Source organism: Synechococcus sp. Lug-A, from assembly GCF_024345655.1.
Taxonomy (GTDB): domain Bacteria; phylum Cyanobacteriota; class Cyanobacteriia; order PCC-6307; family Cyanobiaceae; genus MW101C3.
This window is the reverse complement of record NZ_JAGQBN010000017.1, coordinates 1-57,100: the sequence shown is the minus strand read 5'-3', so window position 1 is coordinate 57,100 and position 57,100 is coordinate 1. Positions and strand designations below refer to the sequence as shown.

Annotated in this window: 47 protein-coding genes and 3 pseudogenes (1 of these 50 cut by a window edge); 27 read left to right on the top strand and 23 right to left on the bottom strand. The window is 63.3% G+C overall.

The window, feature by feature from the left end:
- Positions 1–326: the 3' portion of an arsenate reductase ArsC gene (locus KBY86_RS12555; protein ID WP_315855865.1), read on the top strand. The gene continues 244 nt to the left of window position 1, outside the view; only the last 326 of its 570 coding nucleotides appear in the window; its start codon lies off the left edge, out of view; the stop codon is at positions 324–326.
- Between the two features lie 443 nt (positions 327–769).
- On the opposite strand, the gene KBY86_RS12550 is transcribed toward KBY86_RS12555, so the two are convergent.
- The 7 genes and pseudogenes from KBY86_RS12550 to KBY86_RS15315 all read right to left on the bottom strand — a co-directional run.
- Entirely contained in the window at positions 770–1,102 is a 333-nt protein-coding gene (locus tag KBY86_RS12550; RefSeq protein ID WP_255141316.1) for a type II toxin-antitoxin system HicB family antitoxin, read from the bottom strand.
- Positions 1,099–1,245 (bottom strand): annotated as a pseudogene (locus tag KBY86_RS15325) (type II toxin-antitoxin system HicA family toxin); the annotation flags it as partial. The pseudogene KBY86_RS15325 and the gene KBY86_RS12550, both read right to left, overlap by 4 nt.
- A 161-nt stretch (positions 1,246–1,406) precedes the next feature.
- Positions 1,407–2,120, bottom strand: a complete 714-nt coding sequence (locus KBY86_RS12545) for a hypothetical protein (protein WP_255141314.1) — start codon at positions 2,118–2,120, stop codon at positions 1,407–1,409.
- A gap of 218 nt (positions 2,121–2,338) precedes the next feature.
- On the bottom strand, positions 2,339–2,743 hold the full coding sequence (locus KBY86_RS15320) for an ASCH domain-containing protein (RefSeq protein ID WP_399221524.1): 405 nt from the start codon (positions 2,741–2,743) through the stop codon (positions 2,339–2,341).
- Positions 2,743–4,224 (bottom strand): GNAT family N-acetyltransferase, encoded by a 1,482-nt coding sequence (locus KBY86_RS12540; RefSeq protein WP_255141312.1) that lies wholly within the window; start codon positions 4,222–4,224, stop codon positions 2,743–2,745. Before KBY86_RS12540 ends, KBY86_RS15320 begins: the two co-directional genes overlap by 1 nt.
- 211 nt (positions 4,225–4,435) lie before the next feature.
- On the bottom strand, positions 4,436–4,858 hold the full coding sequence (locus KBY86_RS12535) for a hypothetical protein (RefSeq protein ID WP_255141310.1): 423 nt from the start codon (positions 4,856–4,858) through the stop codon (positions 4,436–4,438).
- An 81-nt stretch (positions 4,859–4,939) separates the two neighbouring features.
- Positions 4,940–5,089 (bottom strand): annotated as a pseudogene (locus tag KBY86_RS15315) (HNH endonuclease); the annotation flags it as partial.
- 376 nt (positions 5,090–5,465) lie between these two features.
- Here KBY86_RS15315 and KBY86_RS12530 point away from each other — a divergent pair.
- Positions 5,466–6,680, top strand: coding sequence for an AAA family ATPase (locus KBY86_RS12530; RefSeq protein WP_255141308.1), 1,215 nt, complete (start codon positions 5,466–5,468; stop codon positions 6,678–6,680).
- On the top strand, positions 6,677–7,420 hold the full coding sequence (locus KBY86_RS12525) for a hypothetical protein (RefSeq protein WP_255141306.1): 744 nt from the start codon (positions 6,677–6,679) through the stop codon (positions 7,418–7,420). Before KBY86_RS12530 ends, KBY86_RS12525 begins: the two co-directional genes overlap by 4 nt.
- 169 nt (positions 7,421–7,589) lie before the next feature.
- Here KBY86_RS12525 and KBY86_RS12520 read toward each other — a convergent pair whose 3' ends face one another.
- From KBY86_RS12520 to KBY86_RS12500, 5 genes are all read right to left on the bottom strand, one after another.
- A complete protein-coding gene (locus KBY86_RS12520) occupies positions 7,590–8,357 on the bottom strand; it encodes an SDR family oxidoreductase (RefSeq protein WP_255141304.1) in 768 nt (255 codons plus the stop codon).
- Between the two features lie 227 nt (positions 8,358–8,584).
- A complete protein-coding gene (locus KBY86_RS12515) occupies positions 8,585–9,505 on the bottom strand; it encodes a DUF547 domain-containing protein (protein ID WP_255141303.1) in 921 nt (306 codons plus the stop codon).
- Complete coding sequence (locus tag KBY86_RS12510; RefSeq protein WP_255141302.1) at positions 9,474–10,796, bottom strand: hypothetical protein; 1,323 nt, start codon at positions 10,794–10,796, stop codon at positions 9,474–9,476. The genes KBY86_RS12515 and KBY86_RS12510 overlap by 32 nt, the downstream gene beginning before the upstream one ends.
- A complete protein-coding gene (locus KBY86_RS12505) occupies positions 10,787–11,536 on the bottom strand; it encodes a glycosyltransferase family 2 protein (protein WP_255141301.1) in 750 nt (249 codons plus the stop codon). The genes KBY86_RS12510 and KBY86_RS12505 overlap by 10 nt, the downstream gene beginning before the upstream one ends.
- Positions 11,439–12,314 (bottom strand): TIGR04282 family arsenosugar biosynthesis glycosyltransferase, encoded by an 876-nt coding sequence (locus tag KBY86_RS12500; RefSeq protein WP_255141299.1) that lies wholly within the window; start codon positions 12,312–12,314, stop codon positions 11,439–11,441. The genes KBY86_RS12505 and KBY86_RS12500 overlap by 98 nt, the downstream gene beginning before the upstream one ends.
- On the opposite strand from KBY86_RS12500, the gene KBY86_RS12495 reads away from it, so the two are divergent.
- Positions 12,290–14,491, top strand: coding sequence for an FAD-dependent oxidoreductase (locus KBY86_RS12495; protein WP_255141296.1), 2,202 nt, complete (start codon positions 12,290–12,292; stop codon positions 14,489–14,491). The genes KBY86_RS12500 and KBY86_RS12495 overlap by 25 nt on opposite strands.
- A gap of 40 nt (positions 14,492–14,531) precedes the next feature.
- Positions 14,532–15,680 carry a methyltransferase domain-containing protein gene (locus KBY86_RS12490; RefSeq protein ID WP_255141294.1) on the top strand — a complete coding sequence of 383 codons (1,149 nt, stop codon included), beginning with the start codon at positions 14,532–14,534 and terminating at the stop codon, positions 15,678–15,680.
- Positions 15,681–15,722: 42 nt separating this feature from the next.
- Here the strand turns inward: KBY86_RS12490 and KBY86_RS12485 are convergent, their stop codons facing one another.
- Positions 15,723–16,316 (bottom strand): cytochrome b, encoded by a 594-nt coding sequence (locus KBY86_RS12485; RefSeq protein WP_255141292.1) that lies wholly within the window; start codon positions 16,314–16,316, stop codon positions 15,723–15,725.
- Positions 16,317–16,708: 392 nt separating this feature from the next.
- Between KBY86_RS12485 and KBY86_RS12480 the strand changes: the two genes are divergently transcribed.
- The 3 genes from KBY86_RS12480 (at position 16,709) to KBY86_RS12470 (ending at position 18,497) form a co-directional block, all read left to right on the top strand.
- Entirely contained in the window at positions 16,709–17,368 is a 660-nt protein-coding gene (locus KBY86_RS12480) for a Coq4 family protein (RefSeq protein ID WP_255141290.1), read from the top strand.
- Between the two features lie 252 nt (positions 17,369–17,620).
- Positions 17,621–17,962: a hypothetical protein gene (locus tag KBY86_RS12475; RefSeq protein WP_094513784.1), complete on the top strand. Its 342-nt coding sequence runs from the start codon at positions 17,621–17,623 to the stop codon at positions 17,960–17,962.
- Positions 17,963–18,017: 55 nt separating this feature from the next.
- Positions 18,018–18,497, top strand: a complete 480-nt coding sequence (locus KBY86_RS12470; RefSeq protein ID WP_255100580.1) for a hypothetical protein — start codon at positions 18,018–18,020, stop codon at positions 18,495–18,497.
- Between the two features lie 2 nt (positions 18,498–18,499).
- Here KBY86_RS12470 and KBY86_RS12465 read toward each other — a convergent pair whose 3' ends face one another.
- From KBY86_RS12465 to KBY86_RS12455, 3 genes are read right to left on the bottom strand one after another with little or no spacing between them, the layout of a single operon-like run.
- A complete protein-coding gene (locus KBY86_RS12465) occupies positions 18,500–19,558 on the bottom strand; it encodes an acetate/propionate family kinase (RefSeq protein ID WP_255141288.1) in 1,059 nt (352 codons plus the stop codon).
- Between the two features lie 13 nt (positions 19,559–19,571).
- Complete coding sequence (locus KBY86_RS12460) at positions 19,572–22,109, bottom strand: glycogen/starch/alpha-glucan phosphorylase (RefSeq protein WP_255141287.1); 2,538 nt, start codon at positions 22,107–22,109, stop codon at positions 19,572–19,574.
- A gap of 46 nt (positions 22,110–22,155) precedes the next feature.
- A complete protein-coding gene (locus tag KBY86_RS12455) occupies positions 22,156–24,609 on the bottom strand; it encodes a phosphoketolase (RefSeq protein ID WP_255141284.1) in 2,454 nt (817 codons plus the stop codon).
- Between the two features lie 392 nt (positions 24,610–25,001).
- Between KBY86_RS12455 and KBY86_RS12450 the strand changes: the two genes are divergently transcribed.
- The gene (locus tag KBY86_RS12450; RefSeq protein WP_255100583.1) at positions 25,002–26,312 is read left to right on the top strand and encodes a cation:proton antiporter; all 1,311 of its coding nucleotides are present in this window, start codon (positions 25,002–25,004) and stop codon (positions 26,310–26,312) included.
- 1 nt (position 26,313) lies between these two features.
- On the opposite strand, the gene KBY86_RS12445 is transcribed toward KBY86_RS12450, so the two are convergent.
- Entirely contained in the window at positions 26,314–26,610 is a 297-nt protein-coding gene (locus KBY86_RS12445; RefSeq protein ID WP_094513766.1) for a hypothetical protein, read from the bottom strand.
- 125 nt (positions 26,611–26,735) lie between these two features.
- Here KBY86_RS12445 and KBY86_RS12440 point away from each other — a divergent pair, with 125 nt between their 5' ends.
- Together KBY86_RS12440 and KBY86_RS12435 are read left to right on the top strand one after the other, a co-directional pair.
- Positions 26,736–27,623 carry an alpha/beta fold hydrolase gene (locus KBY86_RS12440; RefSeq protein WP_255141328.1) on the top strand — a complete coding sequence of 296 codons (888 nt, stop codon included), beginning with the start codon at positions 26,736–26,738 and terminating at the stop codon, positions 27,621–27,623.
- Between the two features lie 3 nt (positions 27,624–27,626).
- Positions 27,627–28,520 (top strand): galactose mutarotase, encoded by an 894-nt coding sequence (locus tag KBY86_RS12435; protein WP_255141281.1) that lies wholly within the window; start codon positions 27,627–27,629, stop codon positions 28,518–28,520.
- Here KBY86_RS12435 and KBY86_RS12430 read toward each other — a convergent pair.
- Positions 28,507–29,712, bottom strand: a complete 1,206-nt coding sequence (locus tag KBY86_RS12430) for an FAD-binding oxidoreductase (RefSeq protein WP_255141279.1) — start codon at positions 29,710–29,712, stop codon at positions 28,507–28,509. The two genes, KBY86_RS12435 and KBY86_RS12430, sit on opposite strands and share 14 nt — an antisense overlap.
- 14 nt (positions 29,713–29,726) lie before the next feature.
- On the opposite strand from KBY86_RS12430, the gene KBY86_RS12425 reads away from it, so the two are divergent.
- Positions 29,727–31,109: a four-carbon acid sugar kinase family protein gene (locus tag KBY86_RS12425; RefSeq protein ID WP_255141277.1), complete on the top strand. Its 1,383-nt coding sequence runs from the start codon at positions 29,727–29,729 to the stop codon at positions 31,107–31,109.
- A 242-nt stretch (positions 31,110–31,351) separates the two neighbouring features.
- Here the strand turns inward: KBY86_RS12425 and KBY86_RS12420 are convergent, their stop codons facing one another.
- From KBY86_RS12420 to KBY86_RS12405, 4 genes are read right to left on the bottom strand one after another with little or no spacing between them, the layout of a single operon-like run.
- Positions 31,352–32,113 (bottom strand): amidohydrolase family protein, encoded by a 762-nt coding sequence (locus KBY86_RS12420; RefSeq protein ID WP_255141275.1) that lies wholly within the window; start codon positions 32,111–32,113, stop codon positions 31,352–31,354.
- 60 nt (positions 32,114–32,173) lie between these two features.
- A complete protein-coding gene (locus KBY86_RS12415; protein ID WP_255141274.1) occupies positions 32,174–33,526 on the bottom strand; it encodes a (Fe-S)-binding protein in 1,353 nt (450 codons plus the stop codon).
- Positions 33,527–33,531: 5 nt separating this feature from the next.
- Entirely contained in the window at positions 33,532–35,559 is a 2,028-nt protein-coding gene (locus tag KBY86_RS12410; protein ID WP_255141273.1) for an acyltransferase family protein, read from the bottom strand.
- Positions 35,560–35,605: 46 nt separating this feature from the next.
- Positions 35,606–37,051 carry an NADP-dependent isocitrate dehydrogenase gene (locus KBY86_RS12405; protein WP_255141272.1) on the bottom strand — a complete coding sequence of 482 codons (1,446 nt, stop codon included), beginning with the start codon at positions 37,049–37,051 and terminating at the stop codon, positions 35,606–35,608.
- Positions 37,052–37,203: 152 nt separating this feature from the next.
- Between KBY86_RS12405 and KBY86_RS12400 the strand changes: the two genes are divergently transcribed.
- The 10 genes from KBY86_RS12400 to KBY86_RS12355 all read left to right on the top strand — a co-directional run bounded on the left by KBY86_RS12400 (position 37,204) and on the right by KBY86_RS12355 (position 48,570).
- On the top strand, positions 37,204–37,665 hold the full coding sequence (locus KBY86_RS12400; protein ID WP_094513741.1) for a hypothetical protein: 462 nt from the start codon (positions 37,204–37,206) through the stop codon (positions 37,663–37,665).
- A 77-nt stretch (positions 37,666–37,742) separates the two neighbouring features.
- Complete coding sequence (locus KBY86_RS12395; protein WP_255141271.1) at positions 37,743–38,456, top strand: heme oxygenase (biliverdin-producing); 714 nt, start codon at positions 37,743–37,745, stop codon at positions 38,454–38,456.
- A gap of 53 nt (positions 38,457–38,509) precedes the next feature.
- Positions 38,510–39,559 (top strand): glycosyltransferase, encoded by a 1,050-nt coding sequence (locus KBY86_RS12390; protein ID WP_255141270.1) that lies wholly within the window; start codon positions 38,510–38,512, stop codon positions 39,557–39,559.
- Between the two features lie 81 nt (positions 39,560–39,640).
- A complete protein-coding gene (locus KBY86_RS12385) occupies positions 39,641–41,467 on the top strand; it encodes an ABC transporter ATP-binding protein (RefSeq protein WP_255100590.1) in 1,827 nt (608 codons plus the stop codon).
- Entirely contained in the window at positions 41,460–42,632 is a 1,173-nt protein-coding gene (locus KBY86_RS12380; RefSeq protein WP_255141269.1) for a glycosyltransferase, read from the top strand. The genes KBY86_RS12385 and KBY86_RS12380 overlap by 8 nt, the downstream gene beginning before the upstream one ends.
- The gene (locus tag KBY86_RS12375; protein ID WP_255141268.1) at positions 42,629–43,945 is read left to right on the top strand and encodes an O-antigen ligase; all 1,317 of its coding nucleotides are present in this window, start codon (positions 42,629–42,631) and stop codon (positions 43,943–43,945) included. The genes KBY86_RS12380 and KBY86_RS12375 overlap by 4 nt, the downstream gene beginning before the upstream one ends.
- 142 nt (positions 43,946–44,087) lie before the next feature.
- Complete coding sequence (locus tag KBY86_RS12370) at positions 44,088–44,978, top strand: hypothetical protein (protein ID WP_255141267.1); 891 nt, start codon at positions 44,088–44,090, stop codon at positions 44,976–44,978.
- A gap of 8 nt (positions 44,979–44,986) precedes the next feature.
- Positions 44,987–46,144: a glycosyltransferase gene (locus KBY86_RS12365; RefSeq protein ID WP_315855864.1), complete on the top strand. Its 1,158-nt coding sequence runs from the start codon at positions 44,987–44,989 to the stop codon at positions 46,142–46,144.
- Positions 46,137–47,408, top strand: a complete 1,272-nt coding sequence (locus KBY86_RS12360; protein WP_255141266.1) for a glycosyltransferase — start codon at positions 46,137–46,139, stop codon at positions 47,406–47,408. Before KBY86_RS12365 ends, KBY86_RS12360 begins: the two co-directional genes overlap by 8 nt.
- Positions 47,401–48,570 (top strand): glycosyltransferase, encoded by a 1,170-nt coding sequence (locus KBY86_RS12355; protein ID WP_255141265.1) that lies wholly within the window; start codon positions 47,401–47,403, stop codon positions 48,568–48,570. The genes KBY86_RS12360 and KBY86_RS12355 overlap by 8 nt, the downstream gene beginning before the upstream one ends.
- A gap of 163 nt (positions 48,571–48,733) precedes the next feature.
- On the opposite strand, the gene KBY86_RS12350 is transcribed toward KBY86_RS12355, so the two are convergent.
- Positions 48,734–49,618 (bottom strand): glycosyltransferase family 2 protein, encoded by an 885-nt coding sequence (locus KBY86_RS12350; protein WP_255141264.1) that lies wholly within the window; start codon positions 49,616–49,618, stop codon positions 48,734–48,736.
- On the opposite strand from KBY86_RS12350, the gene KBY86_RS12345 reads away from it, so the two are divergent.
- The 5 genes and pseudogenes from KBY86_RS12345 to KBY86_RS12325 all read left to right on the top strand — a co-directional run.
- Positions 49,590–51,263 carry a hypothetical protein gene (locus tag KBY86_RS12345; RefSeq protein WP_255141263.1) on the top strand — a complete coding sequence of 558 codons (1,674 nt, stop codon included), beginning with the start codon at positions 49,590–49,592 and terminating at the stop codon, positions 51,261–51,263. The two genes, KBY86_RS12350 and KBY86_RS12345, sit on opposite strands and share 29 nt — an antisense overlap.
- Before the next feature lie 9 nt (positions 51,264–51,272).
- Positions 51,273–53,690 carry a UvrD-helicase domain-containing protein gene (locus KBY86_RS12340; RefSeq protein ID WP_255141262.1) on the top strand — a complete coding sequence of 806 codons (2,418 nt, stop codon included), beginning with the start codon at positions 51,273–51,275 and terminating at the stop codon, positions 53,688–53,690.
- Positions 53,687–55,216 (top strand): hypothetical protein, encoded by a 1,530-nt coding sequence (locus tag KBY86_RS12335; RefSeq protein ID WP_255141261.1) that lies wholly within the window; start codon positions 53,687–53,689, stop codon positions 55,214–55,216. The genes KBY86_RS12340 and KBY86_RS12335 overlap by 4 nt, the downstream gene beginning before the upstream one ends.
- A gap of 119 nt (positions 55,217–55,335) precedes the next feature.
- The gene (locus tag KBY86_RS12330; protein ID WP_094513705.1) at positions 55,336–56,211 is read left to right on the top strand and encodes a sulfotransferase; all 876 of its coding nucleotides are present in this window, start codon (positions 55,336–55,338) and stop codon (positions 56,209–56,211) included.
- An 89-nt stretch (positions 56,212–56,300) separates the two neighbouring features.
- A pseudogene (locus tag KBY86_RS12325) lies at positions 56,301–57,100 on the top strand (CCA tRNA nucleotidyltransferase); the annotation flags it as partial.

Below are 57,100 nucleotides of genomic sequence, written 5' to 3'. Positions count from 1 at the left end.
CCGGGCGGGTCCATCCGCTGGCGCTGGAGCAGATCAGCCGCCTGCCCGTCGACCCCGGCCAGTTCACCAGCAAGAGCTTGGCGGCGGTGCTGGAGGCCTCGGCCGACCCGTTCGATCTGGTGATCACCGTGTGCGATCACGCCGCCCGTCATTGCGACCCGCTGCCAGCCGACACCACGCGGCTGCACTGGGGCCTGCCCGACCCTGCTGCGCACACAGAGATGGAAGAAGCCAGATCGGCCTTCTCCGCCTGTTTTGACGTGCTGGCCCAGCGGATCGGCGGCCTGCTGGGCAGCGATCTGCTCCGAAGGGGTCAGGGGCGTTGATGGGCGCGAGGCGTGCTGCGGCTCAGCTGAGCGGCATAAGCAGCGGATTTCTCTTGATCTCACGCCTCTGACTGGCCCAACGGGATTTCGCCCCAGAACCAGGCAGACGTTATCTGAGTGGTTGTCTTGGTTTCCATCGCCCGATCACATCGGCAAGCGCAACGATGGCACTGCCGCCCATGAGCCACTGCACGCTTTGTCCTTCGGTGGCCTGCTTGGTCAACATCGAAGGTGTTGGGTCTTGATCCGGCAGTGCGGCTGCAGCCAACCTGAAGGAGCTGATCGCGGTGGCGACGAGCGCTGCAGGGAAGAGAAGGAGGAGGATGCCTCTTGAGGGTTTCGTGTGGCGCTAACGCTGCGGCTCAGTGGCAGGCAGGTTCTTCACATCGCAAGCACGGAACCGATGGAGGCCTGCCAACTCGAAGGGGGTGGTATCCGCTCCTCTATGCCATGACACTTCTCTGGAGTGCTTCTTGCGCGAGCGCGTTGAGACTCTTCCCCTGCACCTCCGCAGTAATCGCCAGCCTCTCGTGAAGTTCAGGAGGAATTCGAAGATTGAACTTGCCTGAATACTGTCTACGTGGCTCGATGCCTTGTTCCTTGCAGATCTCTAGAAAAACGTCCAATGACTTTCTGAACTCACGGCGAAGCTCATCCGGGCTAGAACCATAGAAATCCGCTCCTCCAGAAAGCCCAAGAATTTCCCCTCGAAATTGATCTGTCTCCTCGGCGTACTCAATCTTGGCGAGGTAGCCATCTACTTTCATGAGATTCATGGTGTCACTCCGTGCTCTTCAAGCCATTTGCGGATTGAAGCAACAGCACCCTCGTCTGTATCGGGCGATGGGTGGGGGCGGTGGAAGACCCTGACTTCGCCAAACAGAACGACCGCGACTCGGCTGCCCGCCCTCTCACTGACATCCCCACCGAGCTCCTAAAACAGGGCTTCGATGTCCCTCCAGGGCATGTTGCCGCTTACAGGACGGGAAAAGATCAGCTCAAGGGTGCGCTGGTGCTTCCGCTTCATTCCAGCATGGTACTGGCTCTTGGTACCAAGCGCGGTTGTTGGCCCGCCACGATTCACGGGCATTTCCCGGCGTATTGAATGAGTTCTCTTGGCTGAGTGGCGCTTCTGAGAAACTCAAGAATATCTGCCGGTTTATGATTCAAGTTCTCCGAGAACGAATTCGCGGACTCGAGAATCGCTGCAACCTCGGCCACGATATCCCCAACGGCAGGCCTTGCACGTGGACGGATCTCGATTCGCACGGGCAAGTGTCTCCAGGGCAGAATCGTGTTTACGAACGAAGGTTGCTTCGTGAACTCAGCACGGACAATCTGCCAGAGATCCCCATGGATGTCGTAGAGACAAGCATTGCGAAAACAGCCCTCGTTGAAGGCCTGTGGCGTTGCTGTCCAATCGCTCAGTCTTCTGTTTTCCACCCAGAAGGCCACGCCTTTCCGAATCACAAGATACGGCGGCGGGCTGAACGCGCTGCTGGGAGATTGATTTTCATCACCAAAGAGCACGAATCCGAGCTCACCCTCTGGGACATCGAGTTCGGAGACCTCGTCAATCTCATCGACAAAGAACAAGGGAGGATCATAGTCTTCGTTCAATATCAGACCATCGAGTCTTGGGTCCGCGCGAACTGCCGCAATCACTGTGGCGCGAGCGAGGTCGGAGGTTGCCGCGTTGACAAACCGAGTCACGAAGAAACCCATATAGCGACGCTCATTCGCGACATCCATCTTGACGTGCTCTCCTCCGACGAGTACTCGAAACCACTTCACCGCATCACTCCTTCGGCGGTCCAACGCTCAAGATCAGCGGCGAGTGCGCTGCGTGTGCACCAAAGGCATCATTACGCCTGCCCGCTGAATCTTGATGTTAGCCGGTGAGCACAGCTCATGCCACAAGAGAGGCTAGATCAGACAACCAAGCTTGATCGAGTTACGAAGAAATGAATTTAGGCATACTGACTCTGCTGAGTGTGTAGCACAACATAGGCCTAAGCCGAGGCAAGATTAGAGGCAATCATTTGAGAGCAGAGATCTGAATCTAGATATCTAAAGCTTTGTGGTGGTCGATTGGACCCAATAAGCTCTTCAAGCTGCAAAGGTTTAAACAACTTGTGTACTTTGCCAACTCTAATTGCGATTCCTCGTTCAGCATCCTTAAAGTAATCATTAAAATCCCTGCGCCTGATACCTGCCACCTCCTTGTACATGCACCAAAGGCTTGCCGGATCTGAGGCGTCTATCCCATCTACAGAGAAATATCCAACTACGCGAGAGACCGGAGACGTAGAGTAAATAACTACAATGGAGGGTACATTGCTGAACATCCACTTGCGAAACTCTACTTTCTTAGATCCATCTAGAATTTTATTTGCATACTCTGGATGGATGGACATCAAGGCTGCTGAGGGATCTTGACAGAGAGCCATGAGATTCCTGATTCCTTAACTTCTACTATAGACATGGGAGGTCCGTTCAGCAAGCCCGCCTGCTTAAGTGTCTCAAGCGTAAAAGGTGGGACTAAGTTTCGGTCCTGTCGGAAGAGGATTGCTAGGGTCTGTTTCCCGCCTCGACACATTGCAGATATATCTGAAGAGCTAAAGACTGTCCGCTTGCCGACAAAGCGCTGGATCTCTGATCCCTCGGCCGAGACTAACGATTTTTCAACTACACCAAGAGGAGAAACTGATTTGGCTGTATTTGACTGGTAGAATAGAAGGATGTCTCCAGGGCTAATTCTTCTAATATTCGAGTTGCAAAGATAGGCTTTCATTATGCTGTTGCCAAATGGGTATGCTCCAGCAAACAGGGATGTTTGCTCCGTCAGCTCGGGGAATAACAGTGCATGCCACTGTGGTTTGATCGGAACAATAAACACTTTATTGCCACTAAGCTTAATGAAGGGTGGACCGTAGCGAATATGAGCATCTAGGCAGGAGAGAGCTTCGATCTCACGCCCAGTACATTGGAACTGTTTGGCCATTACTGATTCCCCATTGGGATTTACGGCTATTTGCAGAAATCCAAATGCTTCAAGCAACCTCACAAGCTCACTGTGACGGTCAAAGACAGTAAGGTATGTAGATCTAATGCCATTGCTTGATATGTAGTTAAAAACAGCTTTGAGAAGTAACTCGCCGTAGCGGCGCCCTCTGTGCTGATCACTTACCTTAAATGTGCAGATCTTTAGCGATGGACATTTGAGCCCATACTCGCTCACTGCCTCTTTCTTCATTATGCAAATCCCAGCATATGATCCTCCATGCTCCTTGATTATCCAGGCTGGCCTGTGTTCTCGTTTGCATTTCTTGAGCCAGTTGTCAAATCCCTGATAATCTAGTCGTAACCTGTTAAATATATGATCACTATCGCTAATCTCATGACACAAAACTCTCTCAACTGCTGGAGGTGGGCTAGGGATCTTTTCTAGCAGGCCTCGTAGGGCAGCAACCGCCTCTGAAATAGATAAGACTCTCTCCGCAATGTCCAGCTGCCTGGCTTTTCTATGAATCCCCCTATCTTCAGTCACAAGATAATCAACAGCATCTACGACTAAGCACGTCAGCAGCAAGCAATCAGCCTGCTCGTGCTTATTCTGCTGTAGATCGGAAAGCTTGTCTAAGATTGATTCGTGGATTGTGTCTGGCGGCGCAGGCAATGGCGGATACTTTGTGACGAGTATTCTTCTCGCTTCTCTCCTGGAAGGTGTCTGATCTCCCTCTAGCTCGTCGATAGAGACTGGATGGATAAAATGCTGATGCTCGCCCTCAGCAATTAAACGAAGTAAAACGGCTACGACTGGTGACTGTGATTCAATATTTTCAGGGCTGACTGGCTCGGCGGGAATGATTGCGTTGGTATCGAGCAAGAGTTTCATTGCGCCCTTGAAGCTTGCTGTAGCTGGTTCAACTCTAGTTGCATTGGCACTAGAAGCAAGTAGGGGTTGGGCTAGATCGAAGGATTGGTCCTAATAAATACTCTGGCGAGCTTTGAGAAACTCTGTCAATCCGGCTAACGCTCAAGATCAGAAGCGGGGAGTCGCTTTGGCAAAGGGGATAGCTTTCGCTCCCCCCTTCTGAATCTTGATGTTAGGCGTCTTTCGGCACATAGAGCGGAGAAGCCCAGCTGTTCTCTTCCAGCCACCGGCGAAAGCCGTCGTTCTCCCTGCCGCCCAAGTTGATGACCATTTCAACACCAAAGATGGAGACAACAAGGTATGCCTCCGACGAGCGGGTAAGCAAGATGTCGAACTCGTGCAGTAGTTCGAAGGATTCGTCTCCGTCCTCGAAGATGGCGTTCACCGGATGCAGCGTTCGAACCGTGAACGGCCAACCCGGGCCTTCGTTGAAGCGTGCGAACCTGCGTAGCTCGTCGAGGGCTGGTTGATCTACAAGTTCATCGTTCCAGCCAGGCACCGCCAGCGTCTTGAAGGCGAGCACTTCGAGACCGACTTTCGCCAAGAACCGGCCCATCTGTCGATAGTCCGGTAGATCTGCTCCGTCCGCGGGCAACCAAGCAGGAATGCGGCCCCGTTTGTTCCGAACCGCCATATCCGCCCGCAGAAGCCGAAACATGGGCGACTCTAGTAGCGGGCGCTCTACCTTCCGAGCGAAGTACTGGTTACAGCCGTCGCATACGGCGCCTACTGGTAGCACGTGTTCGACGTTGCCCAGAGACTCTGGGATGATGTGCTCCACAGACTTGCTGGTCGAGGAGTCTTGCTTGCAGAAAATGCAGCGCACAGTGGTGAGACCCCTAACGCAAAGATCAGCGGCGGGCAGTAACTCTATGCACTTACCACAAACCCTCGGACCCGCCCGCTGGATCTTTATGTTGGATGGCGCAGGCGTTTAACGTTGTTTCTAGCGTACCATGCTACATGCATATCGACATACAACGTGGGCGGCGACTTGCGATTTCAAAACTCATCAATAGTTTATTCTATGCATTCGGATATGGCTTTTTCCATAAGGCCCAGCCCAACAGCCTTCGCCAAGCGTACTAGGGCCTAGCATCAAGGATGAAATGCCTCGCCGTCTTTCCAAAGCGTGGTGAAGCTCCTATGTTAGCGGTAAACTGAATCAACTCTTGACTGCCTGTAAAAGCGACCTCCTGCTAATGCCCGTCTCGAATTTCGTTGAAACCAGCCTGGGCATGCAACTGACTAGCCTTCATGTTGAAAACTTTAAGTCGTTGGTTAATTTTGATATTTCGTTTTCAAAGTTTAGCTGCCTTATTGGTTTAAACGGCTCAGGCAAGACAACTGTTCTTCAGTTTATAGACTTCCTTTCGCAGTTATCGAAAGGTGATATAAAGGGCTGGCTGAAGACGAGGCAGTGGACCTCTAGCGATCTTCACTCAAAGCTGACTAGCCAGAGACTTATAAAATTCTGCGCCACTTTTTTGCTTGAAGGAAGTGATAAAGTCCAATGGGAAGCAACGTTTAACCCGGACCTTGGCCGATGCACCTATGAGCGAGTCTCTATTGATAACTTGACCTTGATGCTTGCAGAAGATAAAAAACTATCTCTTCACAGCAATAGCCATAAATCCGTTCCACCGATTCACAATTTTCCAATTATCTTTGACTACCAGGGATCAGTTATTTCTCAACTCGGACATGATCTGCTTAGCAACTTCCACTCCGCTCTACTTAGAGTCAAAGACTTCTTTTTGAAAACCCACAGCCTTGAGCTTCTCTCTCCTGCATTTCTTCGCAGGCGTTCACGGAACTCAGAAGGGGGGATCGGTTATGGAGGAGAGCAGATGTCTGCAGTTCTTTATGGCCTTGGCCGTTCTAAGCGCAATGAAATCCTTGCAAAACTCAAAACGGTGTATCCTTACTTGCAAGATATTGATGTAAGCCAGCTCCAAGCGGGCTGGAAGAAGCTTAACGTAGTTGAAGAGTATAGCTCCAAGAAGTATAGTTTTGAATCCAAGCACGTGAATGACGGGCTACTTAGACTGCTGGCAGTCTTTGCACAGCTTAAGTATGATGATGGCTTTGTCTTATTCGATGAGATTGAAAATGGCATCAATCCTGAACTCGTTGAATTTGTAATAGATCTACTCGTTGAAAGCCCGCATCAAGTGCTTGCATCTACTCATAGCCCAATCGTTTTGAATTATCTTGAGGACGAGATTGCAATCAAGGGACTTGTCTATATTTATAAAGGCAAGAACGGTTTCACGAGCTCGATTCCATTCTTTTCAATTCCAAGCATGCATGAAAAGCTATCAGTCATGGGACCCGGCGATGCGTATCAAGATACCAGTCTTGTAGATCTTCAACAAGAGATTATCTCTATTGGCGCTCGTGAAGCAAGTCAATGATTATCGTTTTTAGTGGTGAAGGGGCAACTGACTTGGGCTCACTGAACGCTGGTATATTTTCTCCAGGACCAGTGGCACTGATGATTAATAGATGGCTTTCTAGGCGCATTGGGTATTCTCTCTTAGATACAAATGGAGCTTCTTTTTATGTCTGCAAGACGACTCTAGCCAGAATTGCAAAGAGCCTGCCGAGTAGGCCATTGCTTCGAGGGAAGAAGGCAGACCGTAGCGGACTTAATCTGGAGACTAGATACTTCTTCCAAAATGCTCGTGCGCTGGTTGCTTGGATTAGGGAAATGAGGTTAGATCAACCTGTCATAGCGTTGTTTTTTCGAGATTCGGACGGGACTGCAAGTGCAGGCAGGGGCGAATGGTCAGATAAGTATAAGTCAGTGATGCACGGCTTCAAGTCTGAACAGTATCAGTATGGCGTGGCAGCTATTGCAAAGCCCAAGTCCGAAGCATGGTTCCTCTGTGCTGTGCAATACAACTACCTCAACTGCCAATCTATTGAGACTTCGTCATCGGGCAATGATGCTTCTCCAAATAGTGTAAAAATGCAATTGGGAGCAGCAATGCATCACAGATATGGTTGTGGATGCTCTCGAACAGAGCTCAATCAGCGGATATCCGATGGGGATATTGATGAGCAAAAGATAGACATGGAAAGCTTAAATGTTGTCAAGTCTCAGTGCGACCATGTACTTGACCTGATCCTTGGTTCCATTCCAGGAGGGTAGTCCATTGCCGCAGGTCTGGGGTTTGGCACAGCTTTCTCATGCCTTTAGCTAAAAGTCTTATATTTCGTAAACCCTTGTTACGACCATCCAACGCTCACCATCACCTGGCCGCACATAACATCGCCCATCAGGAGCTAACTTGCGGTGGCGGCTCAGGTGCATGGTGATGTTAGGCACCCTTGCTGGACATGGCAGGCACATCAATCTCCTTGATACAGGTTTGGCGGGATAAGCACAAAACACAGTCGATAATCATAAGTAGATCTTCAAGCGGTATCGCATCTGTTGCGGCAGCTCCAACCTCTTCTAGGTCCGAGAGCACTTCTGGAGTTCCCACATTCCCTGGATTAATCACTGTCACAGAAATCCGGTCAGGCCGAAGCTCTTCACGCAAAGAGTGGACCACACCTCGGAGCCCAAACTTCGAAGCAGAGTTCGCCACCTCTCGGCTTGGAAAGTTGTCTCGCCCGGAAAGCGCTCCCATGAAGATGATCTTCGGATTGCTGGACTTTCTCAAAGCAGGCAGCAATGCCTTTACGATTCTGATGGGTGCCATGAGATTGACGTTTAAAACTCTAGCAATGTCCTCATCAGAGCAACTTGTGAATGAGTATGATGACGTAAAGGCATTTGTCTCCCAAGTGCCTCCCATGTAGAGAAGAGAATCTAGAACTCCTTCCCCAGCAGCTTCTGCAACCGTACTGACTCCCTCAAGAGTCGAGACATCAGCCTTAATCCACTCGCCATACATCGAGGCAGAGCGCGACACAGACAATACTCGTTCTGACTTGGCAACGAGGTGTCGCGCAACAGCCTCCCCAATCCCTCTGCTGCCTCCAACAATTGCGACGTTTGCCATGTCAGGAATTTCAGGTGTGCCTAACTTGTTCTTCGACAGTTCCGCAAACCACCCCGACTTGGCCTTGCCCTTCTGCAAACCGCAGGGAGAAATGCATCAAGGGCATCCCACTAAGCAGATGCCGCAAGGGCTTTGGTTGCCCGGCTGAACGCGGTGCCGTTGGTTCGCGGGTCAGAGAACCACTGTTCGCAACGATACACATTCTCTGGCGGTTTTGCCACCTGCGAGAGACTTTTTGCGCAAGCCCCAATGCTCTTCAACTCATAAGATCTATCGCCTGGACATGCTTTCTCTCCGCGACCAACTCAACGCCGTGAGCGATTCAGACTCCAGTCGTAGGGCAGGTGGGTCAGGCGGTAGTCGCCCCCCAGCAGCAGCTTCTGATCCTCGGCTGGCCGGTAGCGGGCGATGAAGCGCAGGATCGCGCTCTGCTGGGCGTGGCCGGGCACCGTCGCGGCCTTGGGGTCGGCGCGCGGCCAGTCTTCTCCGAACCACTCAAAGATCTTTGAGATGCCCACGGTTCTGTTTGCCCGGTCGATCTGCAGCCCCACGCTGCTGGCCAGCCAGCGCTTGCTCTGATCCTCCAGCTGCCGGTCGAGCTCCGCGCCCGTGAAGGCCTCGCCTCGCAGCGGCGGACAGCTCATGGCGGCGCAGACGAGGGCGGCGTGGATGCGGGGCTCGTTGTATTCGCGCCGCAGGATTTCGTGCTCGATGGCATCGAGGGTGAGCTGCTGGCCCATCAGAGCGTGGCGGCGGAACTTCCACACGCCGGGGATGTCCTTGATGCTGGGCCGGATCGGGTTGTGATCGATGATCGAGCGCAGGGTGAGGGCGTTGTAGGCGTTGATCAGCAGGGCGATCTGATCGGCCTCCGGCCAGGAGCCGAAGCGCTCCGGCGTCAGCGCAGCCAGTTCCTTGAGGTATCGATCCAGCTGGGCCGGATCGCGCTGCAGGGTGTCGTAGTCCACCAGCCCCTGCTCGTCGACCACCGCTTGCAACACAGCGTTGAGCGGGGCTGGATCCAGGCGCGGCTGGGGGGCGGTGGCTGTTGTGCTGCCGCTGCTCTGACGGAGGATCTGCGCGGCCGGTCCGCCGCCGCAGCCTGCGGTGCTGAGCAGCAGCACCCCGCAGAGGACAAGGGACGGGGTTCTGAAACGAAGCGGAGCCATGGCGGCGAGGGAGCAGACCTGGGGTTTACCGCTGAGCGGACGGTTCGGTTCGGTCATGGTGTTCCCCCCGCAGGCTCAACAGCAGACCCAGCAGCAGGGGCAGCCACAGCAGCAGCCGTTCCGGGGTGGTGAGCTGCCAGTCGGGCAGCCGCGTGGGCAGCACGAAATACACGAACGCCGAGAGGCTCACCAGCCGCGCCCCCCAGTTCTGGCTGGGCACCGCGAAGGGCATCAGCCAGATGAAATACCAGGCGTGCACCACCGGTGAAAGCAGCAGCAGGGCCAGCAGGTAACGCCAGGCGAACACCCCCAGCCGCGCCCGGCTGGCGAGCAGCACCCCCACCACCAGGACCAGCAGCAGCCCATGCACGGCATTGGTCTGCAGGGTCCAGGGCCAGAGCCGGCCGATCCAGTGAGGCAGCCATTCGGCGCTGCGTCCGTAGCGGACGAAGCTGGAGCCGGTGGGCACCAGCGGGCAGCTGCGCAGGCCGCAGAACAGGGAGGCCCCCAGCAGCAGCGGGGCCAGCCCTACCAGGACAGTGGCCAAGGGTGGCCAAGGCCGCCGCGTCTGCCGCCAGCGGCTCCAGGCCCGCTGGATGAGCAGCGGCACGGTGATCCACTTCAACGCCACGCTCAGGCCCAGCAACAGGTCGACCCCGGCCTGGGCGCGGGCGCCCTGGGGCCCGGGCATGCGCTCGCTCAGCAGCCAGGCCGCCACCAGCGGCAGCAGGAACCAGCTGTCGTAGTGCCCGCCGCCGCTGATGCCGTAGATCACCAGCGGATTCCAGGCGTAGAGCGCTGTGCGTGCCGCCCCGAAACGCGCCGCCAGCAGGCCGCAGATCGCCAGGTCGGCGGCGGTGAAGGAGAGCTTGAACAGCAGCGCCTGCTGGGCCACGGCGGCATGCAGCCGAAACAGCAGCTGCGCCAGCGGCGGATAGATGGCGGTGGTGCCGGGATGGTTGATCTGCGGCCACCAGGGTGTGCGCAGCCCCTCCAGAGCCGCGGCATCCGGCGGCAGGTCGTAGGGACTGAAGCCCTGCAGCTGGATCCCCCCCTCCCAGAGGTAGCGCCAGATGTCATCGCCGGGCTCCATGCCCAGCAGCGCCAGCCGCGTGAGCACGGCCACCGCCCAGAACAGCGCCCGGGGCAGCGCGGCCAGCGACCAGGAAAGGGCAAAGCCCGCCCCCATCACCGCTGCCGCCAGCCAGAACTGCTGCAGGTTGGCGGGGTCGAACAGATCGCCGTGGGGGCGCATCATCAGCGCCCCGCTGATCAACAGCAGGGCGCTGACGGCTTGGCGCAGCCACATCTGCCTCAGCCCCGCCGGCAGCTGGATGCTCAGTGCCATCGCCGCAGCCACAGCCGGCCGAGGGTGGAGAGGATCACGCTCCCTGCCCGCACACTGGCGCGCCAGCGACCGGAGATCTTTGAGTCCCCGGCCAGACGCGGCCGGTGGGAGATGGGAATCTCGCCGATGCGCAGGCCCAGTTCGATCGCCCGCACCTGCATCTCCAGCGTCCAGCCGTAGCCCCGGTCGCGCATGCCCATCGCCTCGAAGGCGGAACGGCGCACCAGGCGCAGGGGGCCCAGGTCGCGGTAGCGGAAGCCCCAGCCCAGGGCCACCAGCCCCGTCGCCAGGCGGTTGCCCCAGTGCTGCAGGGGGGTGAGTGCCGCCCGCCCCGGAGCTGTGGCGGTGCGATCGCCCAGCAGCAGGTCGTGGTCGTGCAGCAGCGGCAGGAAGCGGGGCAGCTCCTCGATCGGATCGCTGCCGTCGCCATCGCAGAACAGCAGCCAGCGCACCGCGGGGTCGAGCTCGAGGCAGCCGCGCCAGCAGGCCCTGCCGTAGCCGGGGCGCGGTTCGCTCAGCACCTCCGCCCCCTGCGCGGCGGCGATCAGGTCGCTGCCATCGCTGCTGCCGTTGTCCACCACCCGGATGCGACGCAGCCCCTGCTGGTGCAGCTGGCTGATCACATGGGCGATCGTCAGTCGTTCATTGCGCACTGGAATCACCACCTGCAGGCTGTCGAGCAGTTCCCTTGTGAACGGGGGCTGGGGCTCCGGTCGGCTCTGGGATGAATCGATGGCCATGGCAGGTCTCGAGGTGTGCGCGCAGTCCCAGTGGCAGACAAGCCAGATCGGCAGGCTCGTCGATATCGGCCAGGGGGCTCTGCTCTCCCCACGACCATCCGAGTGTGCGCAGCCGCTCGCGGGTGATGCCGCAGACGGCGTCCGTGCTCCAGGGGATCGCGCGGAACAGGGAGGGAGCGAAGCGGCTGAGCGCCAGCAGCACGTAGCCGCCATCGCGGCTGGGAATCAGCGCGGCCTGGTTGGCGGCCAGCTGGGCCACCGCCACCTGCAGATGCTGCACGCCGAGGCCGGGGCAATCCATGCCCAGCAGCACCACAGGCGCTCCCGTCGCCTGCACCCGCTCAGCAACGGCGGCCAGGCGCGCACCGAGATCCCCTTCGGCCTGCTCGCTCCAGGCCAGCTCCGCCGGCAGGTTCAGCCGCCGCCAGGCCGGATGGTCGGGAGCAGGCGTCGTGCACAACTCCACCACGCCCAGACCGCTGGCGCAGGCGGTGCGGATGGTCCGGCGCAGCAGCCGTTCGGCCAGCCGCGCGGCGCCGGCCGGTCCCAGGGCCGGCTCCAGCCGGGTCTTCACCTGCCCCGGGACGGGCGCTTTGGCGAGGATGACAATTCGAACGGGCGGGAGCAGGGGGTTAGCCCTCCAGGGTGGCCACCAAGGCAATACCGACCAGTGGCCTATCCGGTTTGCTGCCTGCCCCAGCCGGCCAATCCGCACCACGCTGTTGCCGGTAGGTCTAGGGAAGCGCCTCCTCCATGTCTGCGTCTGGTTCACCGCCATCTGGCCGGCCCCGCTGGCGCCAGCTGCTGCTGATCGCCGCCATCGCCCTGGTGGCGGTGCTGTTCTTCGCTCTGGGCCTGCACCGCCAGCTCACCCTCGAGGGCCTGCAGCGCGCCCACGGCGCCCTGCTGGAGCGACGGGCGCAGGCGCCGGCGCTGGTGGCCGGGGCCTACATGCTCCTCTACGTGCTGGTCACGGCCCTGTTGCTGCCGGGGGCCGCGGTGCTCACCCTGGCCGGCGGGGCGATCTTCGGCCTGGGGCTCGGCACCCTGCTGGTGTCGTTCGCCTCCAGCGTTGGCGCCCTGCTGGCCTTCCTGGTGGCCCGCACCCTGCTGCGCGATCTGGTGCGGCGGCGCTTCGGCCGCCAGCTGGCGCCGATCGAGGCGGGCGTGGCGCGCGATGGGGTGTTCTACCTGCTCAGCCTGCGGCTGGCGCCGGTGTTCCCCTTTTTTCTGGTGAACTTGCTGATGGCGCTGACGCCGATGCGGGCCGCCAGCTTCTATCTCACCAGCCAGATCGGCATGCTGCCCGGCACGCTGGTGTACGTGAACGCCGGCACCCAGCTGGCCCAGCTGCGCGGCCTAGGCGGCATCCTCAGCCCGCCGCTGCTGGGCTCGCTGCTGCTGCTGGCCCTGTTCCCCTGGCTGGCGAAGGCGGCCACCCGCCGCTGGCAGATCTGGCAGCTCTACCGCCCCTGGCGGCGCCCCCGCCACTTCGACCGCAACCTGATCGTGATCGGCGCCGGCGCGGCAGGACTGGTCACCTCCTACATCGCCGCCACGGTGAAGGCACGGGTGACCCTGGTGGAGCGCGCCGAGATGGGCGGCGACTGCCTCAACACCGGCTGTGTGCCCAGCAAGGCGCTGATCAGCTCGGCGCGGCTGGCGGCCCGCATGCGTCGCGCCGACCGCTACGGCCTTGAGCCGGTGGAGCCGCGCCTGAGCGTGCGCCACGTGTTCGCGCGGGTGGCCGCCAAGGTGGAGGCGATTGCGCCTCACGACAGCGTCGAGCGCTACGAGGGCCTGGGGGTGGAGGTGCTGCGCGGCCAGGCTCGCCTGCTTGATCCCTGGACCGTGGCGATCCAGGGGCCCGAGGGGGAGGAGCACAAGCTCACGGCGCGCGCGATCGTGCTGGCCACCGGCGCCGAGCCGGTGCTGCCTCACTGGCCGGGGAGCGATACGGTGCCGCTGCTCACCAGCGAAACGGTGTGGAGCTGGCTCGGCAGCTGCGCCCTGGAGCGGCCGCGGCTGGCGGTGCTGGGGGGCGGTCCGATCGCCTGCGAACTGGCCCAGGCCCTGGCCCAGCTGGGCCTGCCGATCACCCAGATCCAGCGCAGCCAGCGCCTGCTCAGCAAGGAAGACACGGACGTGGCCGCCGAGGTGCAACGGGCCCTGGAAGCTGACGGCATCACCCTGCTGATGGGCACCACGGTGCTCGGTTTCGAGCGCCAGCCCGGCCCCCAGGGCGCGATCACGGTGCGGCTGCGGCAGGGGGAGGAGGAGCGGGCGATCGTCTGCGATGCCGTGCTCTGCGCCCTCGGCCGCCGCGCCCGGCTCTCGGGCTACGGCCTCCAGGAGCTGGGCATCCCCACCGGCGCCACGGTCAGCACCAACGCCTTCCTGCAGACCAACTACCCGAACATCTACGCCGCCGGCGATGTGGCCGGACCGTTCCAGTTCACCCACACCGCCGCCCACCAGGCCTGGTATGCGGCGGTGAACGCCCTGTTCGGCAACCTGCGCGCCTTCAAGGCTGACTACCGGGTGATCCCCCGTACCACCTTCACCGAACCGGAGGTGGCCACGGTGGGGCTCACCGAAGCCGACGCCGCTCAGCAGGGCATCGCCGTGGACGTGACCCGTTTCCCCCTGCACGAACTCGACCGCGCCATCGTGGAGAGCGCCGAGCAGGGGTTCGTGAAGGTGCTCACCCAGCCAGGCAGCGACCGCATCCTGGGCGCCACGATCGTGGGCGAGCACGCCGGCGAACTGCTGGCCGAGTTCGTGTTGGCGATGACGTGGGGCCTGGGGCTGGGCCGGATCTTTGCCACCATTCACGCCTACCCCACCATGGCGGAGGCCAACAAGTACGCCGCCGCCAGCTGGAAGAAGCAGCGGGTGCCCCAGCACCTGATGCCCTGGCTGCGCCGCTACCACGCCTGGCGACGGCGCGGCTGAGCCCCCCGAAGCCCTCCCGTTCATCCCCCTGCACCCTTCCATGGCCAGCCCCACCCACACCAGCAGCGCCGACGCCCCTTCCACCGACACCAGCTGCTGCAGCCCGGCGGCCACCAGTACCCCTGACACCAGCACCACCGACGTCAGCCGGAGCGTGCAGGAGTACTACGGCGCCACGCTCAGCAGCAGCGCCGACCTGCGCACCGACGCCTGCTGCGACGCCAGCAGCGTGCCCCAGGCCCTGCGTCCGCTGCTGGCCCGCATCCATCCCGAGGTGCTGTCGCGCTATTACGGCTGCGGCCTGGTGGTGCCGCCGCTGCTGGAGGGCCTGCGGGTGCTGGATCTGGGCTGCGGCAGCGGCCGTGATGTGTACCTGCTGGCCCAGCTGGTGGGGCCCGGCGGCGCGGTGGTGGGGGTGGACATGACGCCCGAGCAGCTGGCCGTGGCCCGGCGGCACCAGCAGCACCACGCCGAGCAGTTCGGCTTCGCCAACGTGGAGTTCCTGGAGGGCCGCATCGAGCAGCTCGATCAGCTGCCACTGGAGCCCGGCAGCTTCGATCTGGTGATCTCCAACTGCGTGGTGAACCTCTCGGCCGACAAGCTGGCCGTGCTGAACGGGGTGCGGCGCCTGCTCAGGAGCGGCGGTGAGTTCTTCTTCGCCGACGTGTACGCCGACCGGCGCGTGCCCGAGGCGCTGCGTCACGATCCGGTGCTCTACGGCGAATGCCTCAGCGGCGCCCTCTACTGGAATGACTTCCTGCGTCTGGCCCGCCAGGCCGGCTTCGCCGATCCCCGCCTGGTGAGCGACCGGCCCCTGGAGATCACCGATCCCGAGCTGGCCGCCCGCACCGGCGCCATCCGCTTCTTCTCCGCCACCTACCGGCTGTTCCACCTCCCCGAGCTGGAGGATGCCTGCGAAGACCACGGCCAGGCGGTGATCTACCGCGGCACGATCACCGAGCACCCCCACGCCCTGCCTTTCGACAAGCACCACTGGATCGAGGCCGGCAAGGTGTTTCCCGTGTGTGGCAACACCTTCCGCATGCTCGAAGGCAGCCGCCTGGCCCCCCACTTCAGCTTCATCGGCGATTTCAGCCGCCACTACGGCCTGTTCGAGGGCTGCGGCACGACCCTGCCGTTCGACGGACCTGCGGCGGCCACGTCCGCAACGAGCGGCGCCTGCTGCTGATCGGCGCTGCCGCTGCGCGGCCTCTGACCGAAGCCGACCGCTTCAGTGGGAAACAACCTCTGAGGCCCGCCGGCGCTTGATGGTGTCACCCAGCCGGCGCAGGTTGGCCTGCACGACGCGCCACTGGGCGAGCGTGTGCAGAACGATGAAGGCCAGGAAGGTGTAAGAGAGCCAGAAGTGCAGGCTACGGCCCAGCTCCACCATCGCCTTGTTTTCAGGAAACAGATCGGGAATCACAAGGCCGAAGAAGGCGACATTGCCTGCCTTGAACGAATTGGACAGCAGCAATCCGGCCAGTGGAACCACCACCATGAAGCCATACAGCAGGGCGTGAAGCAGCATGTTGCGCCACCACTTCGGGCTCAACCGAGGCAGGTGCCGGGTGTACTTCTTCCACCACACCTGCAGCAGCACCACGATCCGCCAGAGCAGCAGGGCGATGGTGAGCAGGCCGATCGATTTGTGGATGTCATAAAGAGAGCCACGAAAAGACACCTCGCGACTCAGCTGGGCCATGAAGGCGCCGCCGCTGAACAACAACAGATAGAGCCCTGCCATCCACCAATGCACCGACATCAGCCGCTGAAAGGCCGAGGTGAGCCGTGGTCTTCGGGGTGTGGTGAGGTCTTGGTTCATCGGGTGGCTCTCAGCCAGCGGAAGGGCCTGATGGGTGCGGCTGTGCCATCGGCCACCAGCCGCGAACTCCGGTGTAGCCAGATTATCTCCACTTGACACACACCGCTGTTCTCCAGGCTCGCTGTTCTCCTGGCTTGCTGTTCTCCAGGCTCGCAGTCTGCCGTTGGCACTGTCCGTCGGGCTGGCTCTTCCCCATTTGCGTTGACTGCACTATTCACTGCAGCAGAGTCAACAACTGTGGTGCAGTTGCGGTGATGTTGTTCACCTTGCCATGGCTTGCGCTGTGGCATTCATGGATCGGCGCATCCCGCGAAGGGCGTTGGAATCACGGTGATCTGCGCCGGCCGCCTGGTGCAGCGGTGGCAACATGGTCGCAATCATCCAGCGCTCACATGTTCAATCTTCCCCAGCGCCTGCAGTCGCTGCGCATGGTGGCGGCACTGAGCGGCTTTCTGCGCAACCCCGACCAGCTCGACAGCGTGTTTGCGGTGGCGCGGAGTCTGCAGAACAGTCCGCTGTCCAATCAGATGCACCGCCATCTGCTCGCCAACCCGCAGATGGCGGCGTTGGTGGCAGAAGGCTGGCGACCGCAACCGCTGGATCTTGAGGCGCTCGAAGCCATGCCGGTAGGCAGCCTCGGCCATGCCTATGCCCGGCACCTGAGCGAGCAGGGCCTGTCCCCGGAGGCGCTGCTTGACCCTGCGCCGATCACCTCCGCGTCCGACTACCTGGTGCACCGCCTGCGCGAAACCCACGACATCGTGCATGTGCTCACCGGCTTCGGCACCGATGCGGTGGGCGAGCTCGGTCTGCAGGCCTTCAATCTGGCCCAGGTGCGCTCCCCGCTGGCAGTGATGCTGATCTTCGGCGGCCTGCTGAAAACGCTCCAGGACGATGAACCGATCGCCCCGCTGTTGCAGGCCTTGAGCAACGGTTTTGCCATGGGCCTCTCGGCCGGCTGCCTGGTGATTGCCCAGCGCTTTGAAGACCACTGGGAACGCCCATTGAGCGACTGGCGCCAGGATCTGGGCCTTGCGGCGCTCAACGCCTGAAGCCTGGGCCCGGAACGCCGCCGCCGGCCGCCGGCCGACGCCCGACGTGCGGGAACCGCTGCAACAACACTCACCAGGCCCCGGCCCCGGCACTGCCAGCGGCAGGAAACAGCCGCAGACACGGTTCACCGCCGCACCTCACCACCTCGCTTCGCGGCCATACAGACCTTGCAGAGGGGTAGCAGGCACTACCACTGGTGCCGTGCTTGAACGGGCCACCGCCACTAGTGTAGGGGAGGTCGTTTTCTGAGCATGACCCAGCTCCATGATCTGCGGCTGAGGCTGTTGGTGCAGCAGGAGAGCGAAAGGATTGCCCGGGGCCAGCCCGATGAGCTCGATCTTTCCGTGGTGCAGGCCCGTTGCCTCTGCTGGCTGGCCCTGCTCACTGAAGCGCACGAGGAGCAGGCCGGTGAGGCGGAGCGGCGCGGTGACATGGAGCAGGCGATGAGCTGGTTCGCCGATTCGATGCGGCTGCGCGATGTGATTCAGGTGGTGAGCACGATCGAAATTCCTTTGCCTGCCGCCCAGGTGGAGGATGGCGACCTCTTCGGTGACGATGATTTCACCGGGGATTCCTGTATCGATCTCGCCTGACGGCACAGGTTGGCGTCCAATGGCATGATGGTTTGAGAAGAACCAAGGGAGCGCGGTGCCCGAAGAGCCCTGCCAATGCCCTGATTGTCAGCGTTTCTATCGGGAGCACGACCGACTGATCCGCGAAAATCCCAGCCTGCGCCAGCAGCAGGAGCTCAACTGGGCTGCCCTTCAGGCCTTCCGCACCCTGGCGGGCCGCGTGCTTGAAGAGCTGCAGAAAACCCACGGCGACGATGCCACCGATGCCGCGGCTGCCACCGCCGGTTCCGTTGCGCCCGATGCCCAGTCGCCTGACGACGACGCACCGGAGCAGGACAGCCTGCAGCAGGCGATCAGTGACCTCGAAAACATCAATGCCCACCTCTTCTCGATCGAGGCGTTGATGGAGCGCATCTTTGATGTGCGGGTGCCGGAGGAGGTGGAGCAGAAGTTCCGGGAAACGGCCGGTGAGCTGGCTCCCGATCCGCTCAATGCCGATCGTCTGCGTCTCAACCGTCTGCTGCACCAGACCCCCGATCTGCCTGATCGCAGCTGAGCTCAGTCTTCGCTCGGCCCGGTGCCGCCGCTGGCCCGGCGGCAGAGCCGGGCGGCCATGCCCTCCTCATCGGCGGCAACGCGCAGCAGCTGAAACGGTGGCAGCCAGGCCAGGTGCTCCCGCAGTTCCTGCTCCAGCAGCAAGTCGTTCTGGCCGATGCCGCCGCTGAGCGCGATCGCGTCCACCCCGCCCAGGCTGGCGGCCATGGCACCGATGCCCTGAAGCAATCGGTGCAGAAACACCTCCAGCGCCAGCTGGGCGCCGGTGTGGCCCGCCGCCGCCGCCTGCCGCAGGCTGCGCATGTCGCCGCTCAGTTCCGAGAGCCCCCGCAGGCCGCTTTCGTGCTGCAGAGCGTGATCGAGCTCAGCAGCGCTCATGCCCTGCCGTAGGCGATCGAGCAGCAGGCCGGGATCCACCGAGCCGCTGCGGCTGGCCATCACCAGCCCCTCCAGCGGCGTGAAGCCCATCGTGGTGTCGATGCTCAGGCCGTTGCGCACCGCCGCCAGGGAGCAGCCCGCCCCCAGGTGGCAGCTGATCAGCCGCGGCACCGCCACCACTTCGCTCACGTGCTGGTGGTTGAGCCCATGAAAGCCGAAACGCCGCAACCCCTCGGCGCGCCAGGCGGCGGGGATGGCGTAGGTGTAGGCCGCCCGCGGCAGGGTGCCGTGAAAGGCGGTGTCGAAGCAGGCCCACTGCGGCAGCTGCGGCAGCCAGCGCATCATCCAGCGAATCACCACCAGCGCCGGCCCGTTGTGCAGGGGGGCCAGGGGCACCAGCGCCTCCAGGGCCGCCTCCTGCGCCGGGGTGATCCAGGTGGGCTCCGTGAGCGCGGCACCGCCGTGCACCACCCGGTGGGCGGTGAGCAGCAGGCGCTGACGCCACGGGGCCAGCGCCTGTGGCAGGAACGACGCCAGGACCTCGTCCGCTGAGGCGGGATCCCAGGGGCGCTGGTCCTGCCACAGCCGCGTGCCGGCCGGGTCGATCAGGCAGGCCTTGAGGCTGGAGCTGCCCACGTTGAGCACCAGCACCAGATCGGCGGCCTGCGTTGCGCTGGGCTCCATCGCGGCCTCCGGCTCAGGGGGATTCGGCCCCTTCGATGGCGCAGCTGATCGTGATCGGAAAGGGCTTCACCTTCCAGATGCGTTCGGCGTACTCCCGGATCGAGCGGTCGGAGGAGAAGAAGCCGGTGCGTGCGGTGTTGAGCAGCGACATGCGGTTCCAGTGCTCCCGATCGGCCCAGGCGGCGCTGACCGCATCCTGGGCGCGCAGGTAATCGGTGAAATCAGCGAGCACATAGAAGGGATCGCGGCCGGTGAGGTTCTCCAGCAGCGGCTTGAACAGTTCGGTGTCGCCGTTGCTGAAATGGCCCTGCTCGATCAACCGCAGCGCTTCGGCCAGCTCCGGCATGCCGTTGATCCATTCCCACGGCCGGTAGCCCTCGCGGCGCAGGGCCTCGATGCCGTCGGTGGTGCGGCCGAACAGGAAGAAGTTCTCCTCGCCCACCTGTTCGCGGATCTCCACGTTGGCGCCATCGAGGGTGCCGATCGTGAGGGCGCCGTTCATGGCGAATTTCATGTTGCCGGTGCCGGAGGCTTCCAGGCCAGCGGTGGAGATCTGCTCGGAAAGATCGGAGGCGGGGTACACCCGCTCGCCCAGCTTCACGTTGTAATCGGCCAGGAAGATCACCCGCAGCCTCCCGTCCATGTCGGGGTCGGCATTGACCGTATCGGCGATGCCATTGAGGAAGCGGATGATCAGCTTGGCCATGTAATAGCCAGGGGCCGCCTTGCCGCCGAAGATCACCGTGCGCGGCGCCTGACCATCGGCCAGTCCGTGCTTGATGCGCAGGTACTGCACGATCACCTGCAGGGCATTGAGGTGCTGGCGTTTGTATTCGTGGATCCGCTTCACCTGCACATCGAACATCGTGGCGGGATCCACCAGCAGGCCCGTGGTCTGGTGCACGTAAGTGGTGAGCCGCCGCTTGACGGCCAGTTTCATCTGGCCCCAGCGCTCGAGGAAGGCGCTGTCGTGCTGGAAGCGTTCCAGTTCCCGCAGGAGATCGAGATCGCGCACCCAGTCGGCGCTGATCGTTTCATCCAGCAGGCTGCGCAGCAGCGGGTTGGACAGGGCGATCCAGCGGCGGGGCGTCACGCCGTTGGTGACGTTGAGGAACTTCTCCGGCCAGATGGCGGCGTAATCGGGGAAGAGCTCGGTGCGCACCAGCTCGCTGTGCAGCGCCGCCACCCCGTTGACGTGATGGGAGCCCACGGTGGCCAGATTGGCCATGCGCACGGCCTTTTCGCCGTCCTCGGCAATGATCGACACCCGCCTCAGGATCTGATCGTTGCCGGGGTACTTCATGCGCACCGTCTGAAGGAAGCGCCGGTTGATCTCGAAGATCAGCTCCAGATGGCGCGGCAGCAGGCTGCTGAACAGATTGAGGCCCCACTTCTCCAGCGCCTCCGGCAGCAGGGTGTGGTTGGTGTAAGACAGCGAGCGGGTGGTGATGTCCCAGGCCTGATCCCACTCCAGGTGCTTCTCATCGATCAGCAGCCGCATCAGTTCGGCCACGGCGATCGACGGGTGGGTGTCATTGAGCTGCACGGCCCAGTGATCGGGAAACTCGCTGATTTGCAGCTGGCGGGCATCGAGGCTGCGCACCATGTCCTGCAGGGAGCAGCTCACGAAGAAGTGCTGCTGCTTGAGCCGTAGCCGGCGCCCCTCATCGGTGCCGTCGTTGGGGTAAAGCACCTTGGTGAGGTTCTCCGAGCCCACCTTCTCTTCCACGGCGCCGTAGTAATCGCCAATGTTGAAGGCGTAGAAGTCGAAGCTTTCCGAGGCTTCCGCCTTCCACAGCCGCAGCCGGTCGCAGGTGTTCACCTGGTAGCCCAGCACCGGCACGTCGTGGGGGATGCCGATCGCCTGCTGCGCCGGCACCCAGCGCACCCGCAGGCAGTTCTGCGCGTCGCGGTAGGTCTCGGTGTGACCGCCGAAGCCCACGGTGCAGGCCTGATCCGGCCGCGGCAGCTCCCAGGGCCAGCCGGTCTTGAGCCACTTGTCGGTGATCTCCACCTGCCAGCCGTCGCGGACCAGCTGATCGAAGATGCCGAACTCGTAGCGGATGCCGTAGCCGGTGGCCGGAATCTCCAGGCTGGCCAGGGATTCCAGGTAGCAGGCCGCCAGGCGGCCGAGGCCGCCATTCCCCAGCCCCGGCTCCTCCTCCACCTCCAGCACCTCCTCCAGGCTCTCGATGCCGAAGCGACGCATCGCCTCGGCCGCCTCGTCCTGGATCCCGAGCATGACCAGGTTGTTGCCGAGCTGGGGGCCAATCAGGAACTCGGCCGAAAGGTAGGCCACCACCCGCCGTGGCGAGGCCGAGATCGCCTCCACCCCTGCCAGGTAACGCGTCATCAGCCGGTCCCGCACCGCGTAGCTGAGCGCCAGGTAGGCGTCGTGGCGGGTGGCGACCGGTGCCAGCTTGCCGAGTGTGTAGAAGAGGTGACCGGTGACGCTGTCGAACAGATCGTCCGCCGTGAGACCGCTGCGCTGGGGATCGGCATAGCAGCCGGGGGTGGGCAGCTGCAGCTGGCGGGCCTGGGTTTCGGTCATCGAATTGGGCGGGTAAGGGGCGCGGGAGAGGAGAGAAGGCGCCGGTTCAGGCGCCGGGCGCTACTGACGGGGCCGGAAGGCTCCAGCGCCAGTTGGTCACCTCGGGGGTGTCCATGCCGTGGATGTGGGCGTAGGCGCGGTGCCGCAGGATTTCCTCCTTCATCCTCTCCTTGACGTGGGCGGCCCGTGATCCCAGCGAGGGCACCCGGTCGATCACGTCGATCACCAGATTGAAGCGGTCGATCTGGTTGTTCATCGCCAGTTCCAGCGGTGTGTTGATGTTGCCCTTCTCCTTGTAGCCCCGCACGTGCATGTTGCCGTGGTTGCTGCGGTGATAGGTGAGCCGGTGAATCAGCCAGGGATAGCCGTGGAAGTTGAACAGCACGGGCTTGTCCGTTGTGAACAGGCTGTCGAAGTCGCGGTCGGAGAGCCCGTGCGGGTGCTCGCTGGGCTTGGTGAGGGCGAACAGCTTCACCACATTGATCACGCGGATCTTGAGAGTGGGAATCTGATGGCGCAGGATCTCCACCGCCGCCAGCGTTTCCTTGCTGGGGATGTCACCGGCGCAGGCCATCACCACATCAGGTTCATCCGGTGCGGTGCCGTCATCGTCGTTGCTGGCCCAGGAGACGATGCCGATCCCCTTGGCCACATGGCGCCGCGCCTGCTCCAGGGTGAAGTACTGCAGGTGCTTCTGTTTGTCGGAGACGATCACGTTGCAGACGTTGGGCTCCAGGAACGCCTCCTCCGCCACCGCCAACAGGCAGTTGGCATCGGCCGGCAGATACACCCGCACCACCTCACCGCTCTTGTTGCCGGCCAGGTCGATGAAGCCGGGATCCTGGTGGGTGAAGCCGTTGTGATCCTGGCGCCACACGGTGGAGGAGATCAGGCAGTTCCAGGGGGCGATCGGCGCCCGCCAGGGGGCGTGGTGAATGCACGATTCCAGCCACTTGGCGTGCTGGTTGAACATCGAGGCGATCACATGGGCGAAGGCCTCGTAGGTGTGGAACAGGCCATTTCGGCCGGTGAGCAGGTAGCCCTCCATCATTCCCACCAGGGTGTGCTCCGAGAGCATCTCCACCACCCGGCCGTTGCGGGCCAGTTCGCTGCCGCCGCTGTCTTCCGGAAGGATGTCCTCCATCCACACCTTCTTGCTCACCTCGTAGATCGCCTGCAGTCGGTTGGAGGCGGTCTCGTCGGGGCCGAACACGCGCATGCTGTCCGGGTTGCGGGCGATGGTGTCGCGCAGCAGCTCGCCCAGCGGCGCCGTGTTCTCATGCTCCCGCTGACCGGGGTGATCCACCGACACCTCGTAGGCCTCCATCGGCGGCAGGCGCAGCTTGCGGCGCAGCAGACCGCCATTGGCATGGGGGCTGGAGCCCATGCGCCGCTGGCCCGTGGGAGAGAGGGCCCTGAGTTCGGCCATCAAGGTGCCGCTTTCATCGAACAGCTCCTCAGGCCGATAGCTGCGCAGCCAGCTCTCCAGCATCTGCAGCTGCTCGGGGTCCTTGTTGGGGGCCGGCAGGGGCACCTGGTGCGACCGCCAGAAGCCCTCCAGCTTCTTGCCGTTCAGCTCGGTGGGGCCGGTCCAGCCCTTGGGAGAGCGCAGCACGATCATCGGCCAGGCGGGCCGGAACGCTTCGCCGCTCTGGCGCGCCTGGGCGCGGGCGCTGAGGATCTGGTCCACCGCCTCATCCATGGCGGCGGCCATCGCCTGGTGCATGGCCGCCGGCTCATGCCCTTCCACGAACAAGGGCGTCCAGCCGTAGCCGCGCATCAGGCTTTCCAGCTCGTCGCGGCTGATGCGGGCCAGCAGCGTGGGGTTGGCGATCTTGTAGCCGTTGAGGTGCAGCACCGGCAGCACGGCGCCATCGCTGATCGGGTTGAGGAACTTGTTGATGTGCCAGGAGGTGGCCAGCGGGCCGGTTTCGGCCTCGCCATCCCCCACGCAGGCCAGGGCGATCAGCTCGGGGTTGTCGAAGACGGCGCCGCAGGCGTGCGAGAGCACGTAGCCGAGTTCGCCACCCTCATGGATCGAGCCGGGGGTTTCCGGGGTGCAGTGGCTGCCGATGTGGCCGGGAAAGGAGAACTGCTTGAAGAAGCTGCGCAGCCCTTGGGCGTCCTGGGACTTGTCGGGATAGATCTCGCTGTAGCTGCCGTCGAGGTAGGTGGGGCCCAGCACGCCGGGGGCGCCATGGCCTGGCCCCGACAGGTAGATCATCTCCAGATCGTGGGCGCGGATCAGGCGGTTGGCGTGGGCCCAGATGAACGCCTGGCCCGGGCTGGAGCCCCAGTGCCCCAGCAGCCGGTTCTTGATGTGCTCGTGCTTGAGCGGCTCGCGCAGCAGCGGGTTGGCCTGCAGGTAGATCATTCCCACCGCCAGGTAGTTGGCGGCGCGCCACCAGGCATCCAGCCGCTGCAGTTCGACGGCGTCAAGCGGGGCCTGGGTCCCTGTCTCCTGGGTCTGGCCAGCGCTGCTGGCCGAGGTGATCGTCATGGGAGCGGGTGGCGAAGGGCGTAGAGCGGGCTCGGGGAGCACCCGGAACCGTAGGCACGGTGCGGAGCCAGGACGGTCGGCTGCAGCACGCGGGCCGTCCCTGCTCATGGACAGGCTGTTCAAGCACCGCCGTGGCCGCAAGCCCGCTCGCCCCTGGATGGGCGTTCCCTCACCCCCGCGCAGCCGCCGGGGCCGCCGCTGCGCTCGCCCTTCGCGGCTTCGCCCAGGCGCACTCCCACCGCCCCCTTGCGGGGCCGAACGCTGCAATCCGTCGGCTCGGTTTTCAGTCAGCTCAGCAGGATTCCCATTAAGGTCCAACGCACTTTGCTGCTCCCCGCTGGGGAACGACCTCCACACCAATGATCTCGTCTGTTCCTCAGTTGTTGCTCCAGATGGGCTCCCATGAGATGGAGGTGGCTTCCACCTTGATCTCGGTGGGGCGGATCCTGCTGATCTTCGTGGCGGCCCGTGCGCTCGCCGAAGTGATGGTGCGCTTGCAGCTCCCCACGATCCTCGGCGAGCTGCTGGCCGGTGTGCTGATCGGCTTCTCCGGCCTCCATTTCATCCTTCCCCCCGAAACCGGAGCGCAGCTGAACGGCACGCTGCTGAATCTGGTCAGCTCACTGTCGGATGTCACTCCCGACGTGGTGCAGTCGATCTACAACTCCACGTTCCCGAACCTGGAATCGCTCGCCACGCTCGGCCTGTTCGCGCTGTTGTTCCTCACCGGCCTCGAGAGTGAACTCGATGAGCTGGTGGCGGTGGGCCTGCAGGCCAGCACCGTGGCCGTGACCGGCGTGGTGGTGCCCTTCGCGCTCGGCACGCTCGGACTCCTCTATTTCTTCCATCTCCCATTGATCCCGGCGGTGTTTGCGGGTGCGGCGATGACCGCCACCAGCATCGGCATCACCGCGAGTGTGTTCGGCGAACTCAAATATCTGCGCACCAAGGAAGGTCAGATCGTGATCGGCGCCGCCGTGCTCGACGACATCCTCGGCATCGTGATCCTGGCGGTGGTGGTGGCCCTGGCCGGTGGCGGCGCTCTCGAGATCGGCCCGATCATCAAGCTGCTGGTGGCCGCGGCGGTGTTCGTGGCGGCATCCCTGTTCCTCAGCCGCACGGCTGCCCCGCTGTTCGACTGGGTGCTGGACCAGCTCAAGGCCCCCGGTGAAGTGGTGGTGGCCTCCTTCGTGGTGCTCTGCCTCTGCTGCTTCGCAGCCCAGGCCATCGGCCTCGAAGCGGCCCTCGGTGCCTTCGCCGCCGGCCTGATCCTGAGCAGCTCCAAGCACACCCATCTGATCCAGGACACGGTGAAGCCGCTGGTGGCCCTGTTCGCCACCATCTTCTTCGTGCTGATCGGCACGAGCATGGACCTGTCGGTGCTCAACCCGATGGACCCCAGCAACCGCGAAGGCCTGGTGGTGGCCGCCTTCCTGCTCACCGTGGCGATCCTCGGCAAGCTGGTGTCCGGCTGGAGCTACCTCAGCAAGGAGAAAACCAACCGGCTGGTGGTGGGTCTGGGGATGATGCCCCGCGGCGAAGTGGGCCTGATCTTCCTCGGCCTCGGCACCCAGGCCAAGCTGCTCAACCCTGCGCTGGAGGCCGCCATCCTGATCATGGTGATCGGCACCACCTTCCTGGCGCCGCTGCTGCTGCGCCTAGTGCTCGGAGGCAAGGAAGCACCGGCCGAACAGCCGGCCTGACTCACTCGGAATCGCGGCGGCTGGCCAGCCCCCAGAAGGCTCCGGCCAGCACCGCCATCAGCCCGAGGCTGGCCGCCCAGCTCGGGCTGAGCGCCCAGCTCAGGCCCAGCTGGGTGATTCCCCCCACAACCAGGGCCAGCAGCAGGCTGCTCACCACCAGGGCCAGCTGGCGCAGGCCTTCGTTCAGCGGCCCGTCGGCCAGTGCTTCCTCGAAGCGCGCCAGCGGCACCGTCAGCGGCAGGTAGAGCGCCAGCGCCCACAGCGCCCCCCCCGACAGCAGGCTGGACCAGTCGCGCACGGAGCGGGCCGCTCAAACTGCTCCCTAGCATCGGCCACCGAGGCAGGCTTCCGGTGATCCCTTCAAGCGCAGCACCCAGCGCAGAGCCCGGCACCGCCGTGGTGCCGGCTACCCCTTCCCCCGCCATTCCCTGCCCAGAGCCCTGCGCGCAGCCCTGGACCTACCTGGGCCATGCCGTGCACGCGGTGCGGGCCGCCCCCGCAGAGCCGGTGGGGCCGGCCTTCCTGCTGGTGCACGGCTTCGGTGCTTCCACCGACCACTGGCGCTACAACATTCCGGCCCTGGCGGCACGGCACGAGGTGCATGCCATCGACCTGCTGGGCTTCGGCCGCAGTGCCAAGCCCGGCGAGCTGCGTTATGGCGGGGCGCTCTGGCGCGACCAGCTGGCCGCCTACGTGCACGAACGCATCGGCCGCCCCACCGTGCTGGTGGGCAACTCCCTCGGCGGCTTTGCCGTGCTGGCCGCCGGTGTGGCGCTGGGCCCCGACGCCGCCGGTGTGGTGCTGATCAATGCGGCCGGCCCCTTCAGCGACGAGCAGGCGCCTCCCCAGGGCTGGGGGGCGATCGCGCGGCGCACGATCGGGGGAGCGCTGCTGCGCAGCCCGGTGCTGCAGCGGCTGCTGTTCGAAAACCTGCGCCGCCGCTCCACGATCCGCCGCACCCTCCATCAGGTGTACATCGATCGCACCAACGTCGATGAGGCGCTGGTGGAATCGATCCTGCGCCCCTCGCGCGACCCGGGCGCTTTCGGGGTGTTCCGCACCGTGTTCGACATCCCGAGCGGTCAGCCGCTCGATGAGCTGTTCGCCGCCCTCACCGCCCCGCTCCTCCTGCTCTGGGGCATCCGCGACCCCTGGATCAATGCCGTGGGCCGCCGCGCCGCCTTCCAGCGCCACGCCCCCGCCGGCACCGCCGAGGTGGTGCTCGACGCCGGCCACTGCCCCCACGATGAGGTGCCCGATCAGGTGAACGCCGCCCTGCTGGAGTGGGTGGCCGGCCTGCCGAGCGCCTGAGCCATGCCCCTCCTGCAACGAACCCTTCCCTATCCCCACTGGGAGTACAGAGCTCCGGGCAACTCCGACGCTCCGGGCAGCCCCGACCTGCTGCGCCTGGTGCCTGAGCGGGGCGGCCTGCTCACCGGCTGGCGTTGCAATGGCCGCGAGCTGCTGTATCTCGATGCGGAGCGTTTTGCCGATCCCGCCCTCTCGGTGCGGGGGGGAATGCCGGTGCTGTTTCCGATCTGCGGCAACCTGCCGGGCGATCAGTTGCCGTTGCCGGAGGGCAGCTTCACCCTGCGTCAGCACGGCTTCGCCCGGGATCTGCCCTGGCAGCTGCGCGCCCTGCCCCAGGAGGCGGGGGTGGAACTCGAGCTGCGCGACAGCCCTGCCACCCTGGCGGCCTTTCCGTTCCCTTTCTGCCTGCGGCTGCAGCTGCGCCTTGAGCCTGCTGCCCTGGCGATCACGGCGGTGCTGGAGAACAGCGGCAGCCGGCCGCTGCCCTTCAGCTTCGGCCTGCACCCCTATTTCAATGTGTCGGCGCTGCCGGCGCCAGACGGCGGCAACGCCGCGGTGCACCTGGAAGGGCTGCCGGAGCGCTGCTTCAACCATCAGGTGATGGCGGAGGCGGACACCGCCGCCACACTCGCGCCGCTGGCCGCTGGGGTGGACCTGCTGGCGCGGCCCGAGGGGCCGGTGCGGCTGGTGGATCCGGCTGCCGGGCTGGCGCTGGAGCTGCAACCCTTCGCCCCCTTTGACCTGGCCGTGGTGTGGACCGATCCGCCCCGGCCGATGGTGTGCCTGGAGCCCTGGACCGGCCCACGCGGCGCACTGGTGAGCGGCGACCGGCGGCTGGAGGTGGCAGTCGGCGCGAGCTGCACGCTGCTGAGCCGCTACGCGCTCAGGCCGCTCTGACGCCCGGCAGGCGCCCGCGGGCCAGTTGCTGCCTGGGGTCGAACTGGCGCTTGACCGCCTGGATCATCGCCACGGCAGGGGCGTCCTCCCAGGCGGGCACGGTGCTGTCGCTGGGTTGCTGCAGCACCGTGAGCTGGCCGCCCAGCTCCTGGCAGCGCCGCCGCAGTGCTTCCACCCGGTAGGCCGGCAGGGCCGCCGCCGCCGACCACGCGTAGCCGAGGCCGCTGCCGGCCCCCAGGGCCAGCGGCAGGCCGGCGACGGAGCGATCCGCCAGCAGCGCCGCGGTGTGGCTGGGCAGCACACCCGGCCGCAGCAGCCAGAGCGACTCGTCTGCGCCGGATACCGGTTGCGGCTGCTGGCCGCCGAGCCCCAGCACGCGCAGGGCCTCCAGCCGTTCGGGATCGAGCGGCAGCCCCTTGAGTGCGTGGCTGTCGGCCTGGGCGCGCAGGGTGACGAGCTGGTCGTCCAGGGCCTCGCTGCTCACACTGGCCAGGGCCAGCAGCAGGGAGGGCTGGGCTTCGGCTCCGGCCTGCTCCGCCAGGGCACTGCTCCACCAGTCGATCAGTTCGGGGGTGAGGCTGGAGCGCAGCAGCCACTGGCGCAGGCGCTCCAGCCCCTCCAGCGGCCCCTGCACCAGCAGCCCACGCCGTTGCGGCGGCAGCGGGAAGGTGCGCAGGGTGAGTTCGGTGATCAGGCCGAGCGCGCCCCAGCTGCCCGTGAACAGGCGCATCAGGTCGTAGCCGGCCACGTTCTTCACCACCCGGCCGCCGGCGTGGGCGGCCACACCATCGGCGCGCAGCAGGCCGATGCCGATCACCTGATCGCGCACACCCAGGTAGCGCTGGCGCAGGCCGCCGCCGAGCCCCCGTGCCACCAGCCCGCCCACGCTGCCGGCCCCTTCGCCGTTGGCGCCTGTGCCCCAGGGCCAGTCGACGGCGAGCCACTGGTTGCGCGCGCGCAGGGCCTCCTGCAGCTCACGCAGCGGCAGCCCCGCCTCCACGGTCACGGTGAAATCGCCGCTGGCGTGGTCGAGCAGGCGGTTCAGGCGCGCCACGCTCAGCACCGTGTCGGTGTGCCGCACCGGCGGGCCCCAGCCCAGGCGGCTGCCCGTGCCGGCAGGCAGCCACGGCGTGCCGGCGGCATGCAGCTGCCGCACGAGGTCGGGCAGCTCGTGGGACGCGGGAGTGATCACGGCACGATGGTGCCATGGCCGCCCCGCCCCCCCCACCCGCGCCCCCGTTCAAGTTGGTCGTTTTCGACGACGATCCCACCGGCTCGCAGACGGTGCATGGCTGCCTGCTGCTGCTCCGCTGGGATCCGGACACCCTGCTGAGCGCCCTGCGCGACCCGTCACCGCTGCTGTTCCTGCTCACCGACACCCGTGCCCTGGAGCCGGAGCCGGCGGCCGATCGGGTGCGCCAGATCTGCCGGGCGCTGCGGCCGGCGCTGGCGGCGGCCGGCATCGATCGCTGGCTGGTGGTGAGCCGTGGCGACTCCACCCTGCGGGGGCACACGCCGCTGGAGGCGGAGCTGATCGCCGCGGAGCTGGGCCCCTTCGACGCCACCCTGCTGGTGCCCGCCTTCCTGGAAGGGGGGCGCACCACGGTGGGGGGCTGCCATCTGCTGCACGGCGAGCCGGTGCATCGCACGCCCTTTGCCCGTGATCGCCGCTTCGGCTACGGCACCAGCGTGCTGCGTGACTGGCTGGCCGAGAAGAGCGGCGGGCGGCTGCTGGCCGCGGCGGTGCAGCAGATCGGCCTGGACGAACTGGAGCCGGCCGGCCGTGAGGTGTTGATCCAGCGGTTGCGCGGGCTGTCGGGTAACCCCTGGGTGGTGGTGGATGCGGAGCGTCCGCAGCAGCTGCAGGTGCTGGGAGAGGCGGTGCGCGCCGTGGTGCAGCCCCCGGCGGGCCAACGGCTGCTGCGGCTGCTGTTCCAGTCGGCCGCCAGCCTGCTGAACGCCCTGGTGGACTTGCCGCCGCAGCCCCTGAACCCGGCGGCCCTGGCCGACCTGCGCCGGCGCGCGGCCTCGGGCCCCCTGCCGGGGCTGGTGCTGGTGGGATCGCACGTGCCGCTGGCCGATGCCCAGTTGGAGCGGTTGCTGGCGGCGCCGGGTTGCGTAGGCGTGGAGATCCCGGTGGCCCGTGTGGCGCGGGTGCTGGAAGGCCCCCTGCCCGACCATTTGCTGCCCTCACTGGAAGCGGCCTGGCTGGCACAGCTGCGCGCCGTGCTGGCCAGCGGCCGCACCCCGGTGCTGTTCACCAGCCGGGGGGAGCTGGTCTGCCGCCATGCCGAGGAGCGGCGGCGGCTGGGCCTGGCCCTGGCGGTGGCGATGGCCCGGCTGGGGGGCGCGCTGGCGCCGCAGCTGGGGTACCTGATCAGCAAGGGGGGCATCACCAGCCAGACCCTGCTGGCCGAAGGGCTGGGCCTCAGCCAGGTGCGGCTGGAGGGTCAGCTGCTGCCTGGGCTGTCGATGCTGCGCACGGGCGCGGAGCACGAAACCGCGCCGCTGCTGCCGGTGCTCACCTTTCCCGGCAATCTGGGCCAGGCGGACACGCTGCTGCAGGCCTGGGAGCAGATGGAGCAGTGATCGCCTGCATCACCAGCTGCCGCCTGCCGCGCATCGGCGGCCACCTCTGCTGACGCCAGGTTCAGCAGGGCGTTGGCGACAGCCAGCAGACGGGCAGCAGGGGGCACTGGCTTGGGGAGCGGGCTCCCTGGCCATGTTGTTCCAGGAACCAGGAACCAGGAACCAGGAACCAGGAACCAGGAACCCTGAAGGTTGCTGTTTGGAACCCGGGTGTGGTGTTTGGCGCTGAGGTGAGGCTGAGTTCAGACCGATGGCGCGGGCAGCCGGTAGAAGGAGGCCGCATTGCTCCACAGGACCTTCTGTGCTGCCGGCTCGCCCAGGGTGTCGATCAGCAGAGTGAGGTCGCTGGGGTGGAACGGCCGCGGCGCCCGCGTGGACGGCAGGTCGGTGCCGAACATCAGGGCCTGGGGATTGGCGGCGTGCAGGGCGCGCAGGGCCTCGGCCACCGGCAGCTCCACCCGGGAGAAGCCGCTGGCTTTCACGCGCACGCCCTGCTCGGCGAGCTGCAGCAGCGTGGCAAAGCCGTCGCGCGAGAGGCCGAGGTGATCGATGCTCACCGCCGGCAGCCGCCGCAGCAACGGCTGCAGGGCCGCCAGCTCACGCGACTCCACATACAGCTCCACAGGCCAGCCCACCAGCGCATGCAGGCGCAGCGCCAGCGCCTCCAGGTGCTGCACGCGTTCTGAGCCCCCACGCCGCAGGTTGAAGCGCACGGCCCGCACGCCCCTGGCGTGGAGCGCGAGGATCTCGGCATCGGTGGCCTGGGCCGACAGCTGGATCACACCCACGAAGCCAGGGCCCAGTTGCTGCAGGGCACTGAGCAGATGGCGTTGACCGAAACCCTGGAAGGAGCCTGATACCACCGCCCCTGCCGTGATTCCCAGGACCTCGGTGCTGCGGCAGTAGTCGGCGACGGTGAAGGGCTCGGGCAGAAAGCCGTGGTTCGGCAGCAGCGGAAAGGCTGGATCGATGATGTGGAAGTGAGCATCGAAGCGGTGGTGCATCACGCTCCGCGTCGTGTTGGTGCCTGGCGCTCCGCTGCGCCGTTCCCTGCTTCTGGCCGCTCAAGCCGGCCGGTCGGATCCGCCATCCAGGCTCATGGCCAGCAGCTGCACCGGATGCAGCACCGCCAGCGGCCGCGGCGCGCTCTCCATATGCTGCCGGATCTGCAGCGTGCAGCCGATGTTGGCGCTCACCGCCAGGTCGGCGCCGGTGCTGCTCAGGTCGGTGGCTTTGAGGCGGCCCAGCTCGGCGGCTTCCACGGGTTGCACCAGGTTGTAGATACCGGCGCTGCCGCAGCACACCCCCGCTTCTGTGGCCTCCAGCAGCCGCAGGTGAGGGATCTGGCGCAGCAGCGCCCGGGGCTGTTCGCGCAGCCCCTGGCCGTGCAGCATGTGGCAGGCATCGTGATAAGCGAGCCGCAGCGGACGCTCGGCGCTGGCGCGGCTGCCGTCGCTGTGGCGCAGCGGCTGCAACCGCTGGCGCACCGCTTCGCTCAACCCCACCCGCTGCAGGAATTCCTGGATGTCCGCCACACGGCCGCCGAAGGCGCTGCCGCGCGCGGCCCAGGCCGGATCACCGGCCAGCAGGCGGCCGTAGGCCTTGAGCGTGTGGCCACAGCCGGAGGCCGCCACCAGCACCGCATCGAGCGGTTCGGCGCCCGCCGGCTTGCCCGGGCCGATCACGGCGTCGAAGGCGTCGATCAAGGCTGCGGCCAGGGCATGGGTCTGGGCCTCTTCCCCCTGGTGATGGGTGACGGCGCCGCAGCAGCCCTGGGCCGGCGGGATCACCACCTCGATGCCGTTGGCGCTCAGCACCTGCACCGCCGCCCGGTTCACGGCCGGCTCGAACAACCGCTGCACGCAGCCCAGCACGAGGCCCACGCGGTAGCGCCGCTCGCCCTGGGCCGGGGTTACCACCGGCAGCGGATCGGTGAACGACTCCTCGGCCAGCGGCGGCAGCAGCCGCTCCATTGCCGCCAGCCCGGGCCCGAACAGGCGGGTGAGGCCGCTGCGCCGGGCCAGCCGTTGCAGCGGTGTGCCGGCATAGAGCCGCAGCGGCTGCAGTACGGCCCGCAGCCGCTGGGGATAGGGCAGCAACTGGAACAGCAGCCTGCGGAAGGCCCACTGGCCGCCGCTGCGCAGCTCCGGGGCGTTGAGTTTCGGGCGGGTGGCCTCGATCAGTTGGTCGTAGCGGACACCGGCCGGGCAGGCGCTCACGCAGGCGAGGCAGCCCAGGCAGGAATCGAAGTGGCTCGCCACGGTGGCATCCAGCGCCAGCTCACCGGCATTGATCGCCTTGAGCATGTGGATACGCCCCCGCGGTGAATCCATCTCCGTGCCCAGCACCCGGTAGCTGGCGCAGGTGGGCAGGCAGAAACCGCAGTGGATGCAGGGATCGGTGACTGGAGAAGGCATGGCACTCAGTCTGCCCGGCTCAGGGCTTCCAGGACCGGCTGCTTCAGTCGCCGAACCGCCGCGGCGGTGAGATGGTCGTCGTCGGCCAGCTGCCACTTCAGATCGTCGAGGGAGCAGCCCTTCGGGCAGATCCACGGCATCGGATCGATGAAGCCCACGCGGTCAGGGAGATTGCGGCTCAGTTGAACGTTGATCGTCCTGGTGGAGGTGGCATCCTCTCGCAGGGTGTTCAGGCAGGGCTCGCTCCATCGAGCGGGGCGGAACCACTCCGGCAGACAGAGCTCCCGTCCGATCAGCCTCGGACCGGCCCCGATCAGGGCGACCTGCAGCCCATTGGCACCAGCCCTGTCTGAAAAGGCATCCAGCGCCTTCATGTAAAGCGCCGTCTTCGCTTCGGTGCCCCGCACCGGCTGTCCGGTTCGATCCAGGAAATGGTCACGGGTGGCCCGCAGGCCGCTGCCCAGGTGACTGAGCTGATAGCCCGCGATCAGAACGCCATCTCCGGGTCGGCTGGTGGCGAGGATCCGGGAAGCAACCTGATCCTGGAAGCGCTCACAGCCAGGATCCAGATGGCCGAATGCGGTGGCCGGGAACGGGCAGCCGGCTTTGGTGAGCAGTGTGATTCCGGCGCCCTCCCGGTGGAGCTCGGCGGCCAGGGGAATCAAGGCAGTGGCATGGCTGTCACCGACCACGAAGATGGTCCGACCTTGGGCTGCGCCCTGGGGCGCGGACTCGACCGAGCAGGTCCTGGCCTTGGCATCGATCTGAGGGCGATCGAGCACATCGTTTCGATCGATCAGACAGGCCGTTGAGGTGATGGTCGTGCCGGCAATGCGCTGGTTCCGCCGTTCCTCGGACAACGTGGCCGGCCGCTGGCCGAGATAAAGATGGGGTCCGAGCCCTCCGCCGATCAGCAACAGCAGCATGGTTGCGGCGGCGGCGTTGATTCCGACTCCGATCAGGATGGTCTGTTGGTTGGTGGGGGCCCATGGCTTCGAACCGAAGGGGGTTTCAAGCGTCCGGTAGGACAGTTCTGCCAGCCCCAGGATCAGCAGCAACTGAAACGGCACACTCCAGGCGTGGATGCCGATCGTCCAGCGGCTGAGCACGATGACGCTCCAGTGCCACAGGTAGAGCGAGTACGAAATCTGGCCGATGCGGAGCACCGGGGGGCACGTGAGGAGCCGGCCGAGCAAGGAACGTCCCCGCAGGGTTCGGATCAGCGCGCAGGTTGCCGCCACGCTGACCAGCATCGGGATCGAACTGGAACCCTGGGGCGCCAGGGTCACGCCGACCAGAGCCAGGAAGGCCCCCCAAGCCAGCCCGTCGCGAAGGGGGGCCTGTCCGGGTTCCCCCTGCGGATCCTCCCCGTTCGCAGTCAGCAGACAACCCACCGCCAACTCCCAGACCCTCGGCCCCGTGAGGAAGTAGGCGGCGGATGAATCGACCTGCCGCATCTGCAGAAACAGGATCAGTGACAGCACGGCCACCAGGGCCATCCCCAGGCGAAACCGCCTTCGCCCCGCTCCCCCGGCTCTGCCCAGTCCGAGCTGCCAGGCAGCCAGCGGAAACACCAGATAAAACTGATAATCCACACCCAGGAACCAGGTCTGGGTGAAGCTGTTGAGCTGGGCGCTGGTGCCGAAGTAATCGGTGGCCTGCTGGTGCAGGAACACGTTCGAGGCCCCCGCCAGCGCAAGAAGCCCTGTCCACAGGGAGGCCGCCGGATCAGGAACCACCAGGCAGGTCAGCAAGGCGGTGACGACGACACAAGCGCTCAGAGCCGGGACCAGTCGCTGGATGCGTCGGCGGTAGAAGCCGGCCAGGAAGGCTCCGCGGCTGTCGGCCGTTGGCCTGTGCTCCAGCGATCGGGTGATCACGTAGCCAGAGATCACAAAGAAAACGTCAACCCCGACATAGCCGCTCGGCAGCAGGGACTTGTTCAGGTGGTTGACGATGACGGCAACGATGGCGACGGCTCTGAGGCCGTCGATCTCGGCTCTGCGAGCGATCTGATGGGGGGGGGTACGCATCCCCCCGATTGTCCTCGGCCGCACCCCTGCCCGGAATCTCCGGGCTTCAGCCGCCGAAGTGGCGCACCACGGCCTCGGCGAAGCCGGAGCAGCTCACCGGATCCACCCGCGGTTCCATCAGCCGGGCCAGGTCGTAGGTGACCTCCCCATTGGCGATCGCGGCGCTGATCCCCGCAGTGATCAGATCGGCCGCTTCCTGCCAGCCCATGTACTCGAGCATCATCACGCCGCTGAGGATCACCGAGCCCGGGTTGATCCGATCCAGCCCCGCATGCTTGGGCGCGGTGCCGTGGGTGGCTTCGAAGATGGCGGCGTTGTCGCCGATGTTCGCCCCCGGTGCCATGCCCAGGCCGCCCACCACAGCCGCCGCTGCATCGGAGATGTAATCGCCGTTGAGGTTGAGGGTGCAGAGCACCGAATACTCCTGGGGCCGGGTCTGGATCTGCTGGAAGATGCTGTCGGCGATACGGTCGTCGACGAGCACCATGCTCTTCCACTTGCCATAGCCGTGGCTCTCGCCGATGCTGTCGAGCACCCCTTTCACTTCCGCGTCCACCGCCGCTTTCTTCTCGGGGGTGAGACTGTCGTAGCCGGGTTCGATCAGGCGGGCGTTGTCTTCGACGCTGAGGCCGTGGTTGTGCTCCAGGTTGCCCAGGATCCAGCTTTCCCGCTCGGTCACGCACTGGTCGCGGAATTCGCTGGTGGCCAGCTCGTAGCCCCAGTCCCGGAAGGCCCCTTCCGTGAACTTCATGATGTTGCCCTTGTGCACCAGGGTGACGTGGCGCTTGGCGCCCTCCAGCCCCAGGGCGTGCTGGATCGCCTTGCGCACGTGGCGCTGGGTGCCCGCCTTGCTCACCGGCTTGATGCCGATGCCGGCCCCTTCCGGGATGCGGCGCTTGCCGAGCTTGCCGTTGGCCGGAATCACCGTGTCGTTGAGGTGGGCGATCAGCTCCACGCACACCGGATCGGTGGCTTCCCACTCGATCCCCATGTAGATGTCTTCGGTGTTCTCCCTGTACACCACCACATCGAGGTCCTGGGGCCGCTTGTGGGGGCTGGGGGTGCCTTCGTAGTAGCGGCAGGGGCGTACGCAGCAGTAGAGGTCGAAGATCTGGCGCAGGGCCACGTTCAGCGAACGGATGCCACCGCCGATCGGTGTGGTGAGCGGGCCCTTGATCGCCACGCCGAACTGCTCGATCGCGGTGAGCGTGTCCTGCGGCAGGTATTGATAGGTGCCGTAGAGCTCGCAGGCCTCATCGCCGGCGTACACCTTGAACCACTCGATGCGCCGCTCCCCCCCGTAGGCCTTGGCCACGGCCGCATCCAGCACCCGCTGGGTGGCGGGCCAGATGTCCACGCCGGTGCCGTCGCCGCGGATGAAGGGGATGATCGGGTCGGAGGGCACCACCGGAAGGCCGTTCTCGAAGCGGATCGCCGTGCCGTTTTCGGGCGGGGTGAGCTTTTCGTAGGACGGAGCGGACAGGGTCACCATCGGCGGCAGGAGGGGGGAAACGGCGCGACCGACGGCGGTCCGTGGTCGTGGTGCCGGCCCGCTGCCGCAGCCTCCCTCGGGAAACTCCAGCATGGGTCGGCCCGCGGAGCCTAGGTTCCGTTCCATCCGCTGTTCTGCTCAGGGGAAACGCCATGAATGCGGCAGACCTGGCCCGAAGTCCGGAGATGGCCCACGCCATCGCCTCCGCCGCCGCCCTGTTCCGGCGCCATTTCCCTGATGCCCGCGCCAATCTCACCCCCTGGCGCGACGACCCCGACACCCGCCGCTTCGAGGAGCAGGCCTCGGTGGACCTGGCCTTCCACTTCCCCGGCTGGAGCCCCCGCCTGCAGTGCCGCAGCCTGCTGATGCAGCTGCGCCTCGCCGAGGCTCCGGTCGCCGGTGGCGGCGGCACCCCGCGGCTGCTGGGGGTGCTGCTCAGCGGCATGACCTTCCAGGGCGAGCAGTGGCGGCTCGCCACCGTGGGCGACTGGGAAGCGAGTGGGGTGAACCTGCCCCAGCCCGAGGTGGCGGAGAAGCTGCGGCTCGTCTGCCGCGACCTGTTCGCCCTGCTGGGCGAGGGGCCAGCCGCCGCCGCCAGCGACGAGGCCGCTTAACCCTTCGCAACCTGAGCCGCCCGTGCCGGCAGCACGGCCCTAACTTGTTGGCCACGACCTACGGCACACCGGCTTCTATGGCTGTCGCCCTTGCTTCACAGTTGCGCGAAGGCACCAAAAAGGCGCACACGATGGCCGAGAACACCGGCTTCGTCACCTGCTTCCTCAAAGGGGTGGTCGACAAGATCAGCTACCGCAAGCTGGTCGCCGACCTCTACTTCGTGTACAGCGCGATGGAGGAAGAGATCGGCGCCCTCAAGTCTCACCCGGTGGTGGGGCCTATCGCCCACGACGCCCTCAACCGCCGCAGCGCTCTTGAGGCTGATCTTGCCTTCTACTTCGGCGCCGGCTGGCGTCAGCAGGTGCAGCCCACTCCGGGCGCCCAGAAGTACGTGGAACGCCTTCATCAGGTGGCCAAAGAATCCCCCGAGCTGCTGGTGGGTCACCACTACACCCGCTACATCGGCGACCTTTCCGGCGGCCAGATCCTCAAGAACATCGCTCAGAAAGCGATGAACCTGGGCGAACACGATGGCCTGCGGTTCTACGAATTCGATGCCATCCCCGATGAGAAGGCCTTCAAGGCCAGCTATCGCCAAAGCCTCGATCAGTTGCCGATCGATCAAGCCACGGCCGATCGCATCGTGGAGGAGGCCAACCACGCCTTCCACCTCAACATGGTGATGTTCCAGGAGTTGGAAGGCAACCTGGTGGCCGCCATCGGCAAGGTGCTGTTCGGCTTCCTCACCCGGCGCCAGCGCACCGGCAGCACCGAGGCCGTCGCCGCCTGAGCCGGCACCGGCCCTCCCCTGCGCCAGAGTCAGCGGCGGCTGCCAGATCGCCTTTGCGCCCCCTTCGCTTCCTTGTGCCCGGCACCAGCGGTCGCTTCCGCTGTGGCGGTCTTCAGGTTGAACTGCAAACGGCCCGCCTCACCGCTTCAATCGTGCCCACGGAGGTGGTCACCTATCGGCGAAAGGAACCCGGGAGGCCTTATCTGGCCGATCTGCTTCGCCAGGAGCGAGCACCCGGTTCGGCGCTTTGGATCGTGAGCTGGGGGTTTGACGTGCCCAGGCAGCTGCGTCTGCTACGGGGTCGGGCGGTGGCGTATCACGCCCATAGCACTGGGTATGGCTTTGATTTGCCCGCTGGCGTGCCGGTGTTGGCGGTGAGCCGCAACACGCTCGGGTACTGGGGAAATCGGGCGCCACGCAACCCGCTGTTTCTGGTGCCAAATGCCATTGATGCAAGCTGGGGGGACGACGACAGAGTCGCCGATCCGGCCCTGGTGGCCCGGCGCCCTATTGATGTGCTGGTGCAGGCTCGCAAGAGCAGCGCCTACGTGCTGCAGCAACTGGTGCCGGCCTTGCGGGCCCAAGGCCTCCGGGTTGAGGTGCAGAGCGGCTGGGTCGACGACCTGGTGGGCTTGTTCCGCTCCGCCAAGGTGTATCTCTACGACTCGGCCGATTACTGGCGCAGCGAAGGGCTCAGCGAGGGCTTCGGACTTCCACCACTGGAGGCACTTGCCAGTGGCTGTGTGGTGTTCAGCAGTGTCAACCATGCCCTGGCTGACTTCCTTGACCCGGGGGCGGTTGGCCACCAGATCGGCTTTGGCACACTCCAGGCCGACCTAGAGCGAATCATTGCTGCGGCTGCTGATCCGGGCCGTTGGCAGGCAGACCCCGCCCAATGCAACAGGCTGTTGTCCATGTTCTCGGAGCAGGAACTGAGGTACCGCTGGGCAGAGGCCCTCAAGTCCATCGACCAGCATTGGGACCGGCTGTCATCCCTCACTCCGCCGCTGCGGAATCCTTCGCCCGCGAGCCTGGAAGCCATGAGGATCCTCTCCAAGCTGCGCAGCCTCACAAGCCGCTGGCGTGGACGATCGGTTCTGTGACTGGCTTGGACGCAGGCACCCTGTCGGATGTGACCGATAAGGTTATCGGGCCATTGAGCAGAGTCTTCGATTTCAGTGAAGTTGAGCCTCCCTGCCGGGCTGCAAAGCCAGACGCTGGCCCAACTGGGCCGATTATTGTCATTTTTGCCAAAAAAGCGTCTGCAGGGTCTGATCGCTTTGCTGGTGATCTCTTTATTGGTTGGCCTGCTGGATCTGGTTTTCGTTGGGCTTCTGGCTCGCCTTGTGGGTGCCTTGAGCGGGGTCAAGCTGCCCGACAGAATTCCACAGATCTGGTTCTTTGGCGGCGGTAGAGCCTCTCAATCACTTTGGATGGTGAGCATCCTAATTGGATTGATTTGGTTGTCAACAGGCTTAAAGTTTCTCACTGCTGCACTGCAGAGTTTCCTCAGCGCGCAGATTTGGTCGGATTACGGCAATCGGATCTATGCAAATATTCTGATGCAAGATTACGAGTACTTCCAGGCTCAAAAGTCTGCCCACCTTCTTGCACGTCTCAACCGTATCCTCAGCAAAATATCTGATGACATCATTCTGCCTATGCTGTCAGTGATTTCCAGCGCATTATCTGTTGGTGTACTTACGATTGGTGTCGCAGTTGTCCTGGGCCCTGTTGCGATTATTCTCTTTGTCACTCTCGTTGCTGCCTACGCCTCGGTGTCGGCACTGCTGATTGCACCCTTAAGGCTTGCCTCCAAGCAGAAGCTCCGGTTTGCGTTGAGAATCAACTCGTTGCTGGTCGAATCTATTCGTTCAATCCGTGATGTTCAGCTCTATGCGGCCGAGCAGCGATTCATCGACAAGTTCTGGTCCATTGGAATCACAGGAAAACGTTACGACAGAATTTCAAAGCTTCTGCCTGATATCCCTCGCTACATCATTGAGCCGGCCGGAATCACGATGCTCTTTGCGATTGGCCTTATTCCCATCTTGTTGGATCCAGATAGAAAGCTGCAGCAAGCCTTGCCTGCATTGGCAGCTGTCATGTTTGCAGCCTTGAGAATCTCAGCCCCAATCCAGTCGATTTTTCGATCTGTCAACCGGTTTCGAGGCAGCCTTCCAGATATCTCGGATGCCTTACAGCTGCTGGATCTGAAGGCGTCACGGGCCACTCTTCTAAGCCCGGGTACCCCCTCTCCTGCTGGGGTGATGCCTAAGCACACAATCAGACTGAATGATGTTTGGTTCCGTTATGCCAGTTCGGAAGACTGGGTGATCAAAGGAGTCAACATCACGATCCCCATTGGCTCAAGGGTTGCTTTGGTCGGCAAAACTGGTGGAGGTAAATCCACCACCGCCCACCTCCTGCTTGCCCTCTATAAGCCGCAAAGGGGATGCATCGAGCTGGATGGGATCGAATTGGCTTATGAAGAAACGCCAGCTTGGCAAGCTTGCTGCGCGATGGTCCCTCAATCGATTGTTCTGCTCGATACGAGCATCCGTGAAAATGTTGCTTTTGGAGTGGATGAGGAAGAGATCAATGATTATGCCGTTTGGGAGGCTTTGGAAGCTGCTCAGTTAAATGAGTTTGTCTCTGAGTTGCCATATGGACTCTATACAATGATCGGGGAAAATGGTTTGCGACTCTCCGGTGGACAGCGTCAGCGCCTCGCCCTTGCAAGGGCTTTTTACAAGAAGGCCAAGGTACTCGTTCTGGATGAGGCGACAAGCTCTTTGGACAATAAAACTGAGAGCAGCGTTTTAGACTCGCTTGAGCTGATCGGCCGTAGATGCACCACAATTGTGATTGCACATCGCTTAAGCACTGTCAAGAACTGCGATCGAATCTATGAATTTGCGGATGGGATGATTAGGGCCTACGGAGATTATCAACAGCTTCAGGCCAGGTCGGAAACCTTCAGGGAGCTTGTTTCGCTGGACAATGGCTGACATCACCCTTCTGGCCACTGCAGATTGGGATCAACTACTTTGGACCAATAAGCAACACGTCGCTTCCGAGTTGGCGGATCTTGGTCATCGAGTTCTTTATGTCGAGTCACTGGGTTTACGTGCACCGCGCCGTCAGGCTCAAGATTTTGGCAGAATTTTACGTCGTTTAGTCAAGGGCTTGATGCCGCCACGGCAGCAGAAGCCCAACCTCTGGGTTTGGTCACCATTGGTTTTGCCTGGGGTTCGTGGTCAACTTGCCACTCGGATCAACCGATTGATCTTGCTTGGCGGTCTGGCTCTGGCTCGGCGCTGGCTGGGGATGCGAGCGGAATTGTTATGGACTTACAATCCAAAGACCCTTGCTTATGGGATGCCCGGTCCGTATGCAACTCTGGTTTACCATTGCGTGGATGACATCCAGGCTCAACCGGACATGGATGATCTGGATCTCTCCGCGTGGGAGGAGCGTCTGTGTCGGGCTGCTGATCTTGTCTTTGTAACCTCTCCTGCCCTTCAGGAGAGTCGTCGTAAGTATAATCCTAATACGTACTACTTCTCAAACGTTGCTGACTACAATCACTTCGCGCAGGCACTTGAGCCTGATCTTGAGATTCCTTGCGATATTGCCATCATCCCCCAACCAAGAATCGGCTTTGTGGGGGCCATAAGTGCGTACAAGCTTGACCTTGACTTGCTTGCCAAGCTTGCAGAGGCGTCGCCAAGTTGGTCCTATGTGATGATCGGTCCCGTTGGTGAGGGTGACCCCAGTACCCAGCTTTCCGGCTTGCTGGATTGTTCTAATGTTTATTGGCTTGGCGTCAAGTCCTATCATGATTTACCTGCCTATATGAAGGGTCTTGATGTGGGCCTTCTGCCTCTTCGATTCAACAGATACACCCGCTCCATGTTTCCCATGAAGTTCTTTGAGTATCTGGCCGCCGGGCTGCCGGTTGTGGCTTCGGCCATTGATGCTTTGGAGAGTTATCGCCCGTTTGCTGCTCTTTGCGAGCCAACAGTGGATTCATTCCTCGCCGCTCTGAATAACACTCTCAAGGGCCTGGGATGCCCGCTTGAGGCGCGTATCGAATGTGCCGCTCAGCATACCTATCATCGCCGTACCCAAGCCATGCTTCAGTATCTTCCTAACATTGCCTCGGTGGAATGATCGAACGCAATCAAGTTTGGAATTTGCTTGTTTGCCTGCCCAATCTGCTCCTGTCGCGTCTTTGGGCCATTCAGGCCTATGACGGCATTCTTCCCATTGTGATCACACTTCATTCCTTCACTGAAGGACGCAAGCCCGCGCTGGGTTTGCTGGTGATCTGGATGGCTATCCGCTTGACCAATCAGATGGTTGCCAAGTTTAGGACACACTCCTTGCAGCCTCCGTTGGAAGCCATTCTGTTGGCTCTTCTGCTCGTGAACACTCGCTTGATTGTTCTCCGTGAGGATATTGATGGGCCTACGACCTTCCTGTTGATTGCCATCGGCTTCATGATCGGTGCTGGCCAAAGCTTGCGCGCATGGAGGTTTTCTTTCGGATGGTTGGCGCTCACCCCCTTGCTGCTTATGGCCTACTTTTTGCAGCATCATTCTGCCGCAAGCTTTTGGAGCACATCATACGTTAGAGATGTGTACGAGGCGACCATGGATGGCCATGGAGGCATCAATCGTTTTGCCACGATCCTTATGCTTCTTACGCTCAGTTCGGCCAGTTACTCATTGCTCTCTCGATCGTTACTCGAGCGTCTGATCGGCACCACGGCAGCAGTTGTTGGTTATGCTCTCTGCGTGAGCACGGATTCCCGCCTTGCCCAGATAGCTCCGCCAGTGGCTCTCTTGATTGGTTGGGTAGCTGCACGCTGGAGGAGGGGCTCCACAAAGTTTCTTTCCGTTGTGTTTGCCACCGCTGCCATGGCTGTCATGGTCATTGGGTCGTGGTGGTTTTTCTTGGCCCCTGATGCGAACATCAATCAGTCTTCGGATATGGGTAGGCTGAGAGCGGGGGCATGTTGGCTGTCGTTGATGTTTACTGGGGCGAATCGGTTTCTTTATGGTGTGGGCTACGGCCCACAGGCAAACGATATGTGCAGCCACCTGAGGGAAGGAGGTGGATTCGGCCATGCTCACAACACGATCGCTCAGGTCGGTGGCCAGCTTGGTGTGCTTGGCATATTGGCATTTCTGATTGTGGTGATTCTCGTCTCCATGGGTCTGAGGCGACAATTCCAGAGCGTTGCGTCCCGATGTGACACAACGCCCTCACACCTTGTGTTTTTTCAAGTAGCTGTTTCCCTCAACGTGTTGCTCCTGCTCAACACCCTCGCCACTACCATCTATCGCACCAATCAAGTCACCCAGTGTTTGATCGGTTTCCTGGCGGCCACGTCGCTGTGCCTGTTCAGTGCTCCCGCGGACGCCACCCTTACCTCTGAGCCGTCAGTAGACAGTTCACTGACAGCCGACCCAATCCCGTGAGGAACTTAAGCCATCAATGATCCAGCCCAGTAGGCGGCGAATCCGCACTTACCTTCCTGAGTGGGTTCTGGCTTGGGTGACTGTAGCGATAGCTGCCGGCTTACGTTGCTTCGGCAGGCGGCTTGCTGCCTATCAGCTCTTGATGCGGTTTCTGGAGCGGTGGCCCCGCAATCCTGCGGTGCTTGCCGCGATTATCCCTCAGGCAATGGCTCGGAATGATTATTCCTTTGCCGTGTGCAAGATTGAGGATCTATGGCTTAACTCAGGCCATACGCATTATCTTCATCGCCTTCTCTTTCGCCGGTCAATGCGGCCTGGTGATCTGAAGCAGCGACTGGCTCTGTTTCAGTTGATCGCTGCCAGCAGCAAGCTTCCTGAGCACTATCGCTGGTATTCCTTGATCATCATTGCTTACCAGGCGATTGCAACTGATGATTTCCCACTGATGGAGCATACGGCTGCTGATCTGGAGCGGCTGGTCCAGCAGCTGTTGAGCGATCCAGGCGTGTTTGTCTGCCAGCGCGCCAACCGGGAAAACCGAGCAAAGCTGCTGGTTTCGGTTTTCACAGCACTTTCTAGATTGTATCTGTCTCTGGGGAGTATTGATTCCTTCGAGTCTGTGGGGATTCGAGTCTCTGCCATCATCGACAGCGTTGATCTCACGGCCATTGATCCCGATAGCGCCTACAGATCTACCCGTAATCTGATGCGATGCCTGGCCATTGAAGCCCTTCAGGCTTGGCACCAACAGGATGCTGATCGGTGGCGGCTCGCCTGTCATCGATTGCGCCGAGTCCACGACCATTGCCACAGGCCTTGCTTTGATGCCAGCAGTGCTCAGGAAGATCACCGTGGCTTCGCCAGGGAGATGCTTGGGGCAGTTGCAACAACAGATGGCACGGGCTGGTTGGTTGCGAAGGAAGATGAGCAGATCCATCACTTGATCACACTCATCATCAAGACCACGTTTGAGCCACGTTTCCTCCCCAAGATCAGAGTTATGTTTGCTTCCTACCTGGCTCCGTCGCAATGACAGTGCGTGTGGCGTTCTACATCGACTCTCTCAAGACTGGTGGTGCTGAACGCGTGACGCTGCGGATGGCGCAATGGTGCCGCGAGGCTGGCTATCTTCCTGTTGTCCTCACGCGGCGGCAGGCCCGCCACGACTTCTACCCACTCCCTGAGGGTGTTTTACGTGAGGTTGAAGCCCCTGATCCAGCCTGGGTGGCCGCCTTGGGCTGGCTGGGATTCCCATGGAGGGTGCTGACGTTACGGCATTGGCTACGCCGCAACCGAATAGAGATCGCGATTGGGATGACTACCCTTCCAGCGATCAAACTGATCCTGGCGGTATGGGGTCTGCCGCTGAAGTGCTGGATCTCTGAGCGCAACTATCCACCCGCCAAGCCCCCGTCTCTGCCATGGCGCCTGCTGCGATGGCTCACCTACCGCAGGGCTGACCTTCATCTCGTGCAGACCCATCAGACCGGTGATTGGCTCAGGCGGCATCTGGGCGCCACGCCACAGCTGTTGCTGCCGAATTCGGTGAGCTGGCCGTTGCCTTCATTTGCGCCTCATGTGGATCCAGTTACTGTTCTTGGTCCTTGTCTCCGACATGACGATTCAGGCACTGCTGGGCCTCCACCCGCCCTGCTTCTTGCAGTTGGAACCAAAGCGTTTCAGAAAGGCTTCGATCGCTTGGTGAGGGCGTTTGCGTTGATCGCTGACGACTGCCCGGGGCTCCACCTTGTGATAGCTGGACTCACCATCAAGCCCTACCGCGGTAGGGATCAGGTGGCCGACCTACAGTCCTCGCTGCCCCCCTCCTCGGCAGCCATGGGGCGCGTCCACTTTCCAGGGGTGGTGGGAAACATTGGCGACTGGTATTCGGCTTGCGAGATGTTCATCCTGCCCTCCCGTTTCGAAGGCTTCCCCAATGTTCTTCTGGAGGCCATGGCCTCGGGCTGCGCCTGCGTGGCCTGCGACTGTCCGACCGGCCCAGCCGACCTGATCCGGGATGGGGAGAACGGACTGCTGTTGCCCGAAGCAGCCTCGGATCTGGAGTTGGCGAACGCCATCACCACCCTGCACCGGGATGCCCGCTTGCGGCGCCGCCTGGGCCAGGCAGCTCAGCACGTGCGTGAACAGTTCAGCGACGCACAGCTCGCACAACGCTTCATCGAGGCCCTCAATGGCTGACGACCTCTGGATCGTGCTGCCTCATCTGGGTCCTGGGGGTGCCCAGAAGGTCGCCATGCTGGCCGCTGCCCATTTCGCCGGGCAGGGCTACCAGATCACGGTTGTCTCCCTGCTGCCGGATCCGACCCCGGTGCACGCGGTGCCGGCGGGGGTACGGCTGCTCGACCTTGGCGCCGCCGTCGCGGCGGCCCGACGCGGCGATTGGTGGAACCGCTCCCTGCTCGCCCGCGGTCGCCGATTCCTCAAGCTGTGGCTGCCGCGCCTGGCGTCCTGGTTCCTGCTCATCACCCTCTGGCCCTGGCTTCGGCGGTTGCGCCCTCCCCAGGGCGCCGGCCTGCTGCGTTGGCTGGTGCGCGGGGTGGGCGGGCCCCAGGCCTCCTTGCTGCGGGAACGGGTGCTGGCGGAGCGACCACCCCGGCTGCTGGCCCTGCTCACCAAGACCAACATGCTCGCCTGCCAGGCCTGCTGGGATCTGCCCCTCCACCTGGCCGTGTCGGAACGCAACGATCCCCGCCGGCAGACCCTTGGCTTCCCGTGGCAGCGGCTGCGGCGTCTGCTTTACCGACGCGCCGATGCGCTCACCGCCAACACGCTCGGGGTGCTGGCGACCCTGGAAACCGATCTGGGCCTCACCCAGGCTCGCCTGTTGCCCAACCCCCTGCCGCCCGGGATATCCCTGGCCGGTGCAGGACGGCCGGACCTCCAACCGTCGAAGGTTTGTCTCGCCGTGGCTCGGCTGGTGCCCCAGAAAGGACTCGATCTGTTGCTGGAAGCCATGGCCCGAGTGTCACCAGCCTCGGGGGAGTGGCGCTTGGTGGTCGTGGGGGATGGTCCGGAGCGTGGGGCCCTGGAGGAGCAGGCCCGGTCCCTGGGGATCGCAGCCAAGGTTCGCTTCGAGGGCTTCCAGAGCACCGTTCTTCCCTATCTCCACCAGGCCAGGATCTTCGTGTTGCCCTCCCGGTTCGAAGGGATGCCCAATGCCTTGCTGGAGGCGATGGCCACCGGTCTGCCGGTGATCGTGACGGATTCCTCCCCGGGGCCGCTTGAGCTGGTGGAGCACGACCGCACCGGTCTCGTGGTGCCGGCCGAGAACCCCGGGTGCCTGGCCGAAGCGATCGAAGCCCTGCTGTCCGATGAGCGGCGTTGTGCACGGCTCGGGTCAGCAGGCCGTCAGCGGCTGGCATCGCAGGAGTGGACGGAAATCGAGCCCCTGTGGCGATGGGCTCTGAACCTGCCCGTCGCAGCGCCTGAGCCCGATGGCTGAGCGGTTGCTGCTCCTGGTGCCAAGCCTCAGGGCACCCTCGGAAACCTTCATCAGGGCCAACGCCACCGGGCTGCCCTTCGACACGGTCGTGGTCTGCGCCGACGAGATTCCCTGGTCAGGCCCGCCGCTGCGGACGGCCTACGGCCTTTCGATTGTGGTCAGCAAGGCGCTCCATCGGCTGGCACCGGCTCTGCCCAGATGTCTGGCGCAAGCGGTGAGGCGGTTCGGCACCTGGCTGCCCTCCCGGCTGGTGAGCAGGATCTGCCGAACAGAGCAACCCGTTGTGGTGCTGGCGGAGTTCGGCTTCCATGCGGTGCAGATCATGGAACTGGTTCCGGCCACCGGCCTTCCCCTGATCGTGCATTTCCGGGGGGCCGATGCATCCGCCCACCGCTACCTGTTCCACCTGAAGGAGCGCTACGAGCGGTTGCTGGAGCTCTCGAGCGCAGCTGTGGTGAAGTCGGAGATCATGCGCAAGACGGTGTTGGGTCTGGCCCACAGACGAACAAGTCCCCTGCCCGTGCTGGTGAGTCCGTCCGGGGCGAATCCAGCCGTGTTCCACGGAGCCGATCCTGCCGCGGCCCCCCCCCTGTTCCTCAGTGTCGGTCGGTTCGTGGCCAAGAAGGGCCCGCTGCTCACCCTGGCCGCCTTCGCCCTGGCTGCCAGGGACTTGCCAGAGCTCCAGCTGGTGATGGTCGGGGAGGGGCCCCTGCTCGCTCAGGCACACCAGCGGGCCATCCAGCTGGGCATCGCCGAACGGGTGAGGTTTGCCGGGCTGCGGACGCCTGCTGAGGTGGCGGAATTGATGCGCCAGAGCAGAGGCTTCCTCCAACACTCGCTCACCGCCCCCGATGGCGACCAGGAAGGCTCACCCGTAGCGGTGATGGAGGCCCAGCTGAGCGGTTTGCCCGTCGTGGCCACATGGCATGCGGGGATCCCGGACGTGGTGATCGACGGCGAGACAGGGATCCTGGTGCCCGAGGGGGACTGGAAGGCGATGGGGAAAGCGATCAGCCGCCTGGCTGCTGACCCCGCCTTTGCCGAAAGGCTCGGCAATCGAGGCCGCCATCGATGCCTGACCAGGTTCACGACGGGCCATCACCACGACCAGTTGGCCACCCTTCTCAGCCAGTGCGCAGAGAGGCCGGGCCAAAAGGAATAGGAAGGTTTGGGCAGGTCCACAAAGGAGGGAGCGTGAGTTGGCTGTCAACCGGAAGCCCAACCGGGTCAGGAGGATTCCCTGTCCCCAGCCCGTTCGCTGCCAGGTTCTGGCTCCGCCAACTTGATTGGCCAACCCTGTGAGCTGAATCTGGTATGGAAACGACTTAGATGTTGCGTTTGTCGATCATGTCGGCCAACATGGCAAACATCAGGATGTTGAGAGCTGCAAAGCCAATGAGGATCGTCTTATCTGTGAGATTACGCAACACAAAGGCATCATAGAACAGGCTGAGAATGAAGCAGATGCTCAGCGCCACCACGAGCGGCAAGAGAAGCCGAAGTGGAGCAAAGTACATGCCAGTGCGGCTAATCAGATGAACGAAATTAATGGTGTCCTTGATTGGCTGAATATGGCTATTGCCGATTCGACGCCGATAGCTGATCGGAATGTAGGCAACATCGAAGTTGTTTCGCAGCATGCAGATCGTTATGGTGGTTGTAAAGCTGAATCCGTTCGGCAGTAATTCCAGGAAGCGCAAGGCAACATCCCTGCGGAAAAAGCGAAAGCCAGAGTTTATATCTGGCACATCCTGGCCGGAAAGAAAGGAAACCCAAGGAACCAGGAAGAGTTTAGGAATCGTGCGCAGCTTCGAATACTCGACATCTTCGGCAATGCGTGCACCCACGAGCATGTCGTGGTCCGCGGCTTCATCGACCAATTCAGGAATCAGCTCATTCGGGTAAGTGCCGTCGGCATCGGTGATGCAGATCAGTTCGGAATGGGACCGGCGGATGCCGGTTTTCAGAGCAGCCCCGTAGCCACGGTTTCGACTATGGCCAATCACTCGCATTCGCCGGCTGCCATACAGATTCTCCAGCTCACTAAGAATCTCAGCGCTGCCGTCGTTGGAGCCGTCGTCGACCACCATCACCTCCACGGCCTTGAGTCCGCTGGTGTCAATGGCAGCCAGGATTTCCTCCACCGTGCGGCGAATCGCACCGGCTTCGTTGAAACAGGGAATGATCACCGATACCGAGGGTGACTCCATGGTGATGCCATCATTCCGATCCCGCTCCGGCGACCGATCTTCCTGGCCTGCATTAAGGATTCGGCTCGTTTCCGCTTGGTTCAAGGATCTCCATCCAACGTTGAAGGGATGCGACGATGGGGCAGAGTTTTCGCTGAACATGCGATTGCCCTGGCTCACCAAGGTTACGGGTCTGCGTTGGGCATCGGTTCTGGCGGCTGTGGTGGGGGTCCTGATCTGCTGGTTGCTTCTGGAGGCCGGCCAAGAGATTCGGCTGGAGCCGGTGGGAGGCGATGCGCGACAGAACCTGCATGCTGCCTACAACTTGGTGGTTGGCGGCACCTATGGCTTTGAAGAGAATCCAGCCATCCCAGGGTACAGGCGTGAACCCCTTCCAAACCTGATCCTCGCATCCGTGCTGTCACTCTCCAAAGGCCCTGGTCTGCCTCAGCCATTCTCCCGTTTCCTTGCAGACCCTGGTCTCCTGGAGCAGGCGTTGAAGGTGAATCTCCTGTACGCACTCATGCTGTTCGCGGGGCTCTGGTGGCTCTGCTGGTTGTTGTTTCGACCGCCCTGGCTGGCCCAAATCGTTGCTATGGGTGTGCTGCTGGGTAGCTGGTCCTTTTTGGTTTCATCCGAGCTTGAGAACTTCAAGACGGAGTTACCGGCAGCTGCCTTCTTCGTCCTGAGTGCAGTGCTGTTGGTGTTGGCCCGACGTCGACCTGGCGCCCCCCTTGCATTGCTCGCTGGCGGTGGGATTTCGCTGGTGTTGCTCACCAAGGCTTCCGGCCAGTACGTCTGCATGATTGCCGTCCCGGTGATCCTCGTGCTGATCATGCGAGAAGCGCAGCGGAGGCATCAGAGGCCCTTCGTATGCGCCACTGCTCTGTTACTGGGAATCTGTCTGTTCACTGTGCCATGGATGACTCGCAATTTTCTTCTCTTCAATGATTTCGCCCTGGCACGCGGAGGTGCCGATGTGCTGCTCATCCGTGCCAGTTACAATAAGATGACTGCCGATGAGCTTCGAGGCGCCTTCTATGCATTCTCGCCAGAGCGTCTGCGCGAGGACCTATTTGAACCCTTTCTCGGCTTCGCCCCGAGTCAGCTGGAATGCGATGGCTCACTACAACGATTCACACGCAATCTCCCCTGTGACCAGCGTGCAATCACCGCTGGCCGCTTGGATGAGGTCGTGAGTTTCTATCAGGTTGGGAAGCGCGTGGTGACCGCAAAGCTCAAAGCAAACCTTTCTGTCGACCAACTGTCTGATCAGGAAAATGCTCTCAAGAAGATCGCTGTTCGCAACATTCAGGCCAACAGCCTTCGTCATCTGCTTGTTACCCCGGCTTTCCTTTGGAAGGGTATCTGGTCCTTCGCTCACGCTTACAGCTGGAGCACCACGATCCTGAATGGGGTGGCAATGCTCTCCCTGGTGTCCATGCCTTTGCTTGGGCTCTGGCTGCGGAAGCCTGACTGGATCCTGATCTCACTGTTGCCCGCTGGCTACTTTTTGTTCTACGGACTTTCAACCCATTTTTTGATTCGCTATTCCGCTCCTCTGATCCCCCTCAGCCTGGTTGCCTTGGCACTGTTGCTCCATCATCCCTTCGCGTCGCAGCTGGATCGTCGGAAAATGGCTTTCGGTGATGGCATGGCCCCCTAGGCTCAATCCGTGAGCTTCCTAGCCGGCCTCAACGACGCCCAGCGCCGGGCGGTGGACCACCACAACGGCCCGCTGCTGGTGGTCGCCGGTGCCGGCAGCGGCAAGACGCGCGCGCTCACGCACCGCATTGCCCACCTGATCGGCCATCACGGCGTCGATCCGCACCAGCTCCTGGCCGTCACCTTCACCAACAAGGCGGCGCGGGAGATGAAGGAGCGGCTGGAGCTGCTGCTGGCCCAGCGGCTCGCCACCAGCCAGTTCGGCCAGCCGCTGAGCACCCTCTCGCCGGTGCAGCAGCGTCAGCTGCGCACCCGCATCTACCGGGAGATCACCAAGGAGCTGTGGATCGGCACCTTCCACGCCCTGTTCGCGCGGCTGCTGCGCTTCGACATCGACAAGTACCGGGATCCCGAAGGGCTCACCTGGACCCGCCAGTTCTCCATCTACGACGAGGGCGACGCCCAGACCCTGGTGAAGGAGATCGTCACCCAGGAGCTGGGGCTTGATCCCAAGCGCTTCGAGCCCAAGAAGGTGCGCTGGGCGATCAGCAACGCCAAGAACCAGGGCTGGCTGCCCGAGCAGCTGGAGCAGGAGCAGCAGGGGCAACGGGGAAAGATGGTGGCGGATGTGTACCGCCGCTACCGCCGCGCCCTGGCGGCCAACAACGCCCTCGACTTCGATGACCTGCTGCTGCTGCCGGTGCAGCTGCTGCAGACCAACGAGCAGGTGCGGCATTACTGGCACGGTCGTTTCCGTCACGTGCTGGTGGATGAATACCAGGACACCAACCGCACCCAGTACGACCTGATCAAGCTGCTGGTCACGGGCGGCCGCGACCCCGGGCAGTTCGACGACTGGGGCCAGCGCTCGGTGTTCGTGGTGGGGGATGCAGATCAGAGCATCTACAGCTTCCGCGCCGCCGATTTCACGATCCTGATGGGCTTCCAGGACGACTTCGGCGACAAGGCCAGCGACGAGGCCACCCGCACGATGGTGAAGCTGGAGGAGAACTACCGCTCCACCGCCACGATCCTGGAGGCGGCCAACGCCCTGATCGCCCACAACAGCGAGCGCATCGACAAGGTGCTGCGCCCCACCCGCGGCGAGGGGGAGCCGATCGTGGTCACCCGCTGCGACGACGAGATCGCCGAGGCCGAGGCGGTGGTGCACCGCCTGCGCATGCTCGAGGCGGCCCACCCGGAGCTGCGCTGGGGCGACATGGCCGTGCTGTATCGCACCAACGCCCAGAGCCGGGCGATGGAGGAATCCCTGGTGCGCTGGGGCCTCCCTTACATCGTGGTGGGGGGACTGCGCTTCTACGACCGGCGCGAGATCAAGGATGTGCTCGCCTACCTGCGGCTGCTGGTCAACCCGGCGGACAGCGTCAGCCTGCTGCGGGTGATGAATGTGCCGCGCCGCGGCATCGGCAAGACCACCGTGCAGCGGCTCATCGATGCCGCCAGCCAGCTGGGTCTGCCGCTGTGGGAGGTGGTGAACGACCCCGAGGCGGTGCGCTCGCTGGCGGGCCGCTCGGCGAAGGGGCTGCTGCAGTTCGCCGAGCTGATCGGCGACCTGAGCCGCCGCGTGCAGGACGCGCCCCCCTCGGAGCTGGTGCAGCGGGTGATGGAGCAGAGCGGCTATGTGGCCGAACTGATCAGCGAGGGCACCGATGAGGCGGAGGAGCGGCGGCGCAACCTGCAGGAACTGGTGAACGCGGCCCTGCAATACCAGGAGGAGAACGAGGAGGGTTCGCTGGAGGGTTTCCTGGCCTCCGCCTCCCTGGCCAGCGACGCCGACAGCAAGGACACCGAGTCCGATCGCGTCACTCTGATGACCCTGCACGCCAGCAAGGGGCTGGAGTTTCCGGTGGTGTGCCTGGTGGGGCTGGAGCAGGGGCTGTTCCCCAGCTACCGCTCCCTGGAGGATCCCGCTGCCCTGGAGGAGGAGCGGCGCCTCTGTTATGTGGGCATCACCCGTGCCAAGGAGCGGCTGTTCCTGTCCCACGCCAGCGAGCGGCGGCTGTGGGGCGGCATGCGCGAGCCGGCGGTGCCGTCGGTGTTTCTCTCGGAGCTGCCGCCGGAGCTGGTGCAGGGCGATGTGCCCCGCAGCGGCGGTGCGGCGCTGCGCCGTGAGCAGCGGCTCGACCGGCTCACCCGTGTCGACCGGGACGACAACCCGCGCAGCGCACAACGGGCCGGGGGCGGCGCTGCTGACGGCGGTGGTTCTGTTGAGCCGGTCAATGCCGTGCGCCACCGCGCCCCGGCGCGGCTCTGGGCGGTAGGTGACACCCTGCACCATGCCAGCTTCGGCGACGGGATCATCACCCACCTGTTCGGCAGCGGTGAGAAGATCTCGATCGCGGTGAAGTTCGAGGGAATGAGCGCCAAGATCCTCGATCCCCGGCTGGCGCCGATCAAGCCGCGGTGAAGGAGAGCCGCTATCCAACGGAGATCAAGCAACAACGCCGGATCTTGCTGGTCGTTCTGCTTTTACTGATACTCCTCTGCTCGAGGGGCGTGTTTCAAGCGTACTCTTACTGGCACGATGAATTGTTCTCCATTGGGGCTGCCAATGCTTCCTCATGGCATGTCTTGTTCAAGGAATGGATTCTTCCTGATACCCATCCCCCCCTTCATCTGACCCTGCTGCGGCTGTGGGTCGGCATGTTTGGATCTGGTGAGATCCCGACCCGCTTTCTGAGCCTGATTCCTGCCTGGCTGAGCCTGATCGCCATTGCATGGACCACGCAAAACGGCGGTTTCGCCCGCCAGATCATCGCGATCCTGTTCCTCGGAACAAGCCCCCTCTTCAGTCTTTATGCCCAGGAAGTTCGACCTTATTCCTGGACTCTGCTTTTTGCCACAGTATCAGTGGGGGTCATGACCATACTCTGGCGGTCTCAGCAGCAAGGGCCTTCGGTTCACCTGCCAAGAGTTAACGCTCTGCGCCTTTGTTTTATCGTTTCCCTGCTGCTGCTTTCTCTTAGTCATTACTTCGGTTTTTTCTACGCCCTCACGCTCCTGGTGCTGGATGTCCTGAGAGGGGCGCCATGTCTTGGTCGTCGTCGCTGGGGCCTAGCTCTTCTGCCGGCACTCTTTGCTTGGCCGTTGCTTCATGTCTTGGTCGGTGGCGCAGGTGGTGGAAGAACCAGTTGGATTGTGTCTCAGCCGGTCATCGGTGTGTTCAGCACCGCGATGAATGGAGCCTTTCCAGCCTTTCCTGCTGCAGTGGTCGTGATCGTGCTCGCCATGCTGATTTCAGCGGTAGGAAGCCAGCGGCGATCAAGAGATAAAGACAGAGGGCTTCAGCTAAGGGATAGTGTTCGTGGTTCCAGTGAAGCCTGTTGGTTGTTGTCTGGAGCGGCGGCATTTTTAGGGCTCATCAGTTTGATCGATCTGGTTAAGCCACTCGCTGTTGAGCGATATTTTATTGTGCTTCTCCCTTGCTTCGCCCTCGCTTTGGGGGATGTGGGGCAACGTCTGATTGCCTCAGGTAGTCCTTATGTAAGACGAGCAACAGTGTGTGTCTTGGCAATTATTATTAGCATGCATTTCTGGCACTCCCGGGAAGTGCTTTCTGCCAAGATTTATCCCCTTCAGAACTACAAGTATTTAGCTCGCTTTATTGGTGAAGCAGGGGTTTGTCGACAAGGTTGCACAAGCGTTTCTGCTAAAAAGCATAGGCTGGTGCCCTATTTTGATTCCATTCCTTTGCAGCGTGTTGATCCCGAGGGAGTGAATGGTTTTTCTGCTGTCATGCTGCCTTTTGTTGGTCTGCACGGGGATAAAGAGTTGATTCAGCCACTGCTTGCGGCCCATTCAGGAGCATCGTGTTGGGAGCCTCGCCAATTCACAGCATTAAGTACCTTCATTGTGATACCAGAAAGTGCACATGTGCGGCCGCAGTCTTTTGGGCTTCGGCAATGTGTCCAGTCCAAACACCGCGATGCATGATTTCAGATGCCTGGCGTCTATAGGTATGCGTGTGGATAAACTTTGATCCCAGCATCGACACGGGATCGATTGTTTCACTCCCCACAGCGTGTTTCCCGAACGCTACGCATTTCCCAGTGATGACGACTCGCCCGAAGCTGCTGCTCATCCGCGGATTGGGCCACAGCGGTACCACCCTTCTTGATTTGGCGCTCGGCGCCCATCCCCAGGTGCAGGGCTTCGGCGAGGCGGTGCGCCTGTTGCGTAGGCCCGCGCCCGGTGAGGAAGGCGGTGGTCCGGCCAGGCTGCGGCGCGAACTGCGCAACGAACGTCTCTGCACCTGCGGTTGTATCGCGGCGCAATGCCCGGTCTGGGGGCCGCTTCTGGAGTGGCTACCGGCTCACGATCACCTGCCGCTGGCTCAAAAGTGGCAGCGTTTGGTGGCGCATGCTCAAGAGCAAGCCCTCGCCGAGCCACTGCGCTGGATGGTCGACTCGTTTCAGTCGGATCTGGAGTTGCTGACCCTGCCTGATGCGGCGCTTGGCATGGAAATCCGGGTGCTGTTTCTGGTCCGCGATGTGCGCTCCTGGGTTCACGCGATCGCACGCCGCCCCCGGCGCCAGGTGGCCAGTGGCTGGCGGTCGCTGGTCCGCTGGCGCCGTGTCAATGGCCAGCTCGAGCGGCGCCTGCAAACGGCGGGCAAGCCTGTGTTTCTCCTGGGCTATGAGGAGCTGGCTCTGGCCCCCGAAGCTGCGCTCACCCGCTTGTGCCACTGGCTTGATCTGAGCTTTGAGCCGGCGATGCTCATGCCGGGCCCTTCCACCGGCAGCCACATCCTCAGCGGCAATCACATGCGTTTTGATCCAGTGAAAAGTGCCCGCATCCGCTACGACGCCGCTTGGCTCAACAGCCCCTTTCTGCCTGTCCATCTGGCCTTGCTGCTGCCGGGATGGCAGGGCATGAACCGGCGGCTCGTTTATTCCAATGATCTGGTCGATCCCGGTGGCTTGATGTGATCACAGGAGGCGTTCGCGCCTTCGTGGTGCAGTGAAGTGCTGATGGACAAGGCTGGCGTCGCTTCACTCAGAACAATCGCTTTCCCCCCATGCCCGGCCTTTCGCTGCTCGACGCGCTCGATCCCCCCGTGCAGCGGGTGCTGGCCACGGTGGTGCGCGCCGCAGCGCCGCTGCGGGTGGCTCTGGTGGGCGGTGCGGTGCGGGATCTGCTGCTGCACCGCGTCCACAACGACCCCTGGCGTGGCCTGCCCGATCTCGATCTGGTGGTGGAAGAAGGCAGTGAAGCGGCGGGACCGCCGGCGGCCCACCGGGTGGTGGAGCGCCTGCGGGGCACACCGGGAGCGGGGCTGGGCTTCTGTCAGCTGCATCCGGCCTATGGCACTGCCGAGCTTGAGATCGATGGGGTGGTGCTGGATCTGGCCACGGCACGCGGCGAGCGCTACGCCCATCCAGGTGCCAACCCCACGGTGTTTTTCGGCTCCCTCGACGACGACCTGGCCCGCCGCGACCTGAGCATCAACGCCATGGCGCTGGTGCTCGCCGATGGCGCCCTGCTCGATCCCCACGACGGTCTGGCGGATCTGGCCGCGCGGCGGCTGCGTTTCCTCCACGCCGGCAGCCTCAGCGACGACCCGACCCGGCTGGTGCGGGCGGCCCGTTATGGCGCCCGCCTGGGCATGGACCTGGCGCCCGGCAGCCTGCGGCAGTGGACCGACACCCTGGCCCGCTGGCCCTGGCCGGCGGCGGGCACGGTGCCCTCGCTGGGCACGCGCCTGCGGCGGGAACTGGAGCTGCTGCTGGGCCGCGAACCCTGGCCGCAGGCCCTGCAGCTGCTGCAGGGCTGGCAGGGGCTGGCGCTGCTGGCCCCGGGTCTGCAGGGCGACAGCAA

Bases quoted from the DNA above. Each gene is read 5' to 3' on its own strand.
- KBY86_RS12550 (WP_255141316.1), bottom strand. From the start codon at position 1,102: ATGAATCTCATGAAAGTAGATGGCTACCTCGCCAAGATTGAGTACGCC.
- KBY86_RS15320 (WP_399221524.1), bottom strand. From the start codon at position 2,743: ATGTCCATCCATCCAGAGTATGCAAATAAAATTCTAGATGGATCTAAG.
- KBY86_RS12540 (WP_255141312.1), bottom strand. From the start codon at position 4,224: ATGAAACTCTTGCTCGATACCAACGCAATCATTCCCGCCGAGCCAGTC.
- KBY86_RS12530 (WP_255141308.1), top strand. From the start codon at position 5,466: ATGCCCGTCTCGAATTTCGTTGAAACCAGCCTGGGCATGCAACTGACT.
- KBY86_RS12525 (WP_255141306.1), top strand. From the start codon at position 6,677: ATGATTATCGTTTTTAGTGGTGAAGGGGCAACTGACTTGGGCTCACTG.
- KBY86_RS12515 (WP_255141303.1), bottom strand. From the start codon at position 9,505: ATGACCGAACCGAACCGTCCGCTCAGCGGTAAACCCCAGGTCTGCTCC.
- KBY86_RS12510 (WP_255141302.1), bottom strand. From the start codon at position 10,796: ATGGCACTGAGCATCCAGCTGCCGGCGGGGCTGAGGCAGATGTGGCTG.
- KBY86_RS12505 (WP_255141301.1), bottom strand. From the start codon at position 11,536: ATGGCCATCGATTCATCCCAGAGCCGACCGGAGCCCCAGCCCCCGTTC.
- KBY86_RS12495 (WP_255141296.1), top strand. From the start codon at position 12,290: ATGTCTGCGTCTGGTTCACCGCCATCTGGCCGGCCCCGCTGGCGCCAG.
- KBY86_RS12500 (WP_255141299.1), bottom strand. From the start codon at position 12,314: ATGGCGGTGAACCAGACGCAGACATGGAGGAGGCGCTTCCCTAGACCT.
- KBY86_RS12490 (WP_255141294.1), top strand. From the start codon at position 14,532: ATGGCCAGCCCCACCCACACCAGCAGCGCCGACGCCCCTTCCACCGAC.
- KBY86_RS12485 (WP_255141292.1), bottom strand. From the start codon at position 16,316: ATGAACCAAGACCTCACCACACCCCGAAGACCACGGCTCACCTCGGCC.
- KBY86_RS12480 (WP_255141290.1), top strand. From the start codon at position 16,709: ATGTTCAATCTTCCCCAGCGCCTGCAGTCGCTGCGCATGGTGGCGGCA.
- KBY86_RS12475 (WP_094513784.1), top strand. From the start codon at position 17,621: ATGACCCAGCTCCATGATCTGCGGCTGAGGCTGTTGGTGCAGCAGGAG.
- KBY86_RS12465 (WP_255141288.1), bottom strand. From the start codon at position 19,558: ATGGAGCCCAGCGCAACGCAGGCCGCCGATCTGGTGCTGGTGCTCAAC.
- KBY86_RS12460 (WP_255141287.1), bottom strand. From the start codon at position 22,109: ATGACCGAAACCCAGGCCCGCCAGCTGCAGCTGCCCACCCCCGGCTGC.
- KBY86_RS12455 (WP_255141284.1), bottom strand. From the start codon at position 24,609: ATGACGATCACCTCGGCCAGCAGCGCTGGCCAGACCCAGGAGACAGGG.
- KBY86_RS12450 (WP_255100583.1), top strand. From the start codon at position 25,002: ATGGGCTCCCATGAGATGGAGGTGGCTTCCACCTTGATCTCGGTGGGG.
- KBY86_RS12435 (WP_255141281.1), top strand. From the start codon at position 27,627: ATGCCCCTCCTGCAACGAACCCTTCCCTATCCCCACTGGGAGTACAGA.
- KBY86_RS12425 (WP_255141277.1), top strand. From the start codon at position 29,727: ATGGCCGCCCCGCCCCCCCCACCCGCGCCCCCGTTCAAGTTGGTCGTT.
- KBY86_RS12420 (WP_255141275.1), bottom strand. From the start codon at position 32,113: ATGCACCACCGCTTCGATGCTCACTTCCACATCATCGATCCAGCCTTT.
- KBY86_RS12415 (WP_255141274.1), bottom strand. From the start codon at position 33,526: ATGCCTTCTCCAGTCACCGATCCCTGCATCCACTGCGGTTTCTGCCTG.
- KBY86_RS12410 (WP_255141273.1), bottom strand. From the start codon at position 35,559: ATGCGTACCCCCCCCCATCAGATCGCTCGCAGAGCCGAGATCGACGGC.
- KBY86_RS12405 (WP_255141272.1), bottom strand. From the start codon at position 37,051: ATGGTGACCCTGTCCGCTCCGTCCTACGAAAAGCTCACCCCGCCCGAA.
- KBY86_RS12400 (WP_094513741.1), top strand. From the start codon at position 37,204: ATGAATGCGGCAGACCTGGCCCGAAGTCCGGAGATGGCCCACGCCATC.
- KBY86_RS12395 (WP_255141271.1), top strand. From the start codon at position 37,743: ATGGCTGTCGCCCTTGCTTCACAGTTGCGCGAAGGCACCAAAAAGGCG.
- KBY86_RS12380 (WP_255141269.1), top strand. From the start codon at position 41,460: ATGGCTGACATCACCCTTCTGGCCACTGCAGATTGGGATCAACTACTT.
- KBY86_RS12375 (WP_255141268.1), top strand. From the start codon at position 42,629: ATGATCGAACGCAATCAAGTTTGGAATTTGCTTGTTTGCCTGCCCAAT.
- KBY86_RS12370 (WP_255141267.1), top strand. From the start codon at position 44,088: ATGCGGTTTCTGGAGCGGTGGCCCCGCAATCCTGCGGTGCTTGCCGCG.
- KBY86_RS12360 (WP_255141266.1), top strand. From the start codon at position 46,137: ATGGCTGACGACCTCTGGATCGTGCTGCCTCATCTGGGTCCTGGGGGT.
- KBY86_RS12355 (WP_255141265.1), top strand. From the start codon at position 47,401: ATGGCTGAGCGGTTGCTGCTCCTGGTGCCAAGCCTCAGGGCACCCTCG.
- KBY86_RS12345 (WP_255141263.1), top strand. From the start codon at position 49,590: ATGATCACCGATACCGAGGGTGACTCCATGGTGATGCCATCATTCCGA.
- KBY86_RS12350 (WP_255141264.1), bottom strand. From the start codon at position 49,618: ATGGAGTCACCCTCGGTATCGGTGATCATTCCCTGTTTCAACGAAGCC.
- KBY86_RS12330 (WP_094513705.1), top strand. From the start codon at position 55,336: ATGACGACTCGCCCGAAGCTGCTGCTCATCCGCGGATTGGGCCACAGC.